Genomic DNA, 43,560 nt, shown 5'->3' with positions numbered 1-43,560 from the left:
TTTAAACTATTTCCCGAAGTTTCGAAATTGGGAACTGGAATGGCCTTGAAAAAACCCATTAACCAATTGATAGCAGGATTGTAATACATATACTCGATCACCATTGGCCTGATGGAAAATTTTTTCATAATGCCAATAGATGTCAAAACAGGATCGACGAAAACAGCTGGATGGCTCGGCAAGAAGAGAACGCCTCCAGGCTTATTCAGAGTGTTTTCATTCAAATTTTCTACGCCTTTGTACGTTACTTTATATCTAAACCAAAGGACAAAACGAAAAAAATATACAATTAAAAGCTCGGCAATAAATCGCACAATATATTCTCCATTTTAATGAAGCATGGCTTAGTATTTAATCCATGTCTCTTGAATAAAGAGTTGAGTATAAACTTTTTCGAGATTTTCTTCCATAGCTTAGAAAGGTGCCGCTTTCAGGGCAAGAAATGCTGAAAATGGAAAAGCTTTGCCATCAAATTTGATGGCAAAGCCAGAGTAGTGTGGATCGATTACATCACCCCTTTTCTACAGGGAGTCCCCGATGCTGCCAGGCGACTAACCCACCCGCCAAGTTATAAGCCTCGCTTTCTTGCTTATCTACACTCCAGCAAGCTGCAGCATAAGCAGATCGATGGCCTGACTTGCAATAGAACACAATTTTTTTCGTAGAGGGTACAGATGGAACTTTCTCAGCTTTAAATTGTGAAATCGGCAAAAGAGTCGCATTAGAAATCCTCTCTTCTTGATATTCACACAATTCCCGGACATCCACCAACACAACTTGCGAGTCATCCATCCATTGCTTTAAAGTCTGAGGATCAATTTCTTTAATTTTTTTTGCCATATACGCCCCCTAAACGATTTCCATAATCTCAAAAAAGCAAACAATTCTAGCATTTGTTTCTTTAAATTGCATTATGGCGCATTTGGAGCTATCTGGCAATATTGAATTAAAAAAAAATCTATATCGTTTATTCCGTTTTCTTTACTCTACAAAATTTCTGCAGCCAGTGCCGCCAATTCCGATCTTTCTGTCTTTTCTAGAAACATATTGCCATAAATTTTTTGATCGGCAAACCGACCTACTGCATAGGTCAATCCGTTTGAATCTTTATCCAAATAAGGATGGTCAATTTGTGTAGGATCCCCCGTTAAGATCACTTTAGTACCTTCACCCGCACGAGAAATAATCGTCTTAACTTCGTGTGGAGTTAGGTTTTGGGCTTCATCCACAATGATATACATTTTTGGTAAAGAACGTCCACGAATGTAGGTTACGGCTTCCATCTCAACTTTTTTGCTTTCCGTGACCCAGCGCAGGGTATCGGTTGTTTGCCCTGAAGGAGATTCACACAAAAATTCTAAGTTATCATAAATAGGCTGCATCCAATGAAAGAGCTTTTCTTCTTTTGTCCCCGGCAAATACCCGATATCACGTCCAAGAGGAATTACGGGTCGGCTAACGAGAATCCGTGAATAGATTCCTTCGTCAAAGACCTTCCTTAATCCGCAAGCCAAGGCCAATAGTGTCTTACCTGTTCCCGCTGGCCCCAGTAATGTCACAAGCTTAATATCGTCACGCAACAGCAGGTCCACCGCACAGCGCTGCTCCACATTCCGTGGTTTAATTCCCCACATATTGACAGATTTTAGCAGGGGTTCTACCTGCTTACGTACAGGATCGTACTTTCCTACAGCCGAAGAATTCTCTGGAGAGGTCATCACAAGATACTCATTCGGATGGCAATCTAAATCGGGCAGCTTGATGAATCCATCTTTGAAAAAGGAATCTACATCATGCTTTGTCACCTCTACTCGTCGGTTTCCCCGGTACATGGTTTGATAAGCATACTTGAGGTTCTCATAATCTTCTGCTTCCAAGCCAATTGCTTCTGCTTTAATGCGAGCGGCAAAATCTTTTGAAACAAAAACAACATTTTCTGAGCGTTCAAATAGCAGATAAGCTGCCATAATGATTTTGTTATCTGTTGTAGATAAAGAAAAGTCTCCCTTATAATCATTTTTAATCTCAAGCGCAATGCGCACGTCGGAATCATTAGATAAAGAGATTCCATTATGTAAATCACCCTTTCCTTCGGATGCTAAAGAATCTAGAAAACGAAAAAAAGCCCGCGAATTCTTTCCTAAATCATTAGGTAAGCGTTTCATTTTGTCGAGTTCTTCTAAAACAGCTACTGGAATGACAACACGATTACGAGGAAATTTAATAATCGCTTCAGGATCATGCAGGATCACGTTAGTATCAAGTACAAATGTTTTTTTCACTAGAACCTCCTTTACCGAACTTTTCAAAGGGGACGCGATTTAGTATGGTGAACCTATGAGCCGAAGCTTACGAAAGAATGAAAAAAAGTGCGAAACAAAAATGCATGTTGAGAGATCTATTTTTGAACAATTCAGCAATCAACCCCATCGACTGCTAATTTAGTTTGACGAGAAATCCCCTCTCGAGCTAAGATTGAAACTTCAAGTAGATAAAGAAGTTAAAGGAGCTTTATGAAAATAACAGATAAAATTTTAAGCATCCCTCCTCATATTTCAACGACTTGGGCTAACATTTCCTCTCTACAAATGAAGGGACTTCTCTTAGTAGTCACTCTAATGGGAGGCGAAAGCGTCAATATACCAGGCTTATCTCTAGAAATTATTGAGAAAATCTTTTCTACCCATGCAACTTTCTTAGAACAAGAAACCCTTGCCCCCTCCTCCACATCTCACTTACTGTCTTCTAAAGGAACAGTGAGTGAAATTGAACTTCCTTTTCGGATGGGTTTCTCAACATTAGATGGGATAGGAACAGCCTTACAGCACAATCCAGCTCACGCTGACGCCCCTGACCTCCCTGAAGAAATTCTCGGAAAAATTGGAGCTATTGCTAAAATTATTTCTCCCGAAACTGAAGGCGATATTCCGAAACCGGAACCGCATTGCAATTGCATGCATTGCCAAATCGCAAGAACGATTCATCAAAACCTAACTGATGAAGAAGACTATGAAGAAATCGAGAACATTGAAGAGAATGCGGTAGAAGACGTTTCTGAAGAAGATCTACGTTTTTCCGACTGGGATATCACGCAAACTGGCGATAAGCTATTTTCTGTGGTTAAACGCCTAGACCCGGCAGAGAAATATAGTGTTTATCTCGGTCACCCAGTAGGGTGCACCTGTGGCCACACAGGCTGCGAACACATCTTAGCCGTTTTAAAAAGCTAAATGCATACAAGGAAGAATTCAAAAGGTTCTTCCTTTTTAAGGCTCTTCTTAGAGTAAATTTAACCTAATTTTTTCTTCATCTCTTCTAAAGAAATCGTTCCCTTTGCTGCATTTTTTAAAGCAAGCATTGCTTTACGAATATCTTCAGCATTTTCCAGAGCTTCCAAAATTTCTAAATCCTCAATTGGCACTATAGCAACCTGCCTCTTGTGATTAGTAAGAAGAATACGTTATTGTTTTTAGCTAACGCCTCCAAAAATATTCCTAAGTCCTTTCTCACTTGAGCAACGAAAACCCTTCTCATGTTTACTAAGCATTCATACCGCAATCTCAACACTTCCCATATTAAATATTAACTCATTGGTTTAAGTATTTTTAGCCTTTTTAACTTTCAATTTTTAAATTTTACAGTTCTTTGGAATCCATGATAAAGATAAATAAAAAGAGTCAAATTTTAGACTTCAAAAGACCCATTTAGTTGATCCTTTTCTTGTATTAAAACCCTTAAAAGACATAACATCTACCTATCCACTGTCATCATTACCCTGGAGCAGATCATGTCCAAAATCTCCACAACCCTTCTTCTTTTTTGTTCAACTTTAATTGGAACTATCCCTTCTCCCTTAATGGCCGCAAATCCACCTGGACTTTCCACAAATGCATTTCCGGCTTTTACTGGAAAGGTGATTCGCAATAAAGTCAGAATTCGACTTGAACCTTCCATGGAAAGCATGATTTTAAAAGAAATCGTCAACGGAGATATGGTTGTTGTAACGGGTGAAACAGACGAGTTTTACGCCATTCTGCCTCCTGAAGAAACAAAAGCCTACATTTTTCGCACATTCGTGCTAGACGACATTGTTGAAGGGCATAAAGTAAACGTGCGCCTATCCCCCTCACTTGAATCCCCTGTAATTGCGCAATTGAATACGGGAGATCGGGTAAACGGATCTGTGAGTACATCAAACGCAAAATGGTTGGAAATCACACCCCCAAATCATGTACGGTTCTACATTGCCAAAGATTATATTGAAAAAATTGGCCCCCCCGATTTAATGGCTAAAATCGAAAAAAGAAAGCAAGAAGCCTGCTCCACTTTCAGCCAAACGACATTAGCTCTCCAAACAGAGCTCCAAAAACCGTTCGAAAATATGCATGTCGACCATTTGTTTCAAAGCTTGAATCAAATGGCTAAAGAATACACCGATTTACCAGATGTTTCGGCGCAAGCAAAAGATTTCTTAAAGCACAGCCAAGAAATTTATCTGCATAAAAAAGTCGCGTATCTAGAAAACAAAACACAAGACCATTCTCAGAATTGGCAGGCAAAGCATTATGAATTGACTTCTGAATTAGAAGAAAAACAGAACAAGCTCGCTCAACTCGAAAAAGAATTAGCTGCAAAAGCACAAGCCCAACAAAGTCATGTCGCGACTCCAACGACGCCCCCTAAAGCTAAAACCCCTTCTTTGCAATGGGCATCCATTGAGCAACAGCGTTTCGAAGAATGGATTGCTAAGCGTGGCGGAGAAGGAACTTTTGATGAATTTTATGAAGAACAAGAAGTCAATCACACAGTGTTAACAGGAATTATTGAACCATATTCCCGCCCTGTTAAAAATAAACCGGGTGATTTTGTTTTAATTAATCAAGTCACACATTTACCCATTGCTTATCTGTATACAACAATCGGCTCAATTCAAGACAAGATAGGGCAACCCGTGACGATTCATGCCTCTCCAAGGCCCAATCATCACTTTGCTTATCCGGCTTATTATATCTTGTCGTTTGAATAGATTTTAAACTATTAAATTTAATAAATATGAAAGAAAAATTTTACACTTCAATCGTTTCGTTTTTTTGCCTAGTTGTTGTCGTAACCAGCTTACTATCTGCGAAGCTATTTCCAGCACCTTTCAGTTCCAATTTTTATTTGCCTGTTGGGATGCTCTGCTATCCTTTTACATTTTTAGCTGGCAACATTGTCACTGAAATTTATGGGTCTCGTCACGCAAGCTTTATGATTTACCTGGGATTTGGATTAGCTCTTATTACCCATTTTTTTATTGACTTTGCGATATCCCTCCCCTCTTCAAATCCCGAAATCCAGGTCGCCTTCAAAGCTGCTTTTGGGTTAAATGGAATCACCATTTATGGCTCTATGTTAGCATTCATTATCTCACAAACTCTTGAGATTAAGCTTTTCCTGTTCATAAAAAAACTAACTAACGGAAAGTATTTATGGCTTAGAAACAACGGTGCGATTGTTGTTTCGCAATTTATCGACACGTTTATTGCAAATTGGATTCTTCTTTATTTGGGAATGAAACTGGATTTAGAGCAAACGATCCATATTATCTTGGCGTGTTATGTATATAAGCTGATTCTTTCATTTTGCGGAACACCTTTATTTTATGGGTTTGTCTATCTACTAAAAAATAACATTGGACAACCCGATTCTAAACCTATTGTTGTCGACGCTTGAGAATATGATCCATTTTAAAAGGCATATACGTTGGTTGCTTCCACTCATAATATGGCTTTGCATCACGCCCTTCACTCCGCGCATCGACTTAGCACTGAGCCACTATTTCTACTCAGACAGCACGAAACATTTTGCTTCAAATGCCTTTTATCAATGGGTTTATAACTACGGTGCTTGGCCAGGACTTTTCCTTGCGGTAAGCGCGCTTGTCGTTTTAATTCTTTCTTTTTTTATTCACGCATGGCAAAAATGGAGATCCAGTGCACTTTTGCTTGTCCTCACTTGCGCGATTGGATCAGGCCTCGTTGTCCATGCCATTCTGAAGGAAAATTGGGGCAGGCCACGACCAAGACAAATCACCGAATTTGGCGGACAGCTTAATTTTCGTCCCTACTATGTCCCCTATTTTGCAAAGCAACCTGAAAAAACTAAATCCTTTCCGAGTGGACACAGCTCAATGGGATTTTATTTTCTTGTCCTTGTTGTTTTAGGTTATACGTTAAAAAATAAATCCCTCATTTATATGGGAGCAATCTGCACACTTCTTTTCGGCACATTACTCAGTTTAACGCGCGTTGCGCAAGGGGGACATTTTTTTTCGGATGTTCTTTTCTCCGGCTTAATCATGTGGTGGTGTGCTTTGAGTATTAATTGGTTATTACATCAGAAAGCATATGAAAGGACTCACTAAACGACAGCAAGAAATCTTGGATTACATCCAAGAATTTATCCATTCACATCAATTTTCTCCCAGTTATCGAGAGATTATGCAAAATTTTGGATATTCTTCTTTGGGTTCTGTTTCCAAGCATTTACAAGTCTTAAAGCGAAAAGGTTTATTAACGTCTGAAAAAAAATGCAGCAGATCAATAAAGCCCTTAGAAACAAAACCATCTAACCTTAATCAACATGAATTAGAACTCCCCTTCATTGGACATATTTTGGCCGGATTTCCTGTTGAAATTTTTCCAAAAACACAATCCCTCGCGGTTCCAAAGTTTTTAGTACAGGAACCCGATTCAAGTTATATTTTGCGAGCGCGTGGAAACTCTTTAAATGATGAGATGATCAGCGACGGAGATCTTTTAATAGTCGAAACGGGTAGAGAAGCGTGCTCAGGGGAATGGATTGTCGCTTTACTCAATGAACATGAAACATTTATTAAACGTTACTATCCTGAAGGCCAATATGTGCGCTTGGCTGGACATGATTCCGCACAGTCGCCCATCATGATTCACTTGGATGATCTTGTCATCCAGGGAATCGTTGTCGGACTCGTCAGATTATATGACTAATGGATAGGATTTCCTATTCATGCCATTCAGTGTCTTCAGGCTCAGGCTCAAAATCTTCTAATGTTTTAGACTTTTTTCCAGAAATCAAACGAATCAAAGAAAGAGTCCAGGCAATTAAAACATAAATCCAAGACAGGATGAAAAACAGCAAAGGAAAATGCTGTACGATTCCATAAAAAATCAAAACTGCTGCCACAACAATGCAAAACACTAACTGAAAAGAAGCCACTCTGACATGTAAGCTTTTAAAACTGGGAAACTTCCATCGGCTAATCATAAAATAGCCCAAAACAACAAAAGCGGAGATCAAAAACCACGCTTGCGTTTCAAGACTGATGGAAATATAGTGATTAAAATCATTTGAAGCCAAAAACAGATTAGCAGAGACCATTGCCGCTGCCCCAGCAGGAATTGGCAGCCCCGTGAAATTTTTTTTATTGGCAGCCAAAAGCTCCTCATCGCCACGAGCCTGTTGGGCAGATGCACTAAAACGCGCTAATCTTAAAACGCCGCAAACAGAAAATATCATTGCCGCAATTGTCAAAAAAGCTGAAAGTTGCGATCCCTGTTCCAAGCTAGCTGTTTTAAGTACAATCACAGCGGGAGCAACACCAAAGGTTACAGCATCAGCTAAAGAATCAAAAATCCCACCAAATTCACTTTCCGCTTTCATCGCTCTAGCCACCGCTCCATCAAGCAAATCCGCGAACGCAGCTAGTAACATGATTCCTGCTGTTGCCATTAAGATATGTTGATCTACTTGGCCAAAATTTGTCATAGTCATTTTAAAAATGACAAACAAACCGCATGTTAAGCTAAATGCTGTTATAATATTGGGAAGTAAGTAGATTTTTTTCATCTTTTCCTCAGACATTATCTGATTAATATTGAATCCATTAAGTTTAATATAAAGGATTTATTCATTTACTGATAGCTTCAGATTTAAAAAAAGGCATATTAAACTAAAGAATTAATTAAAGAGCTGCTAACCCTTGAACTCTTTCCACTTGCCGTAAAGCTTCACGCATTTGGTGCATGAGGCGTCCGGCTTTTTCAGGATGGTGGCGGTCTTCATCTAAAATGTTCCATTCCTCAGTAATCTCCCCTTCTTGCAATAAAAATACGTGATCGGCCATCGCAAGAGCATCGTGAAAATCATGGGTCACCATCAAAATGGTTGTCTCCAATTGTTTTTGGATATGTCGCATAAAGACATACATCTGCTCCCTCAAGACAACATCTAGAGATCCAAACGGTTCATCTAAAAGTAAGACTGGACGATTTAAAATCAGGGCACGAGCAAGCGAAATTCTTTGCCGCATTCCACCAGAAAGTTCATCCGGAAATTTATCTTCACAGTCTGATAATCCGAACAACCCCAATAATCGACGCGCATCTTCTTTTAACTGAGGAAGAGGGACTGTTGTTTTTTTGCCTAGCTCTGCACTGAGTGTCATATTGCGAATAACCGTACGCCATGGAAGAAGCAAGTCCTCTTGCATCATGTATGCAATTAAATCGTCATTCTCTGACAATGGTTTGTTATCAATTAAAATTGCTCCTGAAGCAGGAGAAAGAAGCCTCGTTAAAATTTTAAACAATGTCGATTTGCCCGATCCAGACGCTCCAATCAGAGCTCCGCTTTCTCCCTTATTCAATTTAAGCGAAAGATTTTTAAGAATCTTGTTTCCTTCATACGAAAATGAGAGATTTGATATATTTAGCATTCGAAAACAACTTTGACATTAAAATTAAAAGAAGAAATCTTAAAATTTCATTTGATTTTTGTAAACCTATTTTCAGAACAATTATTATCACTTTTTTAGAGGCAATATGTCATTTCAGCAGACTTTACACGATGTTCAGCACAAGCTTAAAGACAACCAATTAGATGGCTGGCTGCTTTATGACTTTCGCCGCTCAAATCCCTTGGCATGCCAATTTCTTGAAATTGCGCCTGAAACCAATTTAACTAGACGTTTTTTTTATTTGATTCCTCAAATAGGCTCCCCCATTAAAATCATTAGCATCATTGAAAGCCACCTCCTGGACCACTTACCTGGAGAAAAATTAACCTACCGCTCATGGCCTGAGCTAGAGGGCCATCTAGCTCGGCTTCTTTCGGATAAAAAACAAGTAGCAATGGAATACTCTCCACGCAACGCCATTCCAGCAATCTCTAAAGTAGATGCGGGCACCATCGAAATGATTCGCTCATACGGCATTGAAGTGATGAGCTCGGCCGATCTTTTGCAAAGCTATACGAGTACATGGACCGCCTTTCAACTACAGACACATCGAAATGCGCTTAAAATTTTGGAAGAAAGTGCTCAGCTAGCTTGGAAATTGATCGCAGATAAATTAAGCACAAGTCAAAAAGTGACAGAGTATGATGTACAACAATTTCTCTTGAACTGCATGAAAGAAAAAGGCTGCATCACATCCGATCCCCCCATCTGCGCAGTCAACGCGCATTCTGCGAACCCTCACTATACACCTGATGCCAAACATTTTGCAGAAATTCGTCCAGGTGATTTTATTCTCATTGACTTATGGTGCAAACAAAATATCACTCATGCTGTTTATGCAGATATCACGCAAGTCGGCGTGGCTGCCGAAACCCCAACAATGTGGCAACAAACGATTTTTTCGGTTGTTAAAGAGGCCCGAGATGCCACAACACGCTTTATCCACGAAAATATCGAAAACAACCTGCCCGTTATGGGCTGGGAAGCCGATCAAGTCAGTCGCGATGTAATCACAGAAGCAGGTTTTGGGAATTTTTTTATCCATCGCACGGGTCACAACATTGGAGAAGAAGACCATGGTCCAGGAGCTCACCTAGATAATCTTGAGACACACGATGAAAGACTTTTATTGCCAGAAACCTGCTTCTCAATAGAACCTGGAATCTATCTTCCAAATGAATTTGGAGTACGATTGGAATATGATGTCTTTATCCATCCTGACCGCAGAGTCGAAGTCACTGGAAATGTGCAAAATAGCTTGATTTGTCTAGGTGAATACAAATAATTTTTGATACCATTTTAACTTGCATACAATTGGATTTAGGATTAAACTTTTATCCTTTTAGATAATCAACATAAAGGATTTGTGTGAAGCAACAACAGCCCATCTCAAGAGGAAATATTTTTTCAGCAATGTTTTTAGTTGCTGGAACTTGCATTGGCGGTGGAATGCTCGCACTACCTGTTGCAACTGGAGTCAGCGGCTTTATTCCCTCTCTTTCTATCATGGCCGTTTGCTGGCTAGCAATGACTCTGACAGCTCTTTTCCTCGTCGAAGTAAGTTTATGGTTTGAGGAAGGCGCACATGTGATCACCATGACGCAAAAGATTTTAGGTCCAATTGGAAAAGCTGTAAGTTGGTTTCTTTATCTGTTTATTTGCTACGCCTCTATCGTCGCTTATACTGCTGGCGGAGGCATTCAAATTGCGTCTGCTTTGGGACATTACTTAGGCCTGCCCATCAGCAAAGAAATTGGAGCTTTAATTTTCGTTGCGTTCTTTACCTTCGTCATTTATCTGGGAAGCCGATTTGTAGGAAAAGTAAATACCATTCTTTTCGTTGCCATGATTGCAGCCTATCTTGGACTTGTTATCGTCGGAATTGATGAAATCCACCCAACCTTACTTAGCTATCAAAAATGGAACGTCTCCCTTTTTGCGGTTCCTTTTTTACTGACCGCTTTTAGCTTTCAAACCATGGTTCCCAGCTTGACTCCCTATCTCAAAAGTCATCCCAATGCTTTACGCTGGGCCATTATTGGTGGGACTTCTATCGCATTTGTTATCTATGCAATCTGGCAGTCTCTGATTTTAGGGATCATTCCTGTAGGTGGACATAATGGACTTGCCGCAGCCTTAATCAAAGGGGAACCTGCGACACAATGCTTGCATCAACATGTGATTGGCACTTGGATCTGTACAGTTGCGGAATTTTTTGCTTTCTTTGCAATCGCCACCTCATTCCTTGGAATGACTTTAGGTTTATTCGACTTTCTCGCTGATGGTTTGTCCATCAAAAAAGAAGGGATTGGAAAAGTTTTACTAAGCATCTTAATCGCTGTGCCAACGCTTTTATTTGCAGTTAAGTTTGAACGAATCTTCCTCGTTGCCCTAGAAACATCAGGTGGCTTTGGAGACTCTATTTTAAATGGGATGCTCCCTATTCTGATGATCTGGATCGGCCGCTACTGGATGAACCTCAAAGGCCCTTTTAAAGTACCCGGAGGAAAGCCTCTTTTAGCCATTCTCTTTTTGTTCTTCACATGTACACTGTTTTTAGAAATTCTTATTCAAGGTGGCTGGATTGCTTCCCCTTACGAAGAGTATCATTTGCATGACCTTGAAACATTCATTCATGAAGTCTAACACCAGGAATCGATTATGGGATTAATCACAGCCTTTAAAGCATTTTTTAAAACCTTTAAAGACCCGCAAGGGGCTCAACAGTTTTTAGATGGACAACAACCATCCAAACAAATTCCTCAGCAGGAATCAGATCCTTCTCATCTACGTTTGCTAGCCATCTTGCAAAGAACGGGTCGTTTAATCGACTTTATTCAAGAAGACATTTCATCTTTTGATGATGCCCAGGTGGGTGCCGCTGTCAGGCAAATTCATCAAGACTGTCAAAAAACATTGGATGACTTGGTCGCGATTCGCCCTCTTTTAGACGAAAATGAAGGCTCAAAAATTCAAATCGCGGCAGGATATGATCCTTCAATGTACAAGCTTGTGGGGCATTTAAGTGGCACACCTCCTTTCACTGGAACGGTGATCCATCGAGGCTGGAAGGCGCATAAGAAATCTTTACCTAAAAAAACTGATACGCATCTGGATGAAATCATTTGTCCTGCTGAAATCGATATCATTAGAAAATCATAAGGGAAATCAAAATGAGTGAGAATAAACAGTGGATTATTGGCATAGATCTTGGAACAACCAATTGCACACTTGCATTTGCAGAATTTGATCCATCCCTTCCACCAACTTCTCAGCCTTTGATTCATCAATTTTCCATTCCTCAGCTTGCAGCAGCAGGTGAGGAACAAGAACTCCCCTCACTTCCCTCTTTTCTGTATTTTCCTTTGCAAGAAGAATTAAAGGCAAAGAGTGCCGCGTTGAGCTGGGATGCCGAACGAGAATTTTGTGTGGGAACATTTGGAAGAGACCGCGGAGGTGAACTTCCCGATCGACTCATTTCATCCGCTAAATCCTGGCTATGCCATTCTGGAGTGGATCGTCGATCCGCCATTTTACCTCCTCATGCAGATGAAAGCCCTAAAATGAGCCCCCTTGAAGTGACCGCACATTTGTTAAGGCATTTGAAAGAAGCTTGGGACACAAAAATGCCCGAAGCCCCATTTGTCGAACAAAAAATCTTAGTTACAGTTCCCGCTTCTTTTGATCCAAGCGCTCGAGAACTTGTTCAAGAGGCTGCTCGTTTAGCAAATTATCCCGAAACAATTTTATTGGAAGAGCCTCAAGCTGCTTTCTACGCATGGATGCACCAACACCACGACATTTGGAGAAATAACCTATTACAAGTAGGTGACAGCATTCTTGTCGTCGATATAGGTGGAGGAACCACGGACTTTAGTTTGATTTCGATATTGGACGAAGCCGGAAATCTCACTTTAAAAAGGCAAGCAGTAGGCTCTCATTTACTTTTAGGGGGTGATAACCTCGATTTAAGCTTAGCCTATCTAGCCCAAAACAAACTGGAAGAACAAGGGCACCATTTAGATGAAAGACAATTGCAAGCTCTCACCCAAACCTGCCGCCATGCAAAAGAATTGTTAATGTCAGAAAATCCACCCAAACATGTGGATGTCACAGTCATGGGAAGAGGCAGCAAACTTATCGGCGGATCACTTAAAACAAAAATTACCTTGGCAGAGGCCAAAGCTATTCTCGTCGATGGTTTTTACCCCTTAATTGCTCCGGAAGACCGCTCCCCTACAGAAAAACGTTTAGGATTGCAACAAATTGGCTTACCTTATGCGCAAGATCCACGTATTACGTCACAACTCGCGAAATTTCTTTCAATGACGGGAGAAGGGGATCGTGGAAGCATGGAAGAATTTGTGTTACCCTCAAAAATCTTGTTCAATGGGGGAACAATGAAAGCGCAAGCTTTCCAAGATCGTTTTGTCGAATTATTAAATAATTGGGCTACAACTCTTAATAAAGCTCCTATTCAAGTTCTCCCAAATCCTGATCTAGATTTTGCAGTAAGCCGTGGCGCTGTCTACTATGGCTTAGCTCGCCAAGGAAAAGGGATACGGATTAAAAGTGGCACAAGTAGAAGCTACTATATTGGGGTGGAAGATGCTGTTCCAGCAATTCCAGGGATGCCAACACCTCTTAAAGCCATCTGTGTCGTTCCTTTTGGAATGGAAGAAGGCTCTGAAAAAGAACTTCCTGACCAAGAATTTTCTCTTGTTGTAGGAGAGCCCACAACGTTCCGCTTTTTCAGCCATGCGACTCAAAAATTTGCAGATGGAACAGATCCAGAAATAGGAACCATCATCAAGCAATGGAAACAAGAATTAACCGAACTTCCACCCATCGAAACGTTCATTGAAAAAATGGAAGGAGATGGAAAAACACTCCGCGTCAAATTAAAATCTCGTGTTACAGAATTAGGCACTTTAGAATTATGGTGTGTTTCTTCAACTAATCAACATTGGAAATTAGAATTTGATTTAAGACAAAAGTAAACCATGTTTTTAATCTTTATCATTTCTTAACAATTTTGATGCATTCTCCCCCAACATTAAATTGGGGGATATATGAAAATTACAGAAAATCACATTAATAGTTTTAATCTAGAATCTCTTTCTAACTTCAAATCAATTGCTGTAAAAGGCAATGAAATTAGAGTTTTTGAAAATAAAGTTGACAAGGCTTTAAAAAATTAAAAACCATAAAAATTCTGTCAGATCTTCAAGAAATCATTGGTTCAACGCCTTCTCCAGAAAACGCCCAAAAAATTAACGCAATTATTACGCATATCAAAGCTGATAAAGAAAACAAACAAATTGCTTTTAAACCTGCACGAAAAATTGCTAATTGGATGAGTAAATTTTGGAATAAAATCCGTGGTTATGGATTTCAAACTTCACTCGAATTAGCTATCAAAATGTCTAGTGATACAAGATTGATTTGTGCACCACCCGACTCAGGACCGTTTTTAACACCAGAAGACCAAAAAGCGTATTTAGCTAAACGCATCGCGCATGATGCCAAAAACATCGCTGACCAACAACAAGCTGAGCGAAAAAGGCAAGAAGAATTAGAGGCTCATGCTGCGGAAGAAATGGAAGCTGAAAAACAACGTCAGGCAGAGTTAAAAGCTGAAGAAGATCGCTTATTTCAAGAACAAAGCGAGAGAAATAAAGCAAAGACTGAAGCAGAAAATAGAAAGCTTGAAGAAGACCAAATAGCTGAACGAGCTAGACTTGAAGAAAAAAATAGAAGAGAGGCTGAATCATTGGAAAAAAGCCGAAGAGAGAATGAACAAAAAGTTAAAGCTGAAAATGATAAATTAGACCAGCAAATCGCTGAAGAAAAAGCTCGTCAGGCAGAAATCAAAAAGCAAGAAAAACAAAAAGAAGCGGAAAGAAAAGCAGAGAGAGAAGCTAGAATTGCAGCGGAAGAAGCTCAAGAAGCACAAAGAAAAACCGAACGATTAGCAGATCAAGAGCATGCTCAAGCTTTTGAACAACGCCAAGCAGAGGAACGAGCAAAAAATGCAGCTGAAGCAAACGCTCGAGATGAAGAAGCTCGCCGAGCAGCTAAATCATAATTTTTCTCATTTTAGGAAGCTCTAAGCCAGAGTTTCCTAAAAAATTTATTCTTCATCTATATGCTCTTCTTCAAATAAAAATCGGCTAAAATTAATCAGTTGATCGGTCACTTCTTCCATCTTGTGGTTAAAGTCCACATATGCGGCTTGTCGATCACTATTTTGAAAAAAGTCTCCAGCCAAAACAGCTGTTTGCAAAGAAGTGTTAACTCCCATCCCATGAAAAAAGCTAGCCGTGGCGGCCGCATCACCTAGAACCAAAACCCCTTTTTGCGAAGATGAAAAAGTTTTGGCTTTCTGAAGAAGAATAGAAACATTATCCGCTATAATAACAGGCTCTGTTTCCAGCTTTTCCACTTCTAAAAACCATTCACACTTAGCAACTTTTTCCTTTAAATCTTCCAACGAAATGTGGCCAAATAATTCGGTGTCATGCGTAAAACTCTGTAAAAAAATAATACTTCCCGTTGGAACAGAAATTCTTCGAATAAAGTAATCTTCCTTCTTCAATATGGGTGAGACATCCACTCCCCTTGAATGATCTTTAAAAGGAACGAACGTCCACACACCTACAGCCTGACCTAAGCACTCACACTCAATCCCGGCAAAATCGCGCACCTTACTATGCACCCCATCTGCAGCAACAAGAAAATCATAGGGAAGGGAAATATTTTCTCCAGAAATTGCAACAATGGCTTCTTTTTTATCCTTTTCTAAAGCCCTAAATTCACCCTGAATTTTTTTGATTCTCAATTCCTTAATTCTGGCATTCAATCCTTTCTCCAAATTTTTAATGCGCACCAACCCCATGTGTTCCCCTCCAAAATCTAATACTTGAAGATGGGATAAGGCCACATTCCAGCTTTCTAAAAGATCTAAAGAGGATTTCAAAAGAAAAACAAACTGAGGCCTCGAATAGGACGCTCTTTTTTCGATGATTGTGACGTGCGCACCTTTTTTGTGAGCTTCAATGGCTGTCGCCAGCCCGGTAGGCCCTCCGCCAATGATGAGAACTTCGCTGGATTGTATTTTTTCACAAAAAATCAGGGTGAGAAAACAATAAAATAGAAGAATTTGAAAACGTTTCATCGCTTATGTACTCGCTTGTCAGTAAAGGTTTGGAGTGTAACAAACTTGCGTAAAACCACAAAACAGATTTTTTTTGAACTTTCTCGTAAAAGATCCGTTTGCATTTTTTAAAATCAAAGTTATATACAAAAAAAAGGTGTACTCATCTCTTGATTCTCCATCACTTGTCTAATCATTAGGAAAAATGAAATTACTTTTTTTAGGAACAGGGTCAGCTTTCACAGTCGGAGATGGAAATTACCATTCGAATTTACTATTGCAATCAGATACACACAAAAATCTACTCATAGACTGTGGGAGCGATGCGCGGTTCTCTTTGCATGAACAAAATCTGGATTATCAAGACATTCATGATGTCTATATTAGCCATCTGCATGCCGATCATGTGGGAGGATTAGAATGGCTGGCCTTTCAAACCAAATTTAATTTAGAGGCTCATGCTAAGCCAACGCTTTATATAAATAATGCTTTGGCCGGTCCTTTATGGGAGCATGTTTTATCGGGTGGACTGCATTCTTTGGAAAACGAGGAAGCCTCTTTGGAAAGCTTCTTTCATGTCAAAATAATTTCTCAAACTTTTGAATGGGAAAAGATCCATTTCACATTAATCCCCACAACGCATGTCCTTTCTAATCACATTCCACAACCTTGCTTTGGCCTCTATATAACCTTTAAAGAAAAATCGATCTTCATCACAACCGATACGCAATTTGATCCACAACATTTACTACCTTATTTTGAAAAAGCTGATCTTATCTTTCATGATTGTGAAACTGCCGCGATTTGCAGCGGATGCCATGCCCGCTATCCTGAACTTGCGACCCTTCCTCTTGCTATTAAAAGCAAAATGTGGCTTTACCACTATCAACCAGGTCCCCTTCCAAATGCCTTAAAGGATGGATTTCGTGGATTTGTCCAGAAGGGAGATCGATTTGATTTATGAATGAAAGTGATTTACATTATCTTCTCTTTAAAATCAAAGACAGCCTTTACGCTTTGAATGTGACGTGCATTCTCGAAATTGTCTTGCTACCAGAATTAAAATCTTTATCTTTCTCAGTTCCTGGCTTCGTGGGTTATTTCAATTACCACCAAGACGTTATACCTGTGCTGGATCCCGCAATTTTATTGGGATCCCCTGCAACTCCTTACTCTCTGCAAGACAACATAATCATATTAAAAGATAAGGACTTATGTTATGGCTTGATCATAAAGGATGTCTTAGCGATTTCACCTATCAATTTGAATGTTTCTCAAGCCCTCTTAAAAGAAAATTTGCACAAAACCCACACCCAATTTTTTTCTTCAATCGCTCTTTACAACGAGGAAGCTGTTTTTATTTTAAATCACAAAAACTTATACACATATCCTTCAATGACTCTTACTAAAGAGAAAACATTGATTTCGATAGCTCTACTTTCACAAGAATACGAAAAAAACATTCTTTCTGAAAGGGCAAAACAACTTTCTCAGACCTTGACGTCAAAAAAAAATCACAACTTAGCTCCATTTGTCATTGCAGAATCAAATAAAGAGTTATTTGGCCTCGAAGTTCAACACATTAAAGAATTTTATTCCGTTCGCAGCTTTACACCATTCCCTTTTTCGCATCCCTATCTCTTCGGTTTCATTAATTTACGTGGAATGATTCTCCCTCTAATTGATAGTGGGACATTCATTCAGTCAAAGCGAGAAAAATATCTTGAATCACTAAAAGTCATTGTGATTGAAATCTCCCAGACTCTCTTTGGACTGGTTGTAGATGATGTGATCGATGTTTTGTTACTTCCTAAAGAAGCGATTAAAACTAGCATCGAAAAAGAAAAAAGTCATTATTTGACCTCAACGATTCATTATAAAAATGCATTTTTAGGTGTTTTAGACACACACAAAATTTTTAAGTTATTTTCCTTATAAGGAGAAAAAATGCTCGATTATTTCAATGCCTTAAAGGTTAGAACCAAGCTGGCCTGGCTGACAGGAATTCTGATTCTAGGAATGCTTATCTACGGCTACATGTCTTCAATCACGGTACAAAAAATTGCTATTAATGGGCCTTACTACCAAGAAATTCGTTCGGGTCAAGCTCTTCTCGCAGATATTCTCCCCCCTCCGGCCTATATTGTCGAATCATATTTGCTCTCTTTTCAAGAAGCCTATGAAAAAGACCCAGAAGAATTACAAAGTCTCATTCAAAAAAGTTTAGACTTACAAAAACAATATAACGAACGCTATAACTTTTGGATGACAAACTTGCCTGAAAGTCCCATTAAACATGTTTTAACGGAATCTCACTTACCTGCCGAAGATTTCTTCACTCAATGGCATCAACAATTTTTACCCGCAATTAAAGCGGGCAATCATGCAAAAGCTGAAGAACTCCTATTTGGTCCCTTAAAAACTTTTTATCAATTGCATCGCGCCAAAATTGACGAGGTCATCCGTTTAACAAATCAATATAACGAAACGATAGAAAGAACCATTAATGACTTGGGTCAAAAAATGCAATTTTTTGCCAACATCAGCTGGATTTTTACGATTTTAATGGGGGTCATTTTAGCTACAATCATTGGGTATTCCGTAACAAACCGTCTGCGTGAAGTTCTGAAAAGAATTTTATCAACCTCAAATGAAATTGATGGCCTTTTAAAAACGCAAACGTCCTTAACCTCTGAACAAGTGTCTTCCGTTAAAGATGCAACTTCCTCTCTAAAAGGATTAAATCGTTCTTTTAAACATACGGAAGAGCTTGCCCTGGATTCAAGCAATCGATGTAAAAACTCCCTTCATGTTTCTGAAAAAGGCAATAAGCTGATTAAGCAAATGCTCGAGGGACTGATTCAACATAAAGACAAAGTTTTAGCAATCGGCCAGCATGTTTTGCGACTGACTGAAATCACCAAACAAATTCACAATATTGCTGCCGTGACGGGAAATATCACTAATCAAACGAACATTTTAGCTCTAAATGCCGCTGTTCAAGCTGCCCAAGTTAAGCAACATAGTGAAAGTTTTTCGGTCATAGCTAGCGAAATACGCAAATTAGCAGATGAAAGCAAAAAATTTTTATTGCAAATTGATGTTTTGGCCGAAGACATTAAATCTGCGACCGATTCAACGATGCAAATTGCCGACGAAGGGAATAAAACGGTACAAGAGTGCATTAAATTGGCCCAATCTTCCACCGAGGCTTTTAATGCAATCATTTCCATTACTACGGACTCATTCGTGGGTGCCGAGCAGGTTTCTAAAAATGTGAAGCAACAAAGCTCTGCAGTTGAGCGGGTCACTGAAGCACTTGACTTAGCAAACACGTCAACAGGTAAAACATTACAAGGAATGGACCAAACGCGTAAAGAACTGGAAAATCTCAATCTTGTTTCTGAAGAACTAAAAACCATTGTGTAAAATATATGATTGAAGATGAAGAGCTTAGAATTTTATTCGAAGCAGAAAGTGAAGAAAAAATTCATTCAATCGAATCCAATCTAAAAAAAATAGAAACCAATTTTCACGATGAAACCGTTTGGAATGAATTATTGCGTGATGCACATACCCTTAAAGGCTCTGCTCGCTTACTCAAAATTAAATCTATTGAGATTATCACTCACCGATTTGAGGGTATTTTACAACATCTTAAAGCATCCAAAAGTCAAATTTTTCCAGGACAAATAAAACTGTGTTACGAAATTTTAGATGCCATTCACTTATTTACAGAGGAAGAGATTGGGAAAGCTCCAGCACGCGTCGATATTTCAGAACTGTTGGAAAAAGCCTCACATGTCATGCAAGAAGAAGTTCTTTTCTCTTCATCAGCTTCTTCCCCGAAACTCCCTCCTCCTCGCAGTCAAAAAGACACGTCCCTCATTAATAAAATAAAAAAAATTTCTCAAAGAAAAGATTTCCTAACTAAAACGATTGCACCTCATGGCACCCTTAAAAATCAGGACATTCACATATCGACTGTACGCGTTAATTTTGAGCAGATCAACCAGCTAATGAATGAAGTTACAGAATTAAATGTCGTCAAAACCACAATTGAACAACTGAATAGCCAAATTGATTCGCTAGTGGAGACCTGGGAAGAAAAAAAGATCCTCTCAAGAAAATTAGCACATACAAAAATAGAACAACTCAATCAGCAAATTGAAGACAAGCTCAACCTTTTGCAAAATCAAGCAAGGGATCCTATCCATAAATTGCAGGTGATTTCTTCTAAACTCATTCAACATGTTCGCCGTCTTACTTTATTGCCGATTTCCAAACTTTTTGATTTATTCCCAACCATGATACGTGAGCTTGCCTTAAGCTTAGATAAAGAGGTTGAGTTTATCGTTTCTAGTGAAGGGATTGGGGTGGATCGTAAAATCATTGATAATCTAAAGGATCCCCTTACACATATTCTACGCAATGCAATTGCCCATGGAATAGAACCTCCGCAAATCAGAAAAAAGCTCGGCAAAAATCCTAAAGGAAAAGTCGAATTAAAAGCATTTCAGACAGAACAAACGATTGTGATCGAAATCATTGATGATGGCTCTGGTTTAGATTTCACAAAAATTAAGCAAAGAGCCATGGATTCAAAGCTTTTTACCCAAGAAGAACTCGATCATAAAACGCCTCAAGAGCTAATTGAACTAATTTTTCTTCCTGGATTTTCAACCTCTAAGCAACCCTCAGATATTGCAGGTCGTGGGATCGGTTTAGATATTGTCAAAAAAATGGTGCAAGATTGTTCGGGGCATCTCCGTGTGCGTTCTCAAGCGGAAAAAGGGTGCGCATTTTCTATTGAGCTGCCGATTGAATTCGTCACTAATCATGTTTTACTCATTTCACAAAATGGGGGCACTTACGCCATTCCTGTTGATAGGGTAGATGCCTGCTTATGGATTAAATCCGAGCAACTTTTTTCGATTGAAGGACAAGACATGATCAACATTTCTCAAAATCCTTATCCGGTTTATTTTTTAAAATATCTTCTAAATTCAACAAGAGAACACTTTTCGCTAGCAGATCCCATTCCTTGTGTCATGATTCGTAAATTTGAAAAACATATTGGATTGGTTGTAGACGCTATCCTTGAAGAACAAGAACTCGTCATTTTTCCTAATAAAACCCCCTTATTTGATTATAAGGGAGTTATCGGAACTGCCATTTTAAAAAATGGCAGTGTTTGCATTGTGATTGACCCATTTGAACTCATTTACCTTTCAAATGTTCAAAATGAAGAAGCTTTACATTTCAAAAGCAAAAAAAAAACCATTTTACTGGTAGACGACTCCACCATTTCACGCGTAATCCTTAAACATGCGTTGGAAGAAAAAAATTATCAAGTGACTATTGCTGAGGATGGCCTACAAGCGCTTGAACTTCTCCAAGAAATGAAATTTGACGCAATGATTACCGATGTAGAAATGCCTCGCATGAATGGATTAGAACTCACTTCACACATTCGAACACAAGATTATAATTACATCCTTCCTATTATCATCATTTCTGATCTATCATCAAAAAAAGATGAAGAAAAAGGGCTAAAAGCTGGTGCTAATGCCTATCTCACGAAATCAGAGTTCAATCTACAAAATATTATCACCACATTAGAAGAGTTAATAAAATGAATGATGACAATAAAAAAACCATTTTAGTCGTGGATGACACTCCCTTGCAAGCGATCATGCTACGTCGTGTACTTGTCCAAGCCAATTACGATGTTCTCACAGCCAAAAATGGAGCCGAAGCCTTAGAATTCTTAAAGAAGCAAAAATTTGCCTTAGTGATCACCGATGTAAATATGCCCATTATGGATGGATTTAAGCTATGCCGCATTATAAAAACCGACCTTAATCTTAGATCGACCCCAGTGATTATTTGCACCGTTCTGGCCTCCCCAGAAGATTTGATTAAAGGAATTGAAGCAGGTGCAGACAACTACATCACCAAGCCTTGGAATAACGATCTCTTGCTCTTGCGCATAAAAGAGCTGGTAGGGAGATCTAGCAGTCCTCAAATTTTTTCGAGTACCGAAGAAATTGTCTTTGGAAATCAAACCTACAAAATTAGCACGAATCGACAATACATTTTGAATTTTTTACTTTCAACCTATGAACATATTCACCAACAAAATATTGAATTGCAAGAGCTTAAAGAGGAAATTCAAAGAAAAAATTCAGAGCTAAAGCAAGCTCAAAAAGAGCAAGAACAAATCATGCTCAATGTCTTTCCCTCTTATGTTGCGCAAGAATTACTAGCCTATGGATCTGTTAATCCTACACGTGTTGAAAATGCAACCGTTGGATTTGTCGATTTTTCCGGATTTACCGAAAGCTCTTCTAAACTAGAGCCCCAAAATTTACTTGAAGTTCTCGAGTTTTATTTCGAAAATTTTGACCGCATCATTGAATCCAGACAAATCGAACGAATTAAAACAATCGGGGATGGCTACATGTTTGCAAGTGGTGTCCTAGAGCATAAAGATTCACCAGCCCTCGATTGTGTCTTAGCAGCGATAGAAATACGTGATTTTATGATAGAATCCGAAGCCTTAGTCAAACAAAAATATCATATTGAATGGAAAGCTCGTCTGGGAATTCATTCTGGTCCTGTCATTGCGGGAGTTGTGGGTAAACAAAAGCTCGCTTATGACATATGGGGCGATACAGTCAATATCGCTAATCATTTACAGGCGCAAAGTGAAGAGGGTAAAATTAATATTTCCCATGAAACTTATGAAAGGATTAAGGATGTTTTTATTTGCACATATCGAGGCAAATTGCCTATTCAAAGACGTAAAGGAACGAATAGTCTTTCAATCGATATGTATTTCGTGGAAAGCCTTAGACAAAAATAAATTCAGGGGTTCAGCAATTCATCTAGAAAATAGGGCCTCATCTTTTGATTATTCCCTTCATTTGCCTGAGGTTTATTAAATTTCTTTCCAAATTCAAAGATGATAACTTCAGAAACTTGTTTGATTTCTTTAGGTAAATTTTTGAGGTTTTTTGATTTCTTATTTTTTTTTGACATAGCTTACCTTACAAAAGAATGAGACAAACCACGTCTTAAAATGCAATTTTTATGCCAGCATCAAGGAAGCGTCCATAATCCACCGATTGCTTTAATCAGATGAATCGTTGAGACATATTGACGTCCGATTCGATTGACAAGATCCCTTTTTAATTCTAATTCGGCTCTTTCACTATCCACAACTTCGAGATAATTGATGACCCCCTCACTGTAACGATCATTCGATAATTGAGTCGTTTCACGTGACGCCGCCACTGCTTTTTCCAAACTGTGAATCTCTTCCCCTTGCAATTTCAAATTCGCTAAAGCACTTTCGACTTCTTCAAATGCAATCAAAACTTGCTGCTGATAGTGAGCATCCGCTTCTCTGAATCTATCCCAAGTAAGACGCAGCTGCGATATGTTGCGCCCTCCGTCATAGATGTTTTCGGTTCCTCGAACATCAATTGCCCATAAACGACTTTTTCCAGATAGGAAGTCATGCAAATCAGGACTTGAAAAACCCAAAGTATTTGTGAGGGTAAAAGAGGGAAAAAACGAGGCGTAGGCAGCGCCTATTAAAGCGTGCTCAGCAGCTGAGCGTCTTTCAGCCTCTCTCACATCTGGTCGTTTAAGTAAAACCTCAGAAGGAATACCCGATGGAATTCTAGGTGGCATTTCTGTAATAGGAGAATAAGCGATTGAAACGTCTAAAGGTGGAACACCAATCAAGAGGGCAATCATGTTTTCATTCAATGCACGCTGTCGCAATACGTCATAATATTGTGCGTTGGCATTTTGATATTGCCGTTCTGCCTGTGAAACATCGATATAGCTAACTAGACCTGCATCATATCGTTCTTGATTAACCTCTACTTCTTCTTTGCGAACACGTATGGTGTCTTTTAAAACATCAATTTGGGCATCTAATGAACGGATTTGAAAATATGTGCTTGCCAGTTCAGATGTTAAAATTAGTACACTGGATTGGAAGGCCATTTCTTGTGCTTCTAATTGTCGTAAAGAAGACCAATATTGACTTTTCAATTTACCCCACAGATCCAATTCATATTTCAAATTGAACGGGAGTGCATATAACATTTGATGCGCACGCAAAATCGTCGGAAGATTCGCAGGTAATCCAAAAACCTCAATCAATCCATTTGTGCTATTGTAGTCGGGATCTAAATTGACTTGAGGATAAAGGTCACTCTTACGAATATCTGCTAACGCTTTAGCTTGAAAAACACGAAACAATGCAGCAAAGAGATTTTGATTATTTCCTAGAGCCTGCAATTCCAGGCTATTTAGAATGGGGTCTTCAAAAATGTCCCACCAATTCTCAACATCTGGATTGGCGATTTCTTCTTGTTCTTCATATTTCCAATGATCGGGTGTGGGAGAACATGAGCGATGATACTTAGGACCTACCACACAACCAGGTAAAAACAACATGCTCAAGCAAAAGTAAAAATAGATTTTAGTCTTCATGATGCTCTGGTAATGGATTATCTATATAAACATCTGCTTGTTGCCCCACATACATGTTATAGTCCTTGGGTTCTTCAAAAGAATAGATCACCTGCAAGACACGTGTGTCCACTCGCTCTTCAGAAGTTCCTGTCAGGGATTTTTTAGGAACAACATAGGGCTCAATACGGACAAATTTAAGCGGAATCATCACATTAGCATTATTTTTGGGATAAGCAACGGCTGGACTATTTTTATCAAAATATCCTGCGTTTTGCTCATCGATATCTACCCGTATTTGCAAGTTCTTCAAATTGCCGACCATCAATAAAGGTTTATTTCTGCTAACAAATTCCCCGTCTCTTACATCTTGTTTAAGCAGAATTCCATCAATAGGTGAACGGACGATTAAACGGTTTAACAGTTCGGTGGTTTCCTCGACTTCGGCTTTGGCTGCCTTCACTCTCATTTCAGCAACCCGGGCTTCATTTTCTCTCGTTGTAACATCTTCTTTGCTGACTGCTCGAGGATCTTTTACCTTCTTAACTCTTTCAAACTGATCGATCGCTTTTCTGAGAGTTGCTTCGGCCACTTCCACATTTGCTCTTTGTACTTCCAGCTTAGCTCTTAATGCCCGAGTGTCAAGTTGTAGGAGTGCATCTCCTCGATGTACAGGATCGCCGACTTTAAACCACAGTTTTTCGACAATTCCATCTTCGGGTACCCCGATTTCAATATTTTTATCGGAGGCCTCTACAATTCCCGACGAGGCAATTGCCTGTAAAAAAGGGCTTCTTGATGGCTCTTTAATGGAAATAGCTTCTGGCGGCTCTTGTTGAAAAAGATGTGTCAAAATAACTGCTAAGAGAAGTCCTAAAATGGCCAAATAAAAACTGATTGTTTTAAAAATACTCATGCATAAAATCCTTTAAGGGGACGCGGATTTCGATATCCCATCATCACACCATCTTCCATCATCGCAAGACAATCGGCATACTCAAAAATACGATGATCATGCGTGACAACAATGACACTACGGTCAGATCTTTTCCCAACATCTGTTAAAATATGCATGATGCGTGCTCCATTTTCTGCGTCTAAAGCCGAGGTTGGTTCATCACAGATCAAAAGTTTAGGTTCATGAACAAGTGCACGCGCAATTGCAATGCGTTGCTGTTCTCCTCCTGACAAATGCACAATGTGGGCTTGTTCTTTTTCCTTCAACCCTAATGTATACAAAATACTTCTGGACCTTTCAATGGCTTCTTTTTTTGGAACTCCATTTAAAATCAAAGGGATCATAACATTTTGCAAAACTGTCAGCGTTTTAATGAGATGAAACTGCTGAAAAACGAATCCTACATTGATTCTGCGAAATTGAGTGAGTTCATCGTCATTCAGATCTGTTAGAGAACTGCCTAAGACATGCACTTCTCCGTCGGTCGGTCTTACAGTCCCTGCAATAATGCTTAAAAGGGTTGTTTTTCCACTTCCAGAAGGACCTGTGATCATCAAAAGTTCGCCTTTCTTTGCCACAAGATCTATCCCTTTTAAAATATCTAAATAGACATCCCCCGAAAAAACGCCTTTTGTTACATTTTGCAGCTCAACCGCATTTTCATTATTAGGCACGGAACACCTCAGATGCATCGAGAGTTTCAATTTTTCTAAGGCTTAAAAATGCTGAAAAAAAGGAGATCAAAACAATCATAAAAAAAGTCAAAAGAGGAATTTGCCAGGAAAAATAAAAGGGAATGCGTCCTGTTGTAAAAAGAATCACTCCATTAATGACTGTAATTCCCAATCCAATCCCGTATCCAATGAATCCAGCAATAAAGGCTTGAAAAAATACCATATGCCTCAATAAGCTGTTGTCAGCTCCCATAGCTTTTAAAGCACTAAAATTGCCCAAATTTTCATTAACAAACGAATAAAAAGTTTGACCGGCAACGGCGATTCCAATCACAAAACCCAAAATAATTGTCGCTCCAAATGAAACAGGAATTCCAGTATTAATAAAAAACCACCATAAGGTTTTCCAAAAAAAACTTTCCTTTGTGTAGGCCCTTAGCCCCGTCTCTTTTTCAATAGTCTGTACCATGGCACTAGGCGTAATTCCAGCTTTTGGTTGCACTAAAATAAAAGAAAGATTCTTTCTCGTCTTTGGAGCAATTTCAATAGCTCTTTCGTAAGTGGTATAAATAAATGGATATCCAAAAAATGATTGCTCAGCCTTCACAATACCCACAATTTTTACTTCATGATCATTAATATCGAAAACATCTCCGATATCTAAAGGCTTTTTCAGTGTTTTGCTAAGTTTATTAAGTCCGGTTTCATCAACAATTACTGCACCGGACTGCCATAAGTCCTCCAAACGTCCTTTAATAAAAGTGGGGGGGACTCCCGTCAAGGTGGCCGAATCAACTCCCATTAACTGCAAAGTCATAAAAGAGCCGTTATACAACTTGCCTTCCAAAAGAAAGTAATAAAAGGGAAGGGCCCAATCGATGCCAGGAACAGAACGCACACGGGTTAAATCGGTATCTCGCATGGGCTTGATATCTGTGATTTGTTCAACATGAGGGTCCACAACCCAAACAGGAATATTCGTATTGCGCAACATTGTGGTCGTCCAACGCATCACGCCCCAAAAAATGGATGACTGCTGGGTCATCAAAAGAGTTGAAAAAGCCAATCCGCTAATCAAAACAAGATATTTGACTTTGTCTCCTAGCAACATTTCTATGGCAATTTGAAGCATATGTCGAACGAGCTCGTAAGTGGAATCAAAACAATTTTAAAAAAAATATAGCTTTTTATTCTCTGATGTCTATTGTAAAGATTAAATTTTGTCAAACTTATTCCCTATTTTTTATGGATACTCAACAACAAAAAGAATTTGATTTTCTCAAAACGCAATCTTTACTGGATGGCTTATCTGAAGACGACCTAAGACTGTTACAAAATTGGCTTGTTAGAGAAAATTTTAAACCTAACGAAGTGATAATTGAAGAAAGCAGTGAAGGAACGGATCTTTATCTAATTAAAGAAGGTGAGGTATCTGTCTTAAAATGGGATGAGGAACACTTTTCACAAATTCCGCTTGGTAGGCTATCGACAGGTGAAATGTTTGGAGAGATGTCTTTTATGGACAACTCTCCTCGTTCAACAACAGTTAAAGCAATCAAACCCACTATCGTTTATAAGTTTTCTAAGAATGCACTTGCCAAGCATTCAACAGCAGAAATACAAAGCCAAATTTTTGAAAATATCGCCATCGCGAATATTCATCGGCTTCGACATTCAAATATATTGTATGTAAAAAATGCCCAAGGTTACCAAACACTTTTACAAGAGAAAAAATCGCGGGGCCATTTTTTTATCTATGAAAGTTTGCTTTTAGCCTTTTCTGTTCTACTTAGTCTTTTTTCTAAAGATTTGCGAAATGACTTGCCCTGGCTTATCGCGTTGATTCCATCCTTTTTGCTTATCAGATCTTATCAATATTCTTGGTCTCATTTCGGCCTTTCTTTGCAAAAATGGAAATCCCAATTCTTTGCTGCTTGTCTTTGCTTAATCCTTGTTGTGGGAGGCCTACAACTTATTAAAGACTTCTTAAATGCGTCTTTATCTTTTAGAATGCCGCCCCTTTCAGAACTTTCCTTCTTAGCTCTTGCATGCTTTGCTCAAGAATTTATTGGGAGAGGCATTTTTCAAACCACAATACAGGACTTTCTCGATGACAAAAATGGTTATCGAAGTATCCTGATCACCGCATGCTTTATCTTTATTTTCTTCCTCCCTTTTGGATGGCAAACAAGTTTAGCTCTTTTTTGCATCAGTCTTCCGATGGGCTTATTATTCAATCAACAAAAAAGTGTCTTGGGCATATTCCTCATTCATTTTGTTTTAAGAATCCTTGGAATTCTTCCGCTATAAAATCCCATTTAAATAATCAATTTCGCTCTTCAAGCTTGTGTTTATCTCTCTTAGGGAAGTATGATTGAATGTCTTTATTAACAAATCAAAGGAATTTTTGATGAGCATTGGGACAACTATCCATTATAGAGGATATTTAAAAGATCACGCATCGATTGATGCTTGTATTGAAGCCATTCGTAATTTTGCATCCAAAAAAGGATGGGAATTTGAAGAGTTCGAAGAAAAAGATATTACAATCGATCGCATGTATGAAGATGATCAAGAGAAAGTGCATGAATGGGAATATCATGGACCTATCAAAGGAATCACGGTAAACACACATGAAACATGTGAAGACCTTTGCTTTGCATTCGATAATGACTTGTTTTTCCAAGAATATGTCAAAACACAATATGCTCCAAGCGATGTTCACGTAGAAATTATCAATCTTCTACGCTCTCTCCAAGAACACACAAAAGAGCTTGTTGTTGATGATGAAGGGCAATACTGGGACACACAAGATCTTGAAACATTGAATGCCAATTTGCAAGAAACACAAGAATTGCTTGAGGAAATCCTAAACGACAATCCATCCTGCGAAGGACCTGTTTGGCTACCAGACGGTCGCATTGCAGATTTTGTTGAAAAAGATGCCTTAGAAGAACCAGCTGAGAAATCAGAAGAATAATAAATAAAATGGGCCCACAAAAATGGGCCCATTTTATTTAAAGCGTCTTCTTATATCTTTGAGAAACGGCATTCCAATCAATATTATCAAAGAATACCTGGATATATTTAGCTCTATCCAATCCAAATTGCGTAATGTAAGCATGTTCAAATACGTCCATCACGAGTAAAGGTTTTCCTCCCGACAGGTGGCCGACGTCGTGTTCATTAATCCACGTATTTACTAGCCTTCCTTGCTTTGGATCCACATATGTAATGACCCAGCCAATCCCTCTAATGGCACCGGTTGCTTGAAAATCGGATTTCCATTGGTCATATCCACCAAAATCCTGCACCATCTTTAAAAATAGTGGGTCATCTTGTTTTAATTGGTGGGTTTGCCCGCCTAAATTTTCAAAGTAGTACTCATGCAACAACATTCCATCAAATTCCCATCCTAACATATGCTTAAAACCAGCGAATTCGGGGCTTTGACTTTTGCCTGTCTGGTCAAGCTCCCCTATTTTTTGTAAGAGTGTATTGGTATTGTTGACATAACCTTGATACAATTTGAAATGCATCTTTAATAAGTCATCATTTAATCCCTTCACTTTTCCAAGCAAATGATCAAAATCACGTACTTCATATTTTTTTGTCGATGACGCAGTTTCGTCACCCATTGCCATCTGAGCAACGCCCATCATCAAGCTGATTGCTACTAGCCAAATTTTTTTCATCATGACCTCATTTTTTAGACATCAGTGCTAGCTTAATAAAAATAAAATTTTTATAAAAAGGTTTATCATAAAAAATAGAAAAAAGAGCGCTATGAAACGATTTTCTTATACATTCTTTGGTATTCTGACTTTTTTAGGATTACTTTGGATCACTTTTGAAGGTTTGCAATACCTTAGAGCCAAACGTTCTGAGATGACCTCGCTATCAGCCCAAGAACAAGAGCCCTTTGCAGTTCCATTGGGCTTACCTCCACTACCTTGGCCTGAGGATAACCCTTATAACAAAGAAAAAGCGGAATTAGGACGCCTTCTCTATTTTGATAAACGCCTTTCCTCCAATGGAACCGTCTCCTGTGCTACTTGTCATGCTATTCAAGATGCTTTTACAGATAATCAAGTTGTTTCTCAAGGCATTGATGGAAACAAAGGAAACCGAAACTCCCCTACAGTCATTAACTCAGCATACCAAGATTTTCTATTCTGGGATGGAAGAGCCAGTTCTCTCGAAGATCAATGCAAAGGTCCCTTAGCTAATCGAAAAGAAATGACTCAGGCACAAAGCGCTTCGGATGCACACCGAGAATGTCAAGAACGGATTCAGAAAATTGCAGGCTACCGAGCTCTATTTAAATCGGTGTATGGAAATGACGACTGCAGCATTGATGATATAGCAAAAGCAATCGCCACTTTTGAAAGAACCATTCTTTCAGGAAACTCCCCTTATGACCGCTACATCGTCAATAAAGATAAAACCGCCATGTCTGCCGAAGCGATTCAAGGGTTAACCGTATTTAAACGCAGTGGATGTGCAAATTGCCACGCAGAGCCCCTTTTTACGAATGGTCAATTCACAAATATCGGTGTTGGAATGGATGTCAAAGATCCTGATCTCGGTCGCTATGAAATTACCCATAACAAAATGGATTTGGGAGCGTTTAAAGTTCCCACTTTGCGAGATGTGGAGCGCACATTTCCCTATATGCACGATGGAAGCTTGAAAACCTTAGAAGAAGTGGTTGAATATTATAACAAGGGTGGAATTCCTAACTCTAATTTACATCCCCTCATCAAACCTCTCAATCTGAGCGAAAGTGATAAACAAGCGCTTGTGAAATTTTTGCAATCACTCAATGGAGAAGGTTGGCAGATTAAAGAACCGGAAAAATTTCCTGATTAATTAAAAAACACATCTTTTCATTCATAGATAATCATTATAATTAAGTTGATAAACTAAAGCAACTAATGCAAAACCGTAACTTACAAACTTAATTTAGGATTATCATGAATGTATTGTTTTATCTGGTCATCCACACATCCAATATATTAGGAATATTTACAGATCCCTTCGAATTTGAGGGAGATTATGGATCTGGAATCAACCTCACTCGCCAAAAAATCTTTGAGCAAGTGGTATCCAAAGAAGCTCTCGCAAAAAATCTGACTGGCCAAGAAATCATTCAACTCATGCAGAGTCCCGATGCTTCCCAAGCAGAGATCGCTGAATACCATCGCATGCTAGTTGAACAGGCACTTCTAGCAGATCACACATATGGACCAACCTTAGCGGAACTGATTCCTGATGATCTCATTCAAGTCCTCATTCAAAAACAAAGTGCGAATCGGGAAATCGGTTTTTCTACCGAAGATCTCGAAAATTTTACGGCCTTCATTCATCGCTATGGGGATCAACACATCTTTCATTTTCTACGTAGTAACCTCTCCGAATTTCTAAGCTTAGATAAAATTCTACGCGATCACGCGGCAACAAAAGGCAAAGATTTTGACTTGCCCATTCTCGGATCGACCGAGCCATTAATTGGACAAAAAAATTTCGAACTTAAAGTCGCTTTGCTAGACAAATTAATGTGTGCAAAAACTCTTCAATTAGCAAAACCTGAAGAGACAGTGCGAAAAAGCCTAGCGGAAATGCCTAAAGATTTTCTAAATGCCTATTTTGGACCTACAGCTAACACACAAGATCTAGCCCTTTTTTGTACGCCAGCAGGGCAAACCCTTTTTTACTGGCTTTACCACGCTCTTAATTTACATCTCATCTCTAAAGATCCAGCAATGATTACAGAAATCAATCTGGTCAAAAAACGTTTTGCAGAATCGCTCGCTAACCCGGAATTCAGAGCGCAAGCATTTAGAGAAAAACTAATCGCAGCTAATTCAGGACTCCTGTTCACCCAAGAAAGCGATGCCTATATTCCCAAAGCTTTAGGAAAAGAAAATCTTTTTCTTCCGATTGATAAACAAAATCCAAGAGATGGATGCTTTATTTTTCTTCGTACAGATATGTGGGAACCTGAATACGAAATCATCCCTATTGCGGATTATGAAGGATATAAAGAAGGACGCTTAACTGTTGCCCTAGCGACTCATAAAACAGGCAAAAAATTCCTACTTGCCTCGGGGCATGGACATTCAATAAAGGCTGAAGATGGAAGGTTTCAAATCAGCCTAGTGATGCAAAAGTTTCAGCAGCTGTCTAAACTGCCAGAAAATAAGGGTCTTCAGTTGCTCATCGGAATCGATGCCAACACAAAATCTGAAGAGGACGTAAAAGCTCTGCGCGAGCATTTGGATACATTAGGTCTTATCGGAACAAATGTAGGTCCTACCACAGTCAAAAAACGGATGGTGACAACACAACATGCTAAAGCTGGACGATTTGCAATAGACGAAGAGGATTATCTGATCACTTTAAAACCAGATGCGGGTGGAGATTATATTTTTATTCACTCAACTGTTGGCTTTTCTGAAGAAAAACCAGATGTCAACGATGTTCTTCCAAACATAAAAAATCCATCGGACCACTACCCCGTCGGAGCGACGCTTTATCCTCTCGAAAATCAGTGTTAAATTTTAACTTGAGATAAGGCGTTTAAAATTCTATCCTTTATCATACCTTCTGGGGAGCGATGACAGATAGATTTAAATTGTCCCTCACTATCTTCTTCGTGATTTTTTTAGATTCTCTATTTATTCAATAGAAGAGGGCATTCATGCAAAAAGCACATGATTTTATCATTCCTTCCTGCCGGGCAAACATTATCCAACTTAAAGATCCATTATGCAACACTTGGAAATCCTAAAAGAGACGCAAACAGACAAATCACAAATGCCGTCTTAGTCCCGCATTGGATGGGTGCCCCATTGCTTTCACCCAAAAACCGTTAGATGCCAATACCTATTCTCTTATATTTCCTGATAACGTCGGCCATGGTCAAGCAAACCAAGCGATGGGCTTCGCACTCGCTCTCCACAATATAACTCTATACAGACATGGTTGAATTGCAATATAAACTTGTCACAGAAGAATTAGGGATTTCTCACTTATTATGGGCTCTACAAGTAGCCGAATTCGTTCAATTTAAAATGATGCTCTCTTCTGGCATTATTAAGGGTGACCGCGTGCTTTTTTCAAAGAACTTCCTCTTAGATTAAAACGTTAACCATGCTTCAAAATCTCCATTCAAGACTCCCCCACCCTTATCAAAATGGCTGTATATAAAAGTGCCCCAAGGACAAACTGGGGATATCCAACTTGATCTCGCTTTGGCAACTCATAACGCAATGAATTAAGAATAACCCCACCAGACACAAAAGATATCACAATCGCTACAACAGCATCTGGAATATGCGTTAAATATCCCACAACATAACCCAATACTAACGCGATGACTAAGGTCCACCTAACTTGATCCTGATACAATTCTGAATTGTCCAAATTGGTATTATGATCATGGATAAAATAATGCATCCCCATCGCAATCGTAAAAAGAATGATGGGCTGAATTTCAGGATTTGTACTATCCGATAAACTCGCCCCAACAAAAAAATTAAATAGCAAATACCCGCTGATTGTTAGCCAAAAATTGGTTTTTGTCACTTTTTGTGTATGGAGTCCATAATAAAAAAGAACTCCAATGAGGGCTGTCACGTAAGCATGCAAATCAAGGTAGGGAATCATTTCCCCAAAAGCCCGTTTTAATGCGGGTTGCCCCTTTTCAAGAGCTGGTAAAAGATCGACAAATACGTAAGCAAAAGAAACGCCTGCCGCAAAAGAGAGGAACGCCCCTCGCCATACCCATCCTAAAACCTTGGCTGTGTTAGCAAATACATGAATCCCTACAAGCACAAGTAAAGCAAAAAAACCCGCATGCATTGGAAAACCTATTTTGATTAAAATTTTTACCCCTTAAGATGTAACCAATGCATCGCTTTATAATCGGAGAAGAATTTTCATGAAACATATCTCTTTAGTTTATCTTCTATTTTTTTATTCTCAGTTTATTATCGCAAACAACGATCTTTTGCCATCTTGGACCGATGGACCAACAAAATCAGCCATTCTTCATTTTGTTGAAGAAACAACTCAAAAGGATCATCCGCACTATATCCCCGTTGAAGAAAGAATTGCGACCTTCGACCAAGATGGAACATTATGGGTAGAACAGCCTCTCAATACACAACTTTTTTTTGCAATTGATCACATCAAGTTGTTTGCCCCTCAACACCCCGACTGGAAAGAAAAAGAACCTTTTAAAACAATTCTGATGCACGATGTAGCGGGCTTAAAAGCCTTTGATGAACGTGAAATAGAGCAAATTATTGCTGTAACACATGCAAATATGACTGTTCATGAATATAAAAAGGCTGTACAAGAATGGTTGCAAAAAGCTATACACCCCCATTTTAAAAAGCCATTTACTGAACTGGTTTATCAACCAATGCTTGAAGTGATTCAATTACTGCAAAAACATGGCTTTAAAACCTATATTGTATCAGGTAGTGGACAAGAATTTATTCGGGCTTATGCAGAAAAAATTTATGGGATCCCACCAGAACATGTGATTGGATCGGCTAGCAAAGTCAAATACATTTACCAAAATGACTGCCCGGCTCTTTTAAAGCTTTCGGAATTATTATTTGTAGATGATAAGGCAGGCAAACCGGAAGCTATTAGCTTGATCATTGGACGCCGTCCCTTTGCTGCATTTGGAAATTCGATTGGTGACCGTGAGATGCTAGAATGGACCCAGGCAGGTTGTGGAAAACGATTAGCATTGCTCGTCTATCATAACGATGCAATCAGGGAATACGCCTATGGTCCCAATTCGAAAATTGGAACTTTTTCATTTGCCCTGATGGAAGAAGCTAAAAAAAGAGGGTGGCTTGTGGTGAGCATGAAAGATGATTGGAAAATGATATTTGCTTGGGAATCTCCGTGCAAGCTTCCATAGGAACATAAATGAAAATAGACGAATGGATTGTTTATATTATTCAAGCTGAATCAGGAAAACTCTACACGGGGATCACAAATGATCTCCAACGTCGTTTTCAAGATCACAAACAACTTAAAAAAGGAGCTCGTTTTTTTCATTTTTCAAGCCCAGACAAGATCGTTTTTAGCGAAAAACATCCAAACCGTTCGGAAGCTTTAAAACGTGAAAGTGCAATAAAAAAAATGAATCGACAAGAAAAACTAAAACTTATTACTTCTATGAACATGGACCTGTGACGTTATGGCAAAAATTTTTCTTCCTCCCCTTGATGACGATCTTTTAAAAGAATGTACGATGACGGCATTCCGAGCGCGCGGAAGCGGCGGTCAGCATGTTAACGTAACCGACAGCGCTGTGCGTTTAACGCATAATCCCACCGGCATTGTGATTACATGTCAGGTGCACCGAAGTCAGCATTTAAACAAAAAGGAATGCCTCGTCAAATTGCGCGAGGAAGTTGAACGACGCAATTATCGAAAACCTAAGCGTGTTCCAACACGTATTCCGCATGCTGTTGTTCAGAAGAATAAAGCGAAAAAAGTGAAGGACTCAGAGAAAAAAAAATTGCGCTCTCTTCCTCCTCAAGAGAATGAATAATTCATTTATCTTTTTGCACCAATTTGATAAAATGATTAGCATTTTTTCAAACAATGAGGGCAAATGGCCGATTCTTCAAATCCACTCCCTTGGTATAAAGAGGGTCTGAAATTTAAATGCACAGGTTGCGGGCAATGCTGCACGGGTGCACCCGGCTATGTTTGGGTGACTATCCAAGAGATGGAAGAAATGGCTCAAGTGCTAAATATTTCCTTGGCGCAATTTAAAAGGACCTATATTAGACAGCGAGATAATCGATATGCGCTCATCGAGAAAAAAAACGAAAATAATGCCTGTATCTTTTTGAAAAACAACCGCTGCCAAGTTTATACAGCTAGACCTTCACAGTGCCGCACCTACCCTTGGTGGAAGGAAAATCTGAATACAAAGGAAAGCTGGGCTCTTGCCGCTGAGCAATGCGAAGGGATCAGCGATGACGCTCCCCGCATTCCTTTTGATGAAATTCAAAAAAATTTATCAGAATAAAATGTCAATGCCTACATGTGCAGATTGTGAGGTGTGATGGTTTTCTTTTCTATGCTCAAAAAAACGTCTATCCAAGAAATGCGATTGTCTTTAGGCACAAATATTCGATTCACATACTCCGTTGATAAACAGGGTTTACCTGGGTAAAATTGAAACTTATATCCCTTATTAACTAAAACTAATAAACAGGCACATTGTTCAATTAGATCCTCGATACATTTTTCGATATATAAAGATTTATTCATATAAGATTCACGATGATGCAGATTTTCATAGCTAATCTCCGCATCCTCATGCAATAATTTTTGAAAATTTAGATCTGAAGAATAAAGGTCTTCCAACAACTCTACAATTTTTTTAAAATAAGGATCTTGGCAAATATAAGAATGCCAATAGACGACATTGCAATTTTCAAAGATAGATTCGTATCTTTGAGCCAGCATATGTGCACTTTTTAAACATTCTTCAAAGGCTCTTTCAAAATTATTTGAATATTTTAAGCTCAATGTTTTTACATGCGCTTTCTCTGTTAATAATACAGTAATCTTTCCTTTAACATGTTTTTTTATTGTCGATATAAAGGCATTCATTTTAAAATCCCCTTGAAATCCTTCATGGAAATTCGAATGAATACTAATAGGTAGTATTACAGGAGCACTCGTTTCTAACCATGTAATATCTTTTGTTTTAAATGCAAGCTTTCCTCGAACTGTTTTTTCTTGATCGGTAAAAGTTGCCGTAAAGTTTTGTCGCCAAATATAAGAATTCATATATAACCCACTTTGTTAAAAATAAGCTATTATAGATGCAGGCTCTGCTATTAAAAAGAGCAGTAAATCACACATTAATAGAGTATTAAATGCTTTATTAGTAAAAATTTTGTTGAATAATTAAACTATCTTATTTAAAATAGAAACCATGAATAGTTATAATGAGATGCTTAGAAAGATTACTTCTTCTCCCTATCATAATAAGATGTTGCAGTTTGCAGCCCCTTTAAATGATCATTTGGGAATTAACCATTTTTGGTATTACCGCATTACTTTTTCAGGGCATTATTCTTACATCGGCACAAACAGTGCGTGGAATGAATTCTGTTTTGAAAATCAAATGAATAGTCATTTTCCCTGTCTTCGCCATCCTAAAACACTGAAAAGCGGAATTAGCTTAATGAAGGCCAGTGAAGATCCAAGCTATCAAAATGTTTTAAAAACAGCCTGGGAAAAATTTAACATTAATTTTAACATCAATCTTCAAAAAATCACGCCCGAGGGTATTGAAGCCTTTGGTTTTGCAACACGTTTTAATGATTTAAAAGCTGAAGAACGTTTAATTAATGATCTCCCCGTGCTACGTAATTTCATTAAAATTTTTAAAGAAAAAAACGAAAAGCTTATTAGTATGCTTTCTGAGTATCAGATTCACCTTCCTTCTAAATTTGGGCCTAAATTTTATGAACAGCCCAAAACGATTGCCTTCCCCACACAGCATCAACTTTTTATGCAAAAAATAGGGGGACAACCAGCTTTTTCGTTAACACCAAGAGAAAAAGATATCTTAAAATTTGTCTCCAATGGCTATCCGGCTTCATATATCGCTGAGCAGCTTCAACTAAGTCAAAGGACCGTCGAAAATTATATTGCAACCATAAAATGCAAACTTTCCTGTTCTTCTAAAGTTGAACTTATCCAAGAAGCACAAAAAATTACTTCGATAGAATGTGATTCGATATAGACAAACAAAATGCTTTGTGAAAGTGTATATTTAAGTCCTTGAATATACACTTTGAGTAAACTCTATGATGCCAATTGGTGATGACAATTCTACGCGGAAAACAATTCCTGTTGTCACCTACCTCTTAATTGCTTTAAATATCCTTTTCTTTCTTGCTGAGCTTTCAGGAGGAGAGGAGTTTATCAAACAATGGTCTTTTATTCCTAGCCGTTTCTCTACTTATCCACAAACTGATTTCATAACCCTTATTACTTCCATGTTTATGCATGCGGGTTGGTTGCATCTTGCAGGTAACATGTTATATCTTTGGATTTTTGGGGATAACGTTGAAGACTATCTAGGAAAGGGGAAATATGCTGTTTTTTATTTTTTAAGTGGTTTAGCAGCAACATTTACCCAGTACTTTTTTCAGCCCGATTCAAATATCCCCAACCTAGGAGCTTCTGGAGCTATAGCCGGAGTCTTAGGTGCTTATATCTTGCTTTTCCCAGGACAAAAAGTAGAAGTATTGCTTGGAAAGTCCATCGTAGCGATGCCAGCCATTCTTGTGATTGGATTTTGGATTTTATTACAACTTGTGAGTGGGGCCGGAACGCTCCACTCGGCTAAGGATGAAAGTGGAGTGGCTTACATGGCACACATTGGTGGATTCGCGGCTGGGTTAGCTTTAGCATTTGCCTTTATTCATCTTGGAAAAAACAAATCTAGGTAGAATGACATCCAGCAAAAACATATTCTTTGACAGGCCTGCCTTGGATGAGATGTTCTTGAATAATCCGTTCAAGGACTTCTGGCGTACATGAATGGTACCAGATCCCATCAGGATAAACAACGACTATAGGACCTTTCTTACATACTCTTAAACAATCTGCTTTAGATCGATAGATTCCACCTAATTCGCTTAAATGAAGCTCCTTGAGCCTCGTTTTAAGATATTCCCAGGATTCCAGCCCTTCGGCAGGCTGACAACACTTTGGCTTCTTTGGATCGCAACAGATAAAAATATGTCGCTTGATTTGATTAAGTCCTAATTTTTCTACAATAGCGTCAAGTTCGTGATTTTGTGACATTTTGAATCTCCCTAAGTCATGAAACGATTCTACATGATTTAGATCATGACATCAACTTTAAGACTTGTGGAGACTAAAGCCATTAATGACCCGTCTCCCCATAATTGTCACTAAGGTTTTCTTCTATGCTCTGGTGGTGCCATAAATTCAGGCCCGATAGGATGTGGAATCATCCGCGTGAGAATTTGGTCCACTTCTTTCAAATCATCAGAGTTAAGCTTCCAGCCCCAAATAGAATCAATTGCTTCTAATTGCTCAGGCTTTCGAGCCCCCCATAGTGCCACGCTGATCCCTTTATCTAATACCCATCTAATCGCTAATGCAATCAAAGAACGCTGATATTTCTGCTTGGCAAGCTGTTGCAGTTGATCTACACAAGCAAGATATTTAGCATAATGGGGTTCCTTAAACTTTGGATCCGATTTCCTTAAATCGTCTCCCTGAAATTGAGAATCTTTACGCATTTTACCTGTTAATAAACCACGGCATAACGAGCCGTAGCCCAGGCTAGCTACTTGATGTTTTAAACAATAGGCGAGAACCGTCTCTTCCAACTCCCTTTCAAAAAGATTAAAAGGTAGCTGGTTCACATGTAAAGGAGCACTCTTTTGAAATTCCTTCATCTGCTCGACCGAATAGTTACTGACACCAATGGCGCGTATTTTTCCTGAATCGAGTAACTCTTTTAATGCTTTGGCGGTTTCAGAAAAAGGTGTATCAAGATCCGGCCAATGCACCTGGTAAACATCAATATAATCAACCTGAAGCCTTTTTAGGGAATCTTCGATTTCTTTAAAAATTCTTTTTCGACTTGAATCGCGATAAATCTTTTCACTTTCCCACGCCAATCCGACCTTAGTTGCAAGAATGATTTCTTCTCTTTTCCCATACTGTTTAAGGGCCTTCCCAACAATTTCTTCGGACGCACCAAAACCATATACAGGAGCTGTATCAATAACCGTTATTCCCATATCTAAAGCTTTATGAATAGTAGAAATGGCTAATTTTTCATCAGATCCTCCCCACATCCATCCTCCAATGGCCCATGTCCCCAAAGCAACTCGAGAAGCTTTTTTTTGAACGTTTGGAATAGTAGTAAATTCCACATGTCCTCCTTATTTAAAGAATGCATAAAAGGAGTAACAATAATCAGCGACTTTGTCAAAAAAAATTTCGCCTTGATATTGAAATATCAAAAATGATTGCAAATTAAGACTTTGCGCTTTATATTTTAGCGCATGAACAAAAACAAGCCTTCTTACATTCTGTATTTCCCATATCCTTGTGATAGTTGCATCCACAAGCAAGGCGTCCTTTTATCTCCTTTTAAAATTGTTCTTTCTATTCTGGTGCGCCCCTAAGGCGCAAATAAACTGTTTCTTCCTTACAGCAATTTCACATAAAAAAAAGTTTAATCAGTAAACAGAAAGGATGACAATGTCTTCTCCAATTTCAAACGAAAATCCATCTTATAAAATGTTTGTAGACCAATGCCTAACATCTTCAATAGCCGCGTCAGTCGCAATTGTCCCTCCTTTTTATGGATTCATTGCGAAAAGTGAATATCAATGCGGAAAGCCAAAGCCACGCATACATCCTTTAATAGCGATCAAAGCGGGGTTAAAAGCAGCTCCTATCATTGGGCCAACAGTAGGCATTCAAATGTTTGCACAAGCTTTCTTTGAGCAAATGCTAGCTGCTCATGTTAAGCATGATTCGTTTGTGATGCTAATAAGCACAACATTTGTTGCTGGTATTTCTGCTCCTGCATTGGCCATTTGTAATGGGCTAACCATGCGTAAAACAGCTATAGAATCACTTCGCACGCTTTCAGCAAGACAGACTAGTGCGATTATGACGCGAGAGCTAGGTTTCCTTCTAGGCTTACGCATTAGTGGCCCTGCGGGTGAATATATGAAAAAAAACTGTGGAGATAGTAAACACATCGAATATCTTACAGCGCTCATTAGCGGCATGCTAGGCAGTGTCATGGGGCATCCTGCAGATACAATTTTAACCCGTAAGCAAAATGGATTGAAGATCACTTATCATTCACTGATGAAAGGAGTGATCCCTCGAGCCCTTGCGATAGGTGTATTTTCACTTGGCTTTAAAGCTTTAAAAGATTTACATAAAACCTATCAAACTGAATCGTAAAAATAAAATGCAATAGGTTCGCAGCAAAACTGTAAACCTATTGTAAAAAAAATAAAATAATATGCCCGAATTTTCGCCATTTAAACCGATTGGTTACTTTTTTTCGTCTCAGAATGAAAAATATATGGTTCCTCGCCAAGCGGAGCTCGACTCGTTAAGCGGATATGTTTTGCTTGAACCTGATCATAATTTTGAACAAGCTTTAGAAGACCTCGATGGCTTTGAAAGAGTCTGGTTGATTTATTGGTTTCATCTTAATCAAACCTGGAAACCTAAAGTTAACACCCCGCGAGGGGGTCAAAAAAGAGGGGTATTTGCCACTCGCTCCCCGCATCGCCCAAATCCAATCGGATTGTCATGTGTTGAGCTACTCTCTGTCCAGGGGAGAAAAATGATGATTGCCAAAAGTGACCTAATCAATGGGACGCCTATCCTTGATATCAAACCGTATATCTGCTATGCAGATGCCTTTGCAAATATCCGACAAGGTTGGATTGGAGATTCGAGGTCTCCTGAGAATCGCTTTTTAATCAAGTGGGCTCCCCTTGCAACCGAACAGGCCATGTTCATCACAAAGGAAACCTCTTTTGATTTGAAAAATGCCATTGAACCACGCTTAGCGAATAATCCTTATCCTTTTCCTAACCATCGCATTACAAAAATTACTGACAATCAATTCATTCTTGCTTGCAAAACCTGGCGTATTCATTACACACTATCCGACTATGAAATCCTTATCGACTCCATCCATTCAGGTTACGACAGCGAAACTTTGGCTGGTCATAAAACTTCTAGATGGAATGATGTAGATATCCATCGCCAATTTATGCAGATTTTTTATGAATAGTACCTAAAATTCATTAAGCTTTGGGTAACTTTATTAATGTACCTTGGTTAGCTAATTCTGCTTGTGAAGGGATAAATTCATCACCTTCTTCAAAAATGTATTGCTTTTTGCGCATGGGATATTTTTTTTGTTGGATGACCATCGGACTTTCACCCTTTTTAAATATCCTGAACACAGGTTTTTCCTTTTGAGGACATGCATTAATTTGTGCAACAAAATCTGTATTGACCTGAGCTAATTTATTGACGAGCCTCTCTAATAAATCTGCATCTGCACTTTCGTAGTGTTCATCTTCATTGAATTCAAGATGGATTTCTGTGACTTTACGTCTTTTCTTTTCATATTGATAAAAACCATAGTGCGCGGTTTGCTCATTAAGACCTGGTTTTCTGCTGAATCTAAGCGGCGAATGGTTTCTTCAAGATTTTCTGGGACCACTTTGCAGCCTCTAAAGCTAATAACGATTCGATGGCATCGTATACAGGAAAGCTGCGATGCGCAGCTTACATCCAGGAAAAATAACCGCTTTCATCAAAGGGTACTCATATACTGCTTTTGGAGATTTTTTTGTTATATGATGCCTCTAAAAACAATACTCACCTTAATAAAGGATTGTGCCCAGAACTAGCCATAAAATGCTCATGCATGGGATAGAAAGCCCTGACCTCATCATATCCTCAACCTTAGATAACAAGGCTCTAACAAGCTTAGTAAGATAACACTCTTGGAAGATCCTAATTCATGAAGGAATCTTCCATCCATCTATCAAAGGATCGATGATGAGAAAGTTATAGCAACCACATCGCGAACAGTGCAAAATGGATTAAAAAATTCGAGCAAAACAATGCTTGGGTATGGGTTAGAAAATCTTATGAAATTTCCCGTTGGCATATTAATGGCGCTTATTGTGGACCTCTTCCACATTCTCAAATAGTTTTCAGTTTTGCTACTTCTTTGAAATGTTCCTCTGCACTGCTATATCAATGATCATATTTTCAATCAGAATGATCGAATTTTTGGATTTAACTAAAGTTGTGTCATCAAAAAGAGGTGAAGGATTTTTTATTACTGCTGATAATAAGATTGGAGCAGTTCATCCTGAATCCAAAATACATGATAATCGTCTTTTCTTTTTCTAAATTAATCGAAGAAGAATCAAGACATTAATGAACTCTATTCAAGATGACATCCTCTTCAAAAATCATATTAAAAAAATCAGCTTGCGTCATATCAAATTAAGAACGGCTTAATCTTTTATATAACTAGATAACAATTCAAAAACTAACTAAAATTATAAAATAAAACATTTTAGGTATAGCTAATTTCATGAATTACACCTCACTTAATAAAGTTAATGCATTTTTTGCTGAAGATGTTAATTTTAAAGCTCAAGGAATATCCGAAAAACTGACTAATTTTACCAAATTAGCAAAAGAAATTTTCCAGCACATTCAAGCAAACCACGACAATTCCCCTCAGGCTAAAATTGATTTTCTAGGAAAAATTCATACAAAATTTAAAATGACAAATGCATCTTTAAATTCTACCAAAACAATATGGCAACTATTCGTTTCTCTATTTTCTTCTTCTGAAGAAGAAAAAGAATTTCACAAAGTATGGAAAGACGACATCGCCGCCAAAAAG

At 38.7% G+C, this 43,560-nt stretch carries 46 protein-coding genes and 2 pseudogenes; 30 read left to right on the top strand and 18 right to left on the bottom strand.

Going from position 1 to position 43,560, the window contains the following annotated elements:
• The 3 genes and pseudogenes from AB7E63_RS04885 to AB7E63_RS04875 form a co-directional block, all read right to left on the bottom strand.
• Positions 1-224 (bottom strand): annotated as a pseudogene (locus AB7E63_RS04885) (hypothetical protein); the annotation flags it as partial.
• A gap of 286 nt (positions 225-510) precedes the next feature.
• Entirely contained in the window at positions 511-840 is a 330-nt protein-coding gene (locus tag AB7E63_RS04880) for a rhodanese-like domain-containing protein (protein ID WP_006341048.1), read from the bottom strand.
• A 146-nt stretch (positions 841-986) separates the two neighbouring features.
• On the bottom strand, positions 987-2,282 hold the full coding sequence (locus AB7E63_RS04875) for a PhoH family protein (RefSeq protein WP_428418868.1): 1,296 nt from the start codon (positions 2,280-2,282) through the stop codon (positions 987-989).
• 231 nt (positions 2,283-2,513) lie between these two features.
• Here AB7E63_RS04875 and AB7E63_RS04870 point away from each other — a divergent pair, with 231 nt between their 5' ends.
• Entirely contained in the window at positions 2,514-3,230 is a 717-nt protein-coding gene (locus AB7E63_RS04870; protein ID WP_006341050.1) for a hypothetical protein, read from the top strand.
• A 59-nt stretch (positions 3,231-3,289) separates the two neighbouring features.
• Here the strand turns inward: AB7E63_RS04870 and AB7E63_RS04865 are convergent, their stop codons facing one another.
• The gene (locus tag AB7E63_RS04865) at positions 3,290-3,421 is read right to left on the bottom strand and encodes a hypothetical protein (RefSeq protein WP_006341051.1); all 132 of its coding nucleotides are present in this window, start codon (positions 3,419-3,421) and stop codon (positions 3,290-3,292) included.
• A gap of 366 nt (positions 3,422-3,787) precedes the next feature.
• Between AB7E63_RS04865 and AB7E63_RS04860 the strand changes: the two genes are divergently transcribed.
• Genes AB7E63_RS04860 through lexA form a run of 4 tightly spaced genes read left to right on the top strand, consistent with a single transcriptional unit; the run spans position 3,788 to position 7,010 of the window.
• Positions 3,788-5,026, top strand: coding sequence for an SH3 domain-containing protein (locus AB7E63_RS04860; RefSeq protein ID WP_006341052.1), 1,239 nt, complete (start codon positions 3,788-3,790; stop codon positions 5,024-5,026).
• Between the two features lie 26 nt (positions 5,027-5,052).
• Complete coding sequence (locus AB7E63_RS04855; RefSeq protein ID WP_006341053.1) at positions 5,053-5,715, top strand: queuosine precursor transporter; 663 nt, start codon at positions 5,053-5,055, stop codon at positions 5,713-5,715.
• 4 nt (positions 5,716-5,719) lie between these two features.
• Complete coding sequence (locus tag AB7E63_RS04850) at positions 5,720-6,406, top strand: phosphatase PAP2 family protein (RefSeq protein ID WP_006341054.1); 687 nt, start codon at positions 5,720-5,722, stop codon at positions 6,404-6,406.
• Positions 6,390-7,010, top strand: coding sequence for a transcriptional repressor LexA (gene lexA, locus AB7E63_RS04845; RefSeq protein WP_006341055.1), 621 nt, complete (start codon positions 6,390-6,392; stop codon positions 7,008-7,010). The genes AB7E63_RS04850 and lexA overlap by 17 nt, the downstream gene beginning before the upstream one ends.
• 13 nt (positions 7,011-7,023) lie before the next feature.
• Here lexA and AB7E63_RS04840 read toward each other — a convergent pair whose 3' ends face one another.
• Both AB7E63_RS04840 and AB7E63_RS04835 read right to left on the bottom strand, forming a co-directional pair.
• The gene (locus AB7E63_RS04840) at positions 7,024-7,869 is read right to left on the bottom strand and encodes a CDP-alcohol phosphatidyltransferase family protein (RefSeq protein WP_050784561.1); all 846 of its coding nucleotides are present in this window, start codon (positions 7,867-7,869) and stop codon (positions 7,024-7,026) included.
• Positions 7,870-7,984: 115 nt separating this feature from the next.
• Complete coding sequence (locus AB7E63_RS04835) at positions 7,985-8,737, bottom strand: ABC transporter ATP-binding protein (protein ID WP_006341057.1); 753 nt, start codon at positions 8,735-8,737, stop codon at positions 7,985-7,987.
• A 106-nt stretch (positions 8,738-8,843) separates the two neighbouring features.
• Here AB7E63_RS04835 and AB7E63_RS04830 point away from each other — a divergent pair, with 106 nt between their 5' ends.
• The 6 genes from AB7E63_RS04830 (at position 8,844) to AB7E63_RS04805 (ending at position 14,846) form a co-directional block, all read left to right on the top strand.
• Complete coding sequence (locus AB7E63_RS04830; RefSeq protein WP_006341058.1) at positions 8,844-10,043, top strand: M24 family metallopeptidase; 1,200 nt, start codon at positions 8,844-8,846, stop codon at positions 10,041-10,043.
• Between the two features lie 83 nt (positions 10,044-10,126).
• Complete coding sequence (locus tag AB7E63_RS04825) at positions 10,127-11,404, top strand: amino acid permease (RefSeq protein WP_006341059.1); 1,278 nt, start codon at positions 10,127-10,129, stop codon at positions 11,402-11,404.
• Positions 11,405-11,419: 15 nt separating this feature from the next.
• Complete coding sequence (locus AB7E63_RS04820) at positions 11,420-11,920, top strand: DUF2760 domain-containing protein (protein WP_006341060.1); 501 nt, start codon at positions 11,420-11,422, stop codon at positions 11,918-11,920.
• A gap of 11 nt (positions 11,921-11,931) precedes the next feature.
• The gene (locus AB7E63_RS04815; RefSeq protein WP_006341061.1) at positions 11,932-13,758 is read left to right on the top strand and encodes an Hsp70 family protein; all 1,827 of its coding nucleotides are present in this window, start codon (positions 11,932-11,934) and stop codon (positions 13,756-13,758) included.
• A gap of 72 nt (positions 13,759-13,830) precedes the next feature.
• A complete protein-coding gene (locus AB7E63_RS04810) occupies positions 13,831-13,959 on the top strand; it encodes a hypothetical protein (RefSeq protein ID WP_006341062.1) in 129 nt (42 codons plus the stop codon).
• A 155-nt stretch (positions 13,960-14,114) separates the two neighbouring features.
• The gene (locus AB7E63_RS04805) at positions 14,115-14,846 is read left to right on the top strand and encodes a hypothetical protein (protein ID WP_013925141.1); all 732 of its coding nucleotides are present in this window, start codon (positions 14,115-14,117) and stop codon (positions 14,844-14,846) included.
• A gap of 45 nt (positions 14,847-14,891) precedes the next feature.
• On the opposite strand, the gene AB7E63_RS04800 is transcribed toward AB7E63_RS04805, so the two are convergent.
• Entirely contained in the window at positions 14,892-15,935 is a 1,044-nt protein-coding gene (locus AB7E63_RS04800; RefSeq protein WP_006341064.1) for an FAD-dependent oxidoreductase, read from the bottom strand.
• Positions 15,936-16,119: 184 nt separating this feature from the next.
• Here AB7E63_RS04800 and AB7E63_RS04795 point away from each other — a divergent pair, with 184 nt between their 5' ends.
• The 5 genes from AB7E63_RS04795 to AB7E63_RS04775 are packed head-to-tail and all read left to right on the top strand — an operon-like array spanning position 16,120 to position 22,782.
• Positions 16,120-16,878, top strand: a complete 759-nt coding sequence (locus AB7E63_RS04795) for an MBL fold metallo-hydrolase (protein ID WP_006341065.1) — start codon at positions 16,120-16,122, stop codon at positions 16,876-16,878.
• The gene (locus AB7E63_RS04790) at positions 16,875-17,852 is read left to right on the top strand and encodes a chemotaxis protein CheW (protein WP_006341066.1); all 978 of its coding nucleotides are present in this window, start codon (positions 16,875-16,877) and stop codon (positions 17,850-17,852) included. Before AB7E63_RS04795 ends, AB7E63_RS04790 begins: the two co-directional genes overlap by 4 nt.
• Before the next feature lie 9 nt (positions 17,853-17,861).
• The gene (locus AB7E63_RS04785; RefSeq protein ID WP_006341067.1) at positions 17,862-19,343 is read left to right on the top strand and encodes a methyl-accepting chemotaxis protein; all 1,482 of its coding nucleotides are present in this window, start codon (positions 17,862-17,864) and stop codon (positions 19,341-19,343) included.
• A 5-nt stretch (positions 19,344-19,348) separates the two neighbouring features.
• Positions 19,349-21,553 carry a hybrid sensor histidine kinase/response regulator gene (locus tag AB7E63_RS04780; protein ID WP_428418860.1) on the top strand — a complete coding sequence of 735 codons (2,205 nt, stop codon included), beginning with the start codon at positions 19,349-19,351 and terminating at the stop codon, positions 21,551-21,553.
• The gene (locus tag AB7E63_RS04775; RefSeq protein WP_006341069.1) at positions 21,550-22,782 is read left to right on the top strand and encodes an adenylate/guanylate cyclase domain-containing protein; all 1,233 of its coding nucleotides are present in this window, start codon (positions 21,550-21,552) and stop codon (positions 22,780-22,782) included. The genes AB7E63_RS04780 and AB7E63_RS04775 overlap by 4 nt, the downstream gene beginning before the upstream one ends.
• A 2-nt stretch (positions 22,783-22,784) precedes the next feature.
• On the opposite strand, the gene AB7E63_RS04770 is transcribed toward AB7E63_RS04775, so the two are convergent.
• The 5 genes from AB7E63_RS04770 to AB7E63_RS04750 are packed head-to-tail and all read right to left on the bottom strand — an operon-like array spanning position 22,785 to position 27,171.
• Complete coding sequence (locus AB7E63_RS04770) at positions 22,785-22,958, bottom strand: hypothetical protein (RefSeq protein ID WP_006341070.1); 174 nt, start codon at positions 22,956-22,958, stop codon at positions 22,785-22,787.
• Positions 22,959-23,018: 60 nt separating this feature from the next.
• The gene (locus tag AB7E63_RS04765; protein ID WP_039377111.1) at positions 23,019-24,428 is read right to left on the bottom strand and encodes an efflux transporter outer membrane subunit; all 1,410 of its coding nucleotides are present in this window, start codon (positions 24,426-24,428) and stop codon (positions 23,019-23,021) included.
• The gene (locus AB7E63_RS04760) at positions 24,418-25,323 is read right to left on the bottom strand and encodes an efflux RND transporter periplasmic adaptor subunit (protein ID WP_039377116.1); all 906 of its coding nucleotides are present in this window, start codon (positions 25,321-25,323) and stop codon (positions 24,418-24,420) included. The genes AB7E63_RS04765 and AB7E63_RS04760 overlap by 11 nt, the downstream gene beginning before the upstream one ends.
• Positions 25,320-26,039, bottom strand: a complete 720-nt coding sequence (locus AB7E63_RS04755) for an ABC transporter ATP-binding protein (RefSeq protein WP_006341073.1) — start codon at positions 26,037-26,039, stop codon at positions 25,320-25,322. Before AB7E63_RS04755 ends, AB7E63_RS04760 begins: the two co-directional genes overlap by 4 nt.
• Complete coding sequence (locus AB7E63_RS04750; RefSeq protein ID WP_039377119.1) at positions 26,032-27,171, bottom strand: ABC transporter permease; 1,140 nt, start codon at positions 27,169-27,171, stop codon at positions 26,032-26,034. Before AB7E63_RS04750 ends, AB7E63_RS04755 begins: the two co-directional genes overlap by 8 nt.
• Positions 27,172-27,284: 113 nt before the next feature.
• Here AB7E63_RS04750 and AB7E63_RS04745 point away from each other — a divergent pair, with 113 nt between their 5' ends.
• The gene (locus AB7E63_RS04745; RefSeq protein ID WP_428418856.1) at positions 27,285-28,349 is read left to right on the top strand and encodes a cyclic nucleotide-binding domain-containing protein; all 1,065 of its coding nucleotides are present in this window, start codon (positions 27,285-27,287) and stop codon (positions 28,347-28,349) included.
• Between the two features lie 100 nt (positions 28,350-28,449).
• Entirely contained in the window at positions 28,450-29,019 is a 570-nt protein-coding gene (locus tag AB7E63_RS04740; RefSeq protein WP_006341077.1) for a hypothetical protein, read from the top strand.
• 37 nt (positions 29,020-29,056) lie between these two features.
• On the opposite strand, the gene AB7E63_RS04735 is transcribed toward AB7E63_RS04740, so the two are convergent.
• On the bottom strand, positions 29,057-29,737 hold the full coding sequence (locus tag AB7E63_RS04735) for a superoxide dismutase (protein ID WP_006341078.1): 681 nt from the start codon (positions 29,735-29,737) through the stop codon (positions 29,057-29,059).
• Positions 29,738-29,825: 88 nt separating this feature from the next.
• On the opposite strand from AB7E63_RS04735, the gene AB7E63_RS04730 reads away from it, so the two are divergent.
• The 3 genes from AB7E63_RS04730 (at position 29,826) to AB7E63_RS04720 (ending at position 32,917) form a co-directional block, all read left to right on the top strand.
• Positions 29,826-30,911 (top strand): cytochrome-c peroxidase, encoded by a 1,086-nt coding sequence (locus AB7E63_RS04730; RefSeq protein WP_006341079.1) that lies wholly within the window; start codon positions 29,826-29,828, stop codon positions 30,909-30,911.
• Between the two features lie 104 nt (positions 30,912-31,015).
• Entirely contained in the window at positions 31,016-32,599 is a 1,584-nt protein-coding gene (locus AB7E63_RS04725) for a hypothetical protein (protein ID WP_006341080.1), read from the top strand.
• A 156-nt stretch (positions 32,600-32,755) separates the two neighbouring features.
• Complete coding sequence (locus AB7E63_RS04720) at positions 32,756-32,917, top strand: hypothetical protein (RefSeq protein WP_006341081.1); 162 nt, start codon at positions 32,756-32,758, stop codon at positions 32,915-32,917.
• Between the two features lie 295 nt (positions 32,918-33,212).
• Here the strand turns inward: AB7E63_RS04720 and AB7E63_RS04715 are convergent, their stop codons facing one another.
• Positions 33,213-33,905, bottom strand: coding sequence for a hypothetical protein (locus tag AB7E63_RS04715; RefSeq protein WP_006341083.1), 693 nt, complete (start codon positions 33,903-33,905; stop codon positions 33,213-33,215).
• Positions 33,906-33,984: 79 nt separating this feature from the next.
• Here AB7E63_RS04715 and AB7E63_RS04710 point away from each other — a divergent pair, with 79 nt between their 5' ends.
• The 4 genes from AB7E63_RS04710 to AB7E63_RS04695 all read left to right on the top strand — a co-directional run bounded on the left by AB7E63_RS04710 (position 33,985) and on the right by AB7E63_RS04695 (position 36,108).
• Positions 33,985-34,983, top strand: coding sequence for an HAD family hydrolase (locus AB7E63_RS04710; protein WP_006341084.1), 999 nt, complete (start codon positions 33,985-33,987; stop codon positions 34,981-34,983).
• Between the two features lie 8 nt (positions 34,984-34,991).
• Positions 34,992-35,261, top strand: coding sequence for a GIY-YIG nuclease family protein (locus AB7E63_RS04705; protein WP_013925151.1), 270 nt, complete (start codon positions 34,992-34,994; stop codon positions 35,259-35,261).
• 4 nt (positions 35,262-35,265) lie between these two features.
• Positions 35,266-35,622 (top strand): peptide chain release factor family protein, encoded by a 357-nt coding sequence (locus tag AB7E63_RS04700; protein ID WP_006341086.1) that lies wholly within the window; start codon positions 35,266-35,268, stop codon positions 35,620-35,622.
• 63 nt (positions 35,623-35,685) lie between these two features.
• Entirely contained in the window at positions 35,686-36,108 is a 423-nt protein-coding gene (locus tag AB7E63_RS04695; protein WP_006341087.1) for a YkgJ family cysteine cluster protein, read from the top strand.
• Between the two features lie 11 nt (positions 36,109-36,119).
• On the opposite strand, the gene AB7E63_RS04690 is transcribed toward AB7E63_RS04695, so the two are convergent.
• Positions 36,120-36,878: a hypothetical protein gene (locus AB7E63_RS04690; protein ID WP_006341088.1), complete on the bottom strand. Its 759-nt coding sequence runs from the start codon at positions 36,876-36,878 to the stop codon at positions 36,120-36,122.
• Positions 36,879-37,026: 148 nt separating this feature from the next.
• On the opposite strand from AB7E63_RS04690, the gene AB7E63_RS04685 reads away from it, so the two are divergent.
• Together AB7E63_RS04685 and AB7E63_RS04680 are read left to right on the top strand one after the other, a co-directional pair.
• A complete protein-coding gene (locus tag AB7E63_RS04685; protein WP_013925152.1) occupies positions 37,027-37,842 on the top strand; it encodes a response regulator transcription factor in 816 nt (271 codons plus the stop codon).
• Between the two features lie 64 nt (positions 37,843-37,906).
• Complete coding sequence (locus AB7E63_RS04680) at positions 37,907-38,554, top strand: rhomboid family intramembrane serine protease (protein WP_006341090.1); 648 nt, start codon at positions 37,907-37,909, stop codon at positions 38,552-38,554.
• On the opposite strand, the gene AB7E63_RS04675 is transcribed toward AB7E63_RS04680, so the two are convergent.
• Both AB7E63_RS04675 and AB7E63_RS04670 read right to left on the bottom strand, forming a co-directional pair.
• Positions 38,547-38,912, bottom strand: a complete 366-nt coding sequence (locus AB7E63_RS04675; RefSeq protein ID WP_006341091.1) for a (2Fe-2S) ferredoxin domain-containing protein — start codon at positions 38,910-38,912, stop codon at positions 38,547-38,549. The two genes, AB7E63_RS04680 and AB7E63_RS04675, sit on opposite strands and share 8 nt — an antisense overlap.
• Before the next feature lie 110 nt (positions 38,913-39,022).
• Positions 39,023-40,018 carry an aldo/keto reductase gene (locus tag AB7E63_RS04670; protein ID WP_006341092.1) on the bottom strand — a complete coding sequence of 332 codons (996 nt, stop codon included), beginning with the start codon at positions 40,016-40,018 and terminating at the stop codon, positions 39,023-39,025.
• Positions 40,019-40,349: 331 nt separating this feature from the next.
• Between AB7E63_RS04670 and AB7E63_RS04665 the strand changes: the two genes are divergently transcribed.
• Together AB7E63_RS04665 and tsaA are read left to right on the top strand one after the other, a co-directional pair.
• Complete coding sequence (locus AB7E63_RS04665; RefSeq protein ID WP_006341094.1) at positions 40,350-41,069, top strand: hypothetical protein; 720 nt, start codon at positions 40,350-40,352, stop codon at positions 41,067-41,069.
• 61 nt (positions 41,070-41,130) lie between these two features.
• Positions 41,131-41,916 carry a tRNA (N6-threonylcarbamoyladenosine(37)-N6)-methyltransferase TrmO gene (tsaA, locus tag AB7E63_RS04660; protein ID WP_006341095.1) on the top strand — a complete coding sequence of 262 codons (786 nt, stop codon included), beginning with the start codon at positions 41,131-41,133 and terminating at the stop codon, positions 41,914-41,916.
• A 13-nt stretch (positions 41,917-41,929) separates the two neighbouring features.
• On the opposite strand, the gene AB7E63_RS04655 is transcribed toward tsaA, so the two are convergent.
• Positions 41,930-42,091, bottom strand: a complete 162-nt coding sequence (locus AB7E63_RS04655) for a hypothetical protein (RefSeq protein ID WP_155118713.1) — start codon at positions 42,089-42,091, stop codon at positions 41,930-41,932.
• Between the two features lie 1,151 nt (positions 42,092-43,242).
• Here AB7E63_RS04655 and AB7E63_RS04650 point away from each other — a divergent pair.
• Positions 43,243-43,560: pseudogene (locus AB7E63_RS04650) on the top strand (hypothetical protein); the annotation flags it as partial.

This window comes from Parachlamydia sp. (assembly GCF_050255895.1).
In the GTDB taxonomy this organism is placed as follows: Bacteria; Chlamydiota; Chlamydiia; order Chlamydiales; family Parachlamydiaceae; genus Parachlamydia; species Parachlamydia acanthamoebae.
This window is presented reverse-complemented; position numbering and strand designations above follow the sequence as displayed.

Bases quoted from the DNA above. Each gene is read 5' to 3' on its own strand.
- AB7E63_RS04880 (WP_006341048.1), bottom strand. From the start codon at position 840: ATGGCAAAAAAAATTAAAGAAATTGATCCTCAGACTTTAAAGCAATGG.
- AB7E63_RS04870 (WP_006341050.1), top strand. From the start codon at position 2,514: ATGAAAATAACAGATAAAATTTTAAGCATCCCTCCTCATATTTCAACG.
- AB7E63_RS04860 (WP_006341052.1), top strand. From the start codon at position 3,788: ATGTCCAAAATCTCCACAACCCTTCTTCTTTTTTGTTCAACTTTAATT.
- AB7E63_RS04855 (WP_006341053.1), top strand. From the start codon at position 5,053: ATGAAAGAAAAATTTTACACTTCAATCGTTTCGTTTTTTTGCCTAGTT.
- AB7E63_RS04850 (WP_006341054.1), top strand. From the start codon at position 5,720: ATGATCCATTTTAAAAGGCATATACGTTGGTTGCTTCCACTCATAATA.
- lexA (WP_006341055.1), top strand. From the start codon at position 6,390: ATGAAAGGACTCACTAAACGACAGCAAGAAATCTTGGATTACATCCAA.
- AB7E63_RS04840 (WP_050784561.1), bottom strand. From the start codon at position 7,869: ATGAAAAAAATCTACTTACTTCCCAATATTATAACAGCATTTAGCTTA.
- AB7E63_RS04835 (WP_006341057.1), bottom strand. From the start codon at position 8,737: ATGCTAAATATATCAAATCTCTCATTTTCGTATGAAGGAAACAAGATT.
- AB7E63_RS04830 (WP_006341058.1), top strand. From the start codon at position 8,844: ATGTCATTTCAGCAGACTTTACACGATGTTCAGCACAAGCTTAAAGAC.
- AB7E63_RS04820 (WP_006341060.1), top strand. From the start codon at position 11,420: ATGGGATTAATCACAGCCTTTAAAGCATTTTTTAAAACCTTTAAAGAC.
- AB7E63_RS04815 (WP_006341061.1), top strand. From the start codon at position 11,932: ATGAGTGAGAATAAACAGTGGATTATTGGCATAGATCTTGGAACAACC.
- AB7E63_RS04810 (WP_006341062.1), top strand. From the start codon at position 13,831: ATGAAAATTACAGAAAATCACATTAATAGTTTTAATCTAGAATCTCTT.
- AB7E63_RS04805 (WP_013925141.1), top strand. From the start codon at position 14,115: ATGAGTAAATTTTGGAATAAAATCCGTGGTTATGGATTTCAAACTTCA.
- AB7E63_RS04800 (WP_006341064.1), bottom strand. From the start codon at position 15,935: ATGAAACGTTTTCAAATTCTTCTATTTTATTGTTTTCTCACCCTGATT.
- AB7E63_RS04795 (WP_006341065.1), top strand. From the start codon at position 16,120: ATGAAATTACTTTTTTTAGGAACAGGGTCAGCTTTCACAGTCGGAGAT.
- AB7E63_RS04790 (WP_006341066.1), top strand. From the start codon at position 16,875: ATGAATGAAAGTGATTTACATTATCTTCTCTTTAAAATCAAAGACAGC.
- AB7E63_RS04785 (WP_006341067.1), top strand. From the start codon at position 17,862: ATGCTCGATTATTTCAATGCCTTAAAGGTTAGAACCAAGCTGGCCTGG.
- AB7E63_RS04780 (WP_428418860.1), top strand. From the start codon at position 19,349: ATGATTGAAGATGAAGAGCTTAGAATTTTATTCGAAGCAGAAAGTGAA.
- AB7E63_RS04775 (WP_006341069.1), top strand. From the start codon at position 21,550: ATGAATGATGACAATAAAAAAACCATTTTAGTCGTGGATGACACTCCC.
- AB7E63_RS04770 (WP_006341070.1), bottom strand. From the start codon at position 22,958: ATGTCAAAAAAAAATAAGAAATCAAAAAACCTCAAAAATTTACCTAAA.
- AB7E63_RS04765 (WP_039377111.1), bottom strand. From the start codon at position 24,428: ATGAAGACTAAAATCTATTTTTACTTTTGCTTGAGCATGTTGTTTTTA.
- AB7E63_RS04760 (WP_039377116.1), bottom strand. From the start codon at position 25,323: ATGAGTATTTTTAAAACAATCAGTTTTTATTTGGCCATTTTAGGACTT.
- AB7E63_RS04750 (WP_039377119.1), bottom strand. From the start codon at position 27,171: ATGCTTCAAATTGCCATAGAAATGTTGCTAGGAGACAAAGTCAAATAT.
- AB7E63_RS04745 (WP_428418856.1), top strand. From the start codon at position 27,285: ATGGATACTCAACAACAAAAAGAATTTGATTTTCTCAAAACGCAATCT.
- AB7E63_RS04740 (WP_006341077.1), top strand. From the start codon at position 28,450: ATGAGCATTGGGACAACTATCCATTATAGAGGATATTTAAAAGATCAC.
- AB7E63_RS04735 (WP_006341078.1), bottom strand. From the start codon at position 29,737: ATGATGAAAAAAATTTGGCTAGTAGCAATCAGCTTGATGATGGGCGTT.
- AB7E63_RS04730 (WP_006341079.1), top strand. From the start codon at position 29,826: ATGAAACGATTTTCTTATACATTCTTTGGTATTCTGACTTTTTTAGGA.
- AB7E63_RS04725 (WP_006341080.1), top strand. From the start codon at position 31,016: ATGAATGTATTGTTTTATCTGGTCATCCACACATCCAATATATTAGGA.
- AB7E63_RS04720 (WP_006341081.1), top strand. From the start codon at position 32,756: ATGATTTTATCATTCCTTCCTGCCGGGCAAACATTATCCAACTTAAAG.
- AB7E63_RS04715 (WP_006341083.1), bottom strand. From the start codon at position 33,905: ATGCATGCGGGTTTTTTTGCTTTACTTGTGCTTGTAGGGATTCATGTA.
- AB7E63_RS04710 (WP_006341084.1), top strand. From the start codon at position 33,985: ATGAAACATATCTCTTTAGTTTATCTTCTATTTTTTTATTCTCAGTTT.
- AB7E63_RS04705 (WP_013925151.1), top strand. From the start codon at position 34,992: ATGAAAATAGACGAATGGATTGTTTATATTATTCAAGCTGAATCAGGA.
- AB7E63_RS04700 (WP_006341086.1), top strand. From the start codon at position 35,266: ATGGCAAAAATTTTTCTTCCTCCCCTTGATGACGATCTTTTAAAAGAA.
- AB7E63_RS04695 (WP_006341087.1), top strand. From the start codon at position 35,686: ATGGCCGATTCTTCAAATCCACTCCCTTGGTATAAAGAGGGTCTGAAA.
- AB7E63_RS04690 (WP_006341088.1), bottom strand. From the start codon at position 36,878: ATGAATTCTTATATTTGGCGACAAAACTTTACGGCAACTTTTACCGAT.
- AB7E63_RS04685 (WP_013925152.1), top strand. From the start codon at position 37,027: ATGAATAGTTATAATGAGATGCTTAGAAAGATTACTTCTTCTCCCTAT.
- AB7E63_RS04680 (WP_006341090.1), top strand. From the start codon at position 37,907: ATGATGCCAATTGGTGATGACAATTCTACGCGGAAAACAATTCCTGTT.
- AB7E63_RS04675 (WP_006341091.1), bottom strand. From the start codon at position 38,912: ATGTCACAAAATCACGAACTTGACGCTATTGTAGAAAAATTAGGACTT.
- AB7E63_RS04665 (WP_006341094.1), top strand. From the start codon at position 40,350: ATGTCTTCTCCAATTTCAAACGAAAATCCATCTTATAAAATGTTTGTA.
- tsaA (WP_006341095.1), top strand. From the start codon at position 41,131: ATGCCCGAATTTTCGCCATTTAAACCGATTGGTTACTTTTTTTCGTCT.